At 72.2% G+C, this 57,396-nt stretch carries 49 protein-coding genes, 1 tRNA gene and 2 pseudogenes (1 of these 52 cut by a window edge); 36 read left to right on the top strand and 16 right to left on the bottom strand.

Annotated elements, in window-relative coordinates:
- Positions 1-11: 11 nt before the first annotated feature.
- The 6 genes from ACFWR9_RS00235 (at position 12) to ACFWR9_RS00260 (ending at position 4,100) form a co-directional block, all read left to right on the top strand.
- Positions 12-179, top strand: a complete 168-nt coding sequence (locus ACFWR9_RS00235; RefSeq protein WP_383833083.1) for a hypothetical protein — start codon at positions 12-14, stop codon at positions 177-179.
- A gap of 59 nt (positions 180-238) precedes the next feature.
- Complete coding sequence (gene nadD / locus ACFWR9_RS00240; protein WP_383833086.1) at positions 239-934, top strand: nicotinate-nucleotide adenylyltransferase; 696 nt, start codon at positions 239-241, stop codon at positions 932-934.
- A 16-nt stretch (positions 935-950) separates the two neighbouring features.
- Positions 951-2,690: a LytR C-terminal domain-containing protein gene (locus tag ACFWR9_RS00245; protein ID WP_383833089.1), complete on the top strand. Its 1,740-nt coding sequence runs from the start codon at positions 951-953 to the stop codon at positions 2,688-2,690.
- A 104-nt stretch (positions 2,691-2,794) separates the two neighbouring features.
- Positions 2,795-3,241, top strand: coding sequence for a ribosome silencing factor (gene rsfS / locus ACFWR9_RS00250; protein WP_383833092.1), 447 nt, complete (start codon positions 2,795-2,797; stop codon positions 3,239-3,241).
- On the top strand, positions 3,238-3,909 hold the full coding sequence (locus ACFWR9_RS00255) for a histidine phosphatase family protein (protein WP_383833095.1): 672 nt from the start codon (positions 3,238-3,240) through the stop codon (positions 3,907-3,909). The genes rsfS and ACFWR9_RS00255 overlap by 4 nt, the downstream gene beginning before the upstream one ends.
- A 118-nt stretch (positions 3,910-4,027) precedes the next feature.
- Positions 4,028-4,100 (top strand) — tRNA-Ala (locus tag ACFWR9_RS00260).
- 64 nt (positions 4,101-4,164) lie between these two features.
- On the opposite strand, the gene ACFWR9_RS00265 is transcribed toward ACFWR9_RS00260, so the two are convergent.
- Both ACFWR9_RS00265 and ACFWR9_RS00270 read right to left on the bottom strand, forming a co-directional pair.
- Positions 4,165-5,775, bottom strand: a complete 1,611-nt coding sequence (locus ACFWR9_RS00265; RefSeq protein ID WP_383833099.1) for an NADH-ubiquinone oxidoreductase-F iron-sulfur binding region domain-containing protein — start codon at positions 5,773-5,775, stop codon at positions 4,165-4,167.
- On the bottom strand, positions 5,772-7,019 hold the full coding sequence (locus ACFWR9_RS00270; protein WP_383833102.1) for a cytochrome b/b6 domain-containing protein: 1,248 nt from the start codon (positions 7,017-7,019) through the stop codon (positions 5,772-5,774). Before ACFWR9_RS00270 ends, ACFWR9_RS00265 begins: the two co-directional genes overlap by 4 nt.
- A 538-nt stretch (positions 7,020-7,557) precedes the next feature.
- Here ACFWR9_RS00270 and leuS point away from each other — a divergent pair.
- From leuS to holA, 9 genes are all read left to right on the top strand, one after another.
- The gene (leuS, locus tag ACFWR9_RS00275; protein WP_383833105.1) at positions 7,558-10,458 is read left to right on the top strand and encodes a leucine--tRNA ligase; all 2,901 of its coding nucleotides are present in this window, start codon (positions 7,558-7,560) and stop codon (positions 10,456-10,458) included.
- A gap of 232 nt (positions 10,459-10,690) precedes the next feature.
- Positions 10,691-11,425, top strand: coding sequence for a hypothetical protein (locus ACFWR9_RS00280; protein WP_383833108.1), 735 nt, complete (start codon positions 10,691-10,693; stop codon positions 11,423-11,425).
- A 73-nt stretch (positions 11,426-11,498) separates the two neighbouring features.
- Positions 11,499-12,344, top strand: a complete 846-nt coding sequence (locus tag ACFWR9_RS00285) for a DegV family protein (RefSeq protein WP_383833111.1) — start codon at positions 11,499-11,501, stop codon at positions 12,342-12,344.
- Between the two features lie 145 nt (positions 12,345-12,489).
- The gene (locus ACFWR9_RS00290) at positions 12,490-13,536 is read left to right on the top strand and encodes a helix-hairpin-helix domain-containing protein (protein ID WP_383833114.1); all 1,047 of its coding nucleotides are present in this window, start codon (positions 12,490-12,492) and stop codon (positions 13,534-13,536) included.
- Positions 13,533-16,142 carry a ComEC/Rec2 family competence protein gene (locus ACFWR9_RS00295; protein WP_383833117.1) on the top strand — a complete coding sequence of 870 codons (2,610 nt, stop codon included), beginning with the start codon at positions 13,533-13,535 and terminating at the stop codon, positions 16,140-16,142. The genes ACFWR9_RS00290 and ACFWR9_RS00295 overlap by 4 nt, the downstream gene beginning before the upstream one ends.
- A gap of 4 nt (positions 16,143-16,146) precedes the next feature.
- Entirely contained in the window at positions 16,147-16,983 is an 837-nt protein-coding gene (locus ACFWR9_RS00300; RefSeq protein WP_383833119.1) for an arylamine N-acetyltransferase, read from the top strand.
- An 87-nt stretch (positions 16,984-17,070) separates the two neighbouring features.
- Positions 17,071-17,952, top strand: a complete 882-nt coding sequence (locus tag ACFWR9_RS00305) for a YceI family protein (protein ID WP_383833122.1) — start codon at positions 17,071-17,073, stop codon at positions 17,950-17,952.
- 79 nt (positions 17,953-18,031) lie between these two features.
- Positions 18,032-18,277: a hypothetical protein gene (locus ACFWR9_RS00310; RefSeq protein WP_234954578.1), complete on the top strand. Its 246-nt coding sequence runs from the start codon at positions 18,032-18,034 to the stop codon at positions 18,275-18,277.
- Positions 18,278-18,359: 82 nt separating this feature from the next.
- The gene (gene holA / locus ACFWR9_RS00315) at positions 18,360-19,349 is read left to right on the top strand and encodes a DNA polymerase III subunit delta (protein ID WP_383833126.1); all 990 of its coding nucleotides are present in this window, start codon (positions 18,360-18,362) and stop codon (positions 19,347-19,349) included.
- 259 nt (positions 19,350-19,608) lie between these two features.
- Here the strand turns inward: holA and rpsT are convergent, their stop codons facing one another.
- Entirely contained in the window at positions 19,609-19,875 is a 267-nt protein-coding gene (rpsT, locus tag ACFWR9_RS00320; protein ID WP_383833129.1) for a 30S ribosomal protein S20, read from the bottom strand.
- A gap of 274 nt (positions 19,876-20,149) precedes the next feature.
- On the opposite strand from rpsT, the gene lepA reads away from it, so the two are divergent.
- From lepA to ACFWR9_RS00345, 5 genes are all read left to right on the top strand, one after another.
- Positions 20,150-22,018, top strand: a complete 1,869-nt coding sequence (gene lepA, locus ACFWR9_RS00325; RefSeq protein ID WP_383833132.1) for a translation elongation factor 4 — start codon at positions 20,150-20,152, stop codon at positions 22,016-22,018.
- A gap of 290 nt (positions 22,019-22,308) precedes the next feature.
- Positions 22,309-24,186 (top strand): AMP-dependent synthetase/ligase, encoded by a 1,878-nt coding sequence (locus ACFWR9_RS00330; RefSeq protein WP_383833135.1) that lies wholly within the window; start codon positions 22,309-22,311, stop codon positions 24,184-24,186.
- A gap of 215 nt (positions 24,187-24,401) precedes the next feature.
- Positions 24,402-26,408: a SpoIIE family protein phosphatase gene (locus ACFWR9_RS00335; protein WP_383833138.1), complete on the top strand. Its 2,007-nt coding sequence runs from the start codon at positions 24,402-24,404 to the stop codon at positions 26,406-26,408.
- A 44-nt stretch (positions 26,409-26,452) separates the two neighbouring features.
- Positions 26,453-27,685, top strand: coding sequence for a radical SAM family heme chaperone HemW (hemW, locus tag ACFWR9_RS00340; RefSeq protein WP_383833141.1), 1,233 nt, complete (start codon positions 26,453-26,455; stop codon positions 27,683-27,685).
- A gap of 81 nt (positions 27,686-27,766) precedes the next feature.
- On the top strand, positions 27,767-28,321 hold the full coding sequence (locus tag ACFWR9_RS00345) for a Uma2 family endonuclease (RefSeq protein ID WP_383833144.1): 555 nt from the start codon (positions 27,767-27,769) through the stop codon (positions 28,319-28,321).
- On the opposite strand, the gene ACFWR9_RS00350 is transcribed toward ACFWR9_RS00345, so the two are convergent.
- A complete protein-coding gene (locus ACFWR9_RS00350) occupies positions 28,299-29,111 on the bottom strand; it encodes a DUF3097 domain-containing protein (protein WP_383833147.1) in 813 nt (270 codons plus the stop codon). The two genes, ACFWR9_RS00345 and ACFWR9_RS00350, sit on opposite strands and share 23 nt — an antisense overlap.
- Before the next feature lie 34 nt (positions 29,112-29,145).
- Positions 29,146-29,880, bottom strand: coding sequence for an MBL fold metallo-hydrolase (locus ACFWR9_RS00355; RefSeq protein WP_383833150.1), 735 nt, complete (start codon positions 29,878-29,880; stop codon positions 29,146-29,148).
- A gap of 164 nt (positions 29,881-30,044) precedes the next feature.
- On the opposite strand from ACFWR9_RS00355, the gene hrcA reads away from it, so the two are divergent.
- From hrcA to ACFWR9_RS00410, 11 genes are all read left to right on the top strand, one after another.
- On the top strand, positions 30,045-31,061 hold the full coding sequence (hrcA, locus tag ACFWR9_RS00360; protein ID WP_383833153.1) for a heat-inducible transcriptional repressor HrcA: 1,017 nt from the start codon (positions 30,045-30,047) through the stop codon (positions 31,059-31,061).
- Positions 31,062-32,198 carry a molecular chaperone DnaJ gene (dnaJ, locus tag ACFWR9_RS00365; protein ID WP_383833156.1) on the top strand — a complete coding sequence of 379 codons (1,137 nt, stop codon included), beginning with the start codon at positions 31,062-31,064 and terminating at the stop codon, positions 32,196-32,198.
- Positions 32,199-32,523: 325 nt separating this feature from the next.
- On the top strand, positions 32,524-33,609 hold the full coding sequence (locus tag ACFWR9_RS00370; protein ID WP_383833159.1) for a nitronate monooxygenase: 1,086 nt from the start codon (positions 32,524-32,526) through the stop codon (positions 33,607-33,609).
- Positions 33,606-34,355 carry a 16S rRNA (uracil(1498)-N(3))-methyltransferase gene (locus tag ACFWR9_RS00375; RefSeq protein ID WP_383833162.1) on the top strand — a complete coding sequence of 250 codons (750 nt, stop codon included), beginning with the start codon at positions 33,606-33,608 and terminating at the stop codon, positions 34,353-34,355. The genes ACFWR9_RS00370 and ACFWR9_RS00375 overlap by 4 nt, the downstream gene beginning before the upstream one ends.
- 69 nt (positions 34,356-34,424) lie before the next feature.
- Positions 34,425-34,940: a hypothetical protein gene (locus ACFWR9_RS00380; RefSeq protein ID WP_383833165.1), complete on the top strand. Its 516-nt coding sequence runs from the start codon at positions 34,425-34,427 to the stop codon at positions 34,938-34,940.
- Positions 34,941-35,026: 86 nt separating this feature from the next.
- Positions 35,027-38,227 (top strand): S41 family peptidase, encoded by a 3,201-nt coding sequence (locus ACFWR9_RS00385; RefSeq protein WP_383833168.1) that lies wholly within the window; start codon positions 35,027-35,029, stop codon positions 38,225-38,227.
- 99 nt (positions 38,228-38,326) lie between these two features.
- On the top strand, positions 38,327-38,680 hold the full coding sequence (locus ACFWR9_RS00390; protein ID WP_383833171.1) for a histidine triad nucleotide-binding protein: 354 nt from the start codon (positions 38,327-38,329) through the stop codon (positions 38,678-38,680).
- Between the two features lie 6 nt (positions 38,681-38,686).
- Entirely contained in the window at positions 38,687-39,592 is a 906-nt protein-coding gene (locus tag ACFWR9_RS00395; RefSeq protein ID WP_383833174.1) for a ribonuclease Z, read from the top strand.
- Between the two features lie 20 nt (positions 39,593-39,612).
- Complete coding sequence (locus ACFWR9_RS00400; RefSeq protein WP_383833176.1) at positions 39,613-40,611, top strand: adenosine deaminase; 999 nt, start codon at positions 39,613-39,615, stop codon at positions 40,609-40,611.
- A gap of 139 nt (positions 40,612-40,750) precedes the next feature.
- Positions 40,751-42,046, top strand: coding sequence for a glucarate dehydratase family protein (locus ACFWR9_RS00405; RefSeq protein WP_383833179.1), 1,296 nt, complete (start codon positions 40,751-40,753; stop codon positions 42,044-42,046).
- A 117-nt stretch (positions 42,047-42,163) separates the two neighbouring features.
- Positions 42,164-43,297 (top strand): carbohydrate kinase family protein, encoded by a 1,134-nt coding sequence (locus tag ACFWR9_RS00410; RefSeq protein ID WP_383833535.1) that lies wholly within the window; start codon positions 42,164-42,166, stop codon positions 43,295-43,297.
- A gap of 18 nt (positions 43,298-43,315) precedes the next feature.
- On the opposite strand, the gene era is transcribed toward ACFWR9_RS00410, so the two are convergent.
- From era to ACFWR9_RS00425, 3 genes are all read right to left on the bottom strand, one after another.
- Entirely contained in the window at positions 43,316-44,269 is a 954-nt protein-coding gene (gene era / locus ACFWR9_RS00415; RefSeq protein WP_383833182.1) for a GTPase Era, read from the bottom strand.
- Positions 44,270-44,330: 61 nt separating this feature from the next.
- Complete coding sequence (locus tag ACFWR9_RS00420; protein ID WP_383833185.1) at positions 44,331-44,684, bottom strand: cytidine deaminase; 354 nt, start codon at positions 44,682-44,684, stop codon at positions 44,331-44,333.
- Between the two features lie 49 nt (positions 44,685-44,733).
- The gene (locus tag ACFWR9_RS00425; protein WP_383833188.1) at positions 44,734-45,630 is read right to left on the bottom strand and encodes a helix-turn-helix transcriptional regulator; all 897 of its coding nucleotides are present in this window, start codon (positions 45,628-45,630) and stop codon (positions 44,734-44,736) included.
- A gap of 91 nt (positions 45,631-45,721) precedes the next feature.
- Here ACFWR9_RS00425 and ACFWR9_RS00430 point away from each other — a divergent pair.
- Positions 45,722-47,172 (top strand): annotated as a pseudogene (locus ACFWR9_RS00430) (MFS transporter).
- Here the strand turns inward: ACFWR9_RS00430 and ACFWR9_RS00435 are convergent.
- The 7 genes and pseudogenes from ACFWR9_RS00435 to ACFWR9_RS00465 all read right to left on the bottom strand — a co-directional run bounded on the left by ACFWR9_RS00435 (position 47,134) and on the right by ACFWR9_RS00465 (position 52,102).
- A complete protein-coding gene (locus tag ACFWR9_RS00435) occupies positions 47,134-47,493 on the bottom strand; it encodes an MmcQ/YjbR family DNA-binding protein (protein WP_383833191.1) in 360 nt (119 codons plus the stop codon). The pseudogene ACFWR9_RS00430 and the gene ACFWR9_RS00435 overlap by 39 nt on opposite strands.
- Entirely contained in the window at positions 47,490-48,794 is a 1,305-nt protein-coding gene (locus ACFWR9_RS00440) for a hemolysin family protein (RefSeq protein WP_383833194.1), read from the bottom strand. Before ACFWR9_RS00440 ends, ACFWR9_RS00435 begins: the two co-directional genes overlap by 4 nt.
- Positions 48,791-49,288, bottom strand: a complete 498-nt coding sequence (gene ybeY / locus ACFWR9_RS00445) for an rRNA maturation RNase YbeY (RefSeq protein WP_383833196.1) — start codon at positions 49,286-49,288, stop codon at positions 48,791-48,793. The genes ACFWR9_RS00440 and ybeY overlap by 4 nt, the downstream gene beginning before the upstream one ends.
- 12 nt (positions 49,289-49,300) lie before the next feature.
- Complete coding sequence (locus ACFWR9_RS00450; RefSeq protein WP_383833199.1) at positions 49,301-50,380, bottom strand: PhoH family protein; 1,080 nt, start codon at positions 50,378-50,380, stop codon at positions 49,301-49,303.
- Positions 50,381-50,511: 131 nt separating this feature from the next.
- A pseudogene (locus ACFWR9_RS00455) lies at positions 50,512-50,679 on the bottom strand (family 1 glycosylhydrolase); the annotation flags it as partial.
- Between the two features lie 64 nt (positions 50,680-50,743).
- Entirely contained in the window at positions 50,744-51,010 is a 267-nt protein-coding gene (locus ACFWR9_RS00460; RefSeq protein WP_383833202.1) for a protealysin inhibitor emfourin, read from the bottom strand.
- Between the two features lie 21 nt (positions 51,011-51,031).
- Complete coding sequence (locus ACFWR9_RS00465; RefSeq protein ID WP_383833204.1) at positions 51,032-52,102, bottom strand: M4 family metallopeptidase; 1,071 nt, start codon at positions 52,100-52,102, stop codon at positions 51,032-51,034.
- Between the two features lie 333 nt (positions 52,103-52,435).
- Here ACFWR9_RS00465 and leuA point away from each other — a divergent pair, with 333 nt between their 5' ends.
- A complete protein-coding gene (gene leuA, locus ACFWR9_RS00470; RefSeq protein ID WP_383833207.1) occupies positions 52,436-54,157 on the top strand; it encodes a 2-isopropylmalate synthase in 1,722 nt (573 codons plus the stop codon).
- Between the two features lie 184 nt (positions 54,158-54,341).
- On the top strand, positions 54,342-55,037 hold the full coding sequence (locus tag ACFWR9_RS00475; RefSeq protein ID WP_383833210.1) for a TerB family tellurite resistance protein: 696 nt from the start codon (positions 54,342-54,344) through the stop codon (positions 55,035-55,037).
- Between the two features lie 13 nt (positions 55,038-55,050).
- On the opposite strand, the gene ACFWR9_RS00480 is transcribed toward ACFWR9_RS00475, so the two are convergent.
- Positions 55,051-55,593, bottom strand: coding sequence for a GNAT family N-acetyltransferase (locus ACFWR9_RS00480; RefSeq protein ID WP_383833213.1), 543 nt, complete (start codon positions 55,591-55,593; stop codon positions 55,051-55,053).
- 256 nt (positions 55,594-55,849) lie between these two features.
- Here ACFWR9_RS00480 and ACFWR9_RS00485 point away from each other — a divergent pair, with 256 nt between their 5' ends.
- A complete protein-coding gene (locus tag ACFWR9_RS00485) occupies positions 55,850-56,620 on the top strand; it encodes an SCO2525 family SAM-dependent methyltransferase (RefSeq protein WP_383833216.1) in 771 nt (256 codons plus the stop codon).
- A gap of 55 nt (positions 56,621-56,675) precedes the next feature.
- Positions 56,676-57,396, top strand: partial view of an SCO2524 family protein gene (locus tag ACFWR9_RS00490; RefSeq protein ID WP_383833219.1) — the start only. It continues 1,124 nt past the right edge of the window; only the first 721 of its 1,845 coding nucleotides appear in the window; its start codon is at positions 56,676-56,678; its stop codon lies off the right edge, out of view.

Genomic DNA, 57,396 nt, shown 5'->3' on the forward strand with positions numbered 1-57,396 from the left:
AGGTCCTGCCGATGAGCCTTCCCCTCAGCGCCGCCCAGTTCGCCACCCTCGCCGCCGAGGGCGGCGAGGAGCACGGCGGCAACCACGAGAGCCTCAGCCCCTACGTCACCGGCATCGGCGCGTTCATCGGCCTGATGCTCCTGCTGTGGATCACCACCCGGTTCAACCGCGACCGCTGAGCACCCGTGCCTGTGGGGGCGGCCGGGGCGCCCGGGGCGGGCCGGTAGGGTCTGCACGCATGGGAGAGCAGGACACGCCTACCGCCCCGGCGCACACGCCGGGGCGCGGCACGCAGAACGCGGTGCCCGCCCGCGCCACCGGTCCGGGCAACGGCCCGTCGTCGCCGGGCAAGCGCCGGCTGGGCGTCATGGGCGGCACCTTCGACCCGATCCACCACGGGCACCTCGTGGCGGCCAGCGAGGTCGCCGCGCAGTTCCAGCTCGACGAGGTGGTGTTCGTGCCCACCGGACAGCCCTGGCAGAAGAGCCACCGCACGGTGTCCGCGGCCGAGGACCGCTACCTGATGACCGTCGTCGCGACCGTCGAGAACCCGCAGTTCTCCGTGAGCCGCATCGACATCGACCGCGGCGGCCCCACCTACACCGTGGACACCCTGCGCGACCTGCGCGCCCTCAACCCGGACGCGGACCTGTTCTTCATCACCGGCGCCGACGCCCTCGCCCAGATCCTCACCTGGCGCGACAGCGAGGAACTGTTCTCCCTGGCGCACTTCATCGGCGTCACCCGGCCCGGCCACACCCTCACGGACGCCGGACTCCCCAAGGGCGGCGTCTCGCTCGTCGAGGTCCCGGCCCTCGCCATCTCCTCCACGGACTGCCGTGCGAGAGTCGCCAAGGGCGATCCCGTCTGGTACCTGGTGCCGGACGGAGTCGTGCGCTACATCGACAAACGCCAGCTGTACCGCGGCGAGTGAACCGAGAGGGGCACCGGTGAACGACGGATACGACGCGGGATACGGCGGCGACGACCAGTACGAACTCGTCGGCTACGACGAGTACGGCCGGCCGGTCTACCGCCAGGCTCAGGGCCCGGACCGGACCGGACCGGGCGCGCAGCAGCAGCCGTACGACGCGTACACGCAGCAGTACGGGCAGCGGCAGGGCTACGGCTACGACCCGTACGCCACGGGCGGCCACCAGGCGCCCCAGCAGCCGTACGATCCCTACGGCCACCAGGGCGGCTACGACACCGGACAGCAGCCTCCGGTCCCCGACTACGGCTACGCTCCCGGCACGCACGCAGGCGGCCCCGCCGCGCAGCAGCCGTACGACCCCTACGGCCAGGCCGCGACCAGCGGCCCGCAGCCCCGGGTCGCCGAGCAGACCCCGCACATCCCGCAGCAGGCGGGCCCGCGCGAGGAACCGCAGCCGTCCGCCCCCGCCGATGCCGACCGGGACTACCGGACCGAGCAGTTCGCCTTCGTCGAGGAGCCGGCCGACGACTCCGAGGACGTCATCGACTGGATGAAGTTCACGGAGAACCGCACCGAGCGCCGCGAGGAGGCCCGGCGGCGCGCACGCGCGCGTGTCGTCGCCCTCGTCGTCGTCCTGGCCCTGGTCGCGGTCGGCGGCGTCGGCTACCTCTGGTACGCCGGAAAGCTCCCCGGCGTGGGCTCCTCCGACGACAAGACCGGCGGTACGACGGCGGCGGGCGCCCAGAAGCGCGACGTGATCGCCGTCCACCTGCACGACACCAAGGGCGGCGGCACCTCCACCGCGCTGCTCGTCGACAACACCACCACCAAGCAGGGCACCGCGGTACTGGTGCCCAACGCCCTCGCCCTGACCGGCGACGACGGCAGCACCACCACGCTCGCCAAGTCCGTCGACGACGAGGGCCCCGACGCCACCCGGACCGCCCTCGACTCCTCCCTCGGCACCGACATCGAGGGCACCTGGCGCCTGGACACCCCGTACCTCCAGATCCTCGTCGACCTGGTCGGCAACATCGATGTCGACACCAACGCCGACGTCGCCGACCCGGAGGCCAAGGACAAGGGCGCGACGCCCCTGGTGCGCAAGGGCCGGGGCCAGACCCTCAGCGGCAAAATGGCCGTCGCCTACGCCACCCACCGCGGCTCGGGCGAGCAGGCCGACGCCCAGTTGCAGCGGTTCGGGCAGGTCATGCAGGGGGTGCTGCGCAAACTGTCCTCCGACCCGCAGGCCGCGACGACCACCATCCAGACCCTCGGGCTGATCCTCGACCCGCCGCTGACCGAGAAGGACCTCGGCTCGTTCCTCGCCGGGCTCTCCGACCTCGCCAAGGGCGGTGACTTCAGGACCGAGCTGCTGCCCGTCGAGGACGGCGGCTCGCTCAGCGCCGAGGCGAGCGACAGCGTCGTCAAGGACATCCTCGGCGGCGCCGCCAAGAGCCCCGACAAGGACGCGGCCGTCAGCGTCTCCGTCCGCAACGCCACCGGCGTCGAGGACCGCACCGGCAAGGCCCGCGTCGTCCTGCTGAACGGCGGCTTCACCTTCGTGTCGGGCGGCGCCGCCTCCGGCACCGAGGCCAAGTCGGAGGTCGTCTACGCCGAGGCCGGCGACAAGGAGAACGCCGTCCAGGTCGCCAAGACCCTGGGCCTGCCCGACGGCGCCGTCGCCCAGGGGAAGACCTCCGCGAACGCGCTGGTCTCGGTGGTGCTCGGTCAGGACTACGAACCGGCGTCGTAGGAGCCACGGGCCCTCGCGGGGCGGCGGCGCACTTGTCGCGTGGGCCGCCGTCGGCGGTCGTGAGACCCTTGAGGTCAACCGACCGCCGACCCGAAAGCCAGGCAGTGACCGCGACCGACCGCTCCATCGAACTCATCAGCACCGCCGCGCAGGCCGCGGCCGACAAGCTCGCGCACGACATCATCGCCTACGACGTCAGCGACGTGCTGTCGATCACGGACGCCTTCCTGCTGGCCTCCGCGCCCAACGACCGCCAGGTCAAGTCGATCGTCGACGAGATCGAGGAGCGGCTGAACAAGGAACTGGGTGTCAAGCCGGTGCGCCGCGAGGGCGACCGCGAGGCCCGCTGGGTCCTGCTCGACTACGTCGACATCGTCGTCCACGTCCAGCACAGCGAGGAGCGCGTCTTCTACGCCCTGGAGCGGCTGTGGAAGGACTGCCCCGAGCTGGAGCTGCCCGCCGACGCCAAGGAGACCCGCGGCAAGGCCGAGGAGCACGCCAGGCTCCAGGCCGCCGAGGAGGCGACGGAGACCGACGGGGACTGGCGATGAGCGCCACCGGCGAGGTGGCGGCGGGCCGGCCGGGCCGCGGCCGGCGCGTCATCCTCTGGCGGCACGGCCAGACCGCGTGGAACGTGGAGCGCCGCTTCCAGGGCAGCACGGACGTCGAGCTGACCGGGACCGGCGTCTCCCAGGCCCGCCGCGCGGCGGAGCTGCTGGTCCACCTGAGGCCCGACGCGATCGTCGCCTCCGACCTCGCGCGCGCCGCGGACACGGCCGCCGAGCTGTCCGTGCTCACCGGCCTCGAAGTGACCCTGGAGGAGGGCCTGCGGGAGACCTACGCGGGCGTCTGGCAGGGGCTGACCCACGACGAGATCATCGCCCGGCACGGCGAGGAGTACAGGGCGTGGAAGCGCGGCGAGCCCGTGCGCCGCGGCGGCGGCGAGCTGGAGACCGAGGTCGCCGACCGCGCGGCGCCCGTGGTGCTGCGGCACACCGAGAAGCTCCCCGAGGACGGCACCCTCGTCGTGGTCAGCCACGGCGGCACCATCCGCACCACCATCGGCCGCCTGCTGGGCCTCGACCCGCGCAGCTGGGAGAGCCTCGGCGGCCTGACCAACTGCTGCTGGTCGGTCCTGGGCGAGGGCGCGCGCGGCTGGCGTCTGCTGGAGCACAACGCCGGCACGCTGCCGGAACCGGTGCTCGGCGACGACGACTGAGTCGCGGGCGGCGGCCCGGTCCCCGGATTTCACTTTCCGGCAGGCCGCAGGCTAAAGTTCTTCTTGTTCGCCCCGCCGAGCGGAGCGAAAGACCATGCGGCCCGGCCGCGTGGCACCAGGGGCTATAGCTCAGTTGGTAGAGCGCCTGCATGGCATGCAGGAGGTCAGGAGTTCAATTCTCCTTAGCTCCACAGTTCACGGAGAAACCCCCCGGATCATGATCCGGGGGGTTTGTTCGTGTGTCCGTCTCCCTCGTCAGCGGCCGAGCGCCCGGCGTCCCCGGCCCTGGGAGAGGACCGGCAGGTTGGTGCGCGAGGAAGGCGCCGGCCCGCGGAGCTCCTCCTCGATCCGCAGGGCCAGCGCGGGGCAGCGGCGCACCGCGCGCACCGCCTTGGCCTCCGCGAACCGCGGCACCTCGGCCTGCGCGACCGTCGGGAAACCGTCGGCGCCGAGCTGGAAGACCTCCGGGAGGATGTCCGCGCACAGCCCGTGGCCCCGGCACAGTGTCCAGTCGACGTAGATCTTCTGGCGGCTGGGGCCGTTGCCGCCCTCGCCGCCGGGGACGCCCGTAGGGGTCCTGCCCCCCTCGAAGAGCGGCAGGACGCCCTCCACGGGCCGTCCGCAGCCGTTGCCGAGGACATGGGCGGCGAGGTCGTCCGTGAACGCGCTGACGGTCGACTCCAGGAACATCGCCGAGCCGTCCGGGTGCGAGCAGGCGCCGCGCCGCTTCACGTTCCGCGCGACCTGCTTGACCGCCTCCAGGGCGGCCGGGCCACCGCCGTTCAGGATGTCCTCCAGACCGCGCGCGGCGGCCGGCAGACCGAGGTAGCAGGGGCCGCACTGGCCCGCGCTCTCCTCCGCCAGCCACTGGGCCACCCGCAGGGACTCGCCCAGCGGGCAGGTGTCCTGACCGATCGGCAGGATCGCGCCCGCGCCGAGCGAGCCGCCCACCTGCTGCAGGGAGTTGCGGGAGACGATCGCCTCGTCGACGCTCGCCGAGTCGATCCACTTGCCGTGGTACCCGCCGGTCAGCACGCCCTGCGGCACCGGCGGGGCGCCGGCCAGCTGGAGGACGTAGCGCAGCGGCACACCCGTCGGCACCTCGATCACCATGGGCCGGGCGACCGCGCCGGAGACGGTCAGCATCACGGTGCCGGGCTCGTCGTACAGCCCGGTGTTGCCGTAGCGCTCCGGGCCGATGCGGGCGGCGATCGCGAGCTGGGCGAAGGTCTCGGCGTTGGACAGCAGGGTCGGGGCGCCGCCGACGCCGCTCCTGGAGGCGCTGACCTTGCGGCCGGACGGGATCGCCGGGCCGCCGTCGATGGAGCGGACCAGCGAGGCCGCCGCGCCGGTCACCATGCGGACCGGGTTGCGCTGCACGCGTGCGCGCAGGGCGGAGCGGCGGCCGTTGCCGAGGCCGCGTTCGGCGAGAGCGGCCTCCATGGAGCGCTGGGTGGACTCGCGGGTGACCCCGATGACGAGGGTGCGGGCGCCCATCGCCTCCGCGCACAGCAGCGCACCGTCCAGGATCAGGTGCGGGGCACGGTTGATGAGCACCGTGTCCTTGCGGCAGGCCGGCTCGTCCTCACTGCCGTTGACGACCACGACCGGTCGTACGCCGCGCTTGATCGCCGCCTCGGCGACCGAGCGCAGCTTCTTGTGGAAGGGGAAGCCCGCGCCGCCGCGGCCCTTCAGGCTGATGCGTTCGGAGAGCTGCGCGAGCTGCTCCCCGCCCATCGGTTCGAGCGGACCGTGCACCTTGAGGTGCATCGGCAGATCCAGGCGCTCGACAAGGTCGAAGCCCGACGTGAGCTGGGGAAGACCGACCACGCGGACTTCTGGGACGTCGGGCAGGGCCTCGTTCACTTATGGCCTCCGGAAGGCGTGTTCCAAGGTTCGCCCGAACCCGGTGCGTCGAAGTCGTAGGCCGACGAAGGCGTACCAAGTGTCGGCGTACCGGGGGTTGGTTCAGTGGCGGGACCGCTGTTGTACGTGTCGTTCGGGTAGTACGTGTCGTAGACGGCGTTCGTCTCAGCGGTGTCGTACACGTCACTCGACCCGTAGCCGGAGGCGTCCGGATTGCCGTAGACCGGGATGGTGTGTCCCGTGTCGTTGAGCGGGTCGTAGGCCGACGGGGGTGCCTCGCCGACCGGTGGCGGCGACGGTATGGGCCAGCTCCCCGAGGTGCCGGCGGCGCTGTCCACGTAGGGCATGGCCTCGGTGGGGCGCATGTCGGGCGGCAGCGTGTGGGACCCGGTCCCGTCGCCCGCCAGCGGTGGCCGGCGGGCGCCCGAAGGGCCGGACACGGCGCGGTAGGCCGCCGCGAAGCCGCTCGCGGGTTCCGGCGGGGTCACGCGCTCGGCGCTCTCGTACAGCGGTGCGGACCTCCCGCGCCGCCGCCTCCCCCCGGCCTGCTCGTAGCCGGGCAGTGCGGCGGGGTCCTTCCACTGGGGCAGCTCCTCCGCCCGCTCCTCGCGGACCGGCCGCTCCCCGGTCCCGAAGAAGGCGGCGATCCGGGCGGCGGCCCTGCGCCTGACCGGGCGGGGGGCCGCCCGCAGGGCCAGGGCTCCCATGACGCCCAGCACGGACAGGCCGTACAGGATCGTGAAGACCGGCTGCGCCGCGCGACCCGCGTAGAGCCCGTGCAGCAGGGCCAGGCACCATGCCGGGTAGGCCAGCATGTGCATGGCCCGCCAGCGGGAGGCCACGGGGGGCGCGGACGTGAAGCGGGTGCGCAGGGCGCCGGTGACGCTCACGAAGATCATGAGCATGCTGGCCAGGGTGCCGAAGCCGATCAGGACGCCCCGGCCGCCGAACTCCTCGTCGTCCGTGGCGAGCAGCCCGAACGGGAGGACCGCGGCGACCCAGGTGGTGTGGTCCAGGGCCAGCTTGACCCCGATGTGCACCAGGAGGAACACGACCGAGGCGACCGCTGTGATCCGGTGCACGGCCTGGGCCAGGATCCGCTGGCGGGTGTCGAGGACGATCCGGTCCTGGGCGAGGAGTCCCCAGATCACCGAGCAGCTGAGGAAGACGAGGGAGAGGACGCCGGCGCCGAAGTTGAGGAACTCGGCGAAGGTGTCGTCGACCGTGCTGTCGGTCGTCACCACGGCAGACCTCCCCACGTCAGGGACGCGCGGGGAGGCGGCGAGCTGGTGTCGCGAGGGTGGAGCGAAGGGTGGAGCGGAGGGCGGATCGGGGGAGGGTTCATGGGGGCAACTCCGGAGCGGTTCGGGAAAGCGGTCCCGCTGCCGCACTCTAAGTGGCGCCATACCCGTGGGTACGAGGTTTGAGTTATTGCGCTGTTATCAAACGACAGTGCGCTTGTAGTGTTGTCCCCTTACTGGTTGTTACGCGAAGTAACCTTTGACCTTGGTTCAGGTTTGCCGGCCGCGCGGGTGGCCGGAAGGCGCGTCGCGGCCCGATCGGCGACTGCGGTACCCTGGCGCCATGCGTGCCGTACGCCTTCTGCTTAGCGAGCCGCGCTGATCAGTCCCGACCCCGGTCGAAGTCCGGTGGCCGGAATCGGCGCGGCGTCCCCTCCTGTGCGAGGGGATTTTTCATTTCCCGGCCTTCGCAGCCGCTGGTTGCCGCTGGTCTTGAAGGTCGCAGCCGCTGGCAGAGACGATCGATGGAGCTTTGAGGATCATGAGCGAGACGAACCCCGCGGCGACCGCCCCTGTGTCGGCGGACGCCGCGCCGCACCGCTACACGGCCGCCATGGCCGCCGAGATCGAGGCACGCTGGCAGGACTTCTGGGACGCCGACGAGACGTACGCGGCGCCGAACCCCAAGGGTGACCTGGCGGGCGACCCGGAGCTGGTCGCCCGGCCCAAGAAGTTCATCATGGACATGTTCCCGTACCCCTCCGGCGCGGGCCTGCACGTCGGCCACCCCCTGGGGTACATCGCCACCGACGTCTTCGCCCGCTTCCAGCGGATGACCGGCCACAACGTCCTGCACACCCTGGGCTTCGACGCCTTCGGACTGCCCGCCGAGCAGTACGCGGTGCAGACCGGCACGCACCCGCGCGTGTCCACCGAGGCCAACATGAAGAACATGGTGAGCCAGCTGCGCCGGCTGGGTCTGGGCCACGACAAGCGCCGGTCGTTCGCCACGATCGACCCCGAGTACTACAAGTGGACCCAGTGGATCTTCCTGCGGATCTTCAACTCCTGGTACGACGAGGAGGCGGGCAAGGCACGCCCCATCGACGAGCTGGTCTCCCAGTTCGCGTCCGGTGAGCGCGCGATCCCGGGCCACTTCGGACACGCCTGGAGCACGCTGAGCGAGGCCGAGCGCGCCGACGTCCTGGGCGAGTTCCGCCTGGCCTACGCCTCCGACGCGCCCGTCAACTGGTGCCCCGGGCTGGGTACCGTGCTGGCCAACGAGGAGGTCACCGCCGACGGCCGCTCCGAGCGCGGCAACTTCCCCGTCTTCAAGTCCAAGCTGCGCCAGTGGAACATGCGCATCACCGCCTACGCGGACCGGCTGCTGAACGACCTGGACGAGCTGGACTGGCCCGAGGCCATCAAGCTGCAGCAGCGCAACTGGATCGGCCGCTCCGAGGGCGCCCGCGTCGACTTCCCCGTCGACGGGGAGCGCATCACCGTCTTCACCACCCGCCAGGACACCCTGTTCGGCGCCACCTACATGGTGCTGGCCCCCGAGCACCCCCTGGTCGAGAAGTTCACCCCGGCCGCCTGGCCCGAGGGCACCCACCAGGTGTGGACCGGCGGCCACGCCACCCCGACCGAGGCGGTGGCCGCGTACCGCGCGCAGGCCGCGTCCAAGTCCGACGTCGAGCGGCAGGCCGAGGCCAAGGACAAGACCGGCGTCTTCATCGGCGCCTACGCGACCAACCCGGTCAACGGCGAGCAGGTCCCCGTCTTCATCGCCGACTACGTGCTGATGGGCTACGGCACCGGCGCGATCATGGCCGTCCCGGCCGGCGACCAGCGCGACTTCGAGTTCGCGCGCGCCTTCGAGCTGCCGATCCGCTGCGTGGTCGAGCCGACCGACGGCCGCGGCACCGACCCGGCCTCGTGGGAGGACGCCTTCGGATCCTACGACGCGAAGATCATGAACTCGTCCAACGGCGAGATCAGCCTGGACGGTCTGGGCGTCGCCGACGCCAAGGAGCGCATCACCGAGTGGCTGGAGCGCACCGGCACCGGCGCGGGCACCGTCAACTTCCGCCTGCGCGACTGGCTGTTCAGCCGCCAGCGCTACTGGGGCGAGCCCTTCCCGATCGTCTACGACGAGGACGGCATCGCCCACTCGCTGCCCGAGTCGATGCTGCCCCTGGAGCTGCCCGAGGTCGAGGACTACTCGCCGCGCACCTTCGACCCGGACGACGCCGACACCCGCCCCGAGACGCCGCTGTCGCGCAACGCGGACTGGGTGAACGTCACCCTGGACCTGGGCGACGGGCGCGGCCCCCGCCGGTTCCGCCGCGAGACCAACACCATGCCCAACTGGGCCGGCTCCTGCTGGTACGAGCTGCGCTACCTGGACCCGCACAACTCCGAGCGCCTGGTCGACCCGGAGATCGAGCAGTACTGGATGGGCCCGCGCGAGGGCCTGCCGCACGGCGGCGTCGACCTGTACGTCGGCGGCGCCGAGCACGCCGTGCTGCACCTGCTGTACGCGCGCTTCTGGTCCAAGGTGCTGTTCGACCTGGGGTACGTGTCCTCGGCCGAGCCGTTCCACAAGCTGTTCAACCAGGGCATGATCCAGGCCTACGTCTACCGGGACAGCCGCGGCATCGCGGTGCCGGCCGCCGAGGTGGAGGAGCGCGACGGCGCCTACTTCTACCAGGGTGAGAAGGTCTCCCGGCTGCTGGGCAAGATGGGCAAGTCCCTGAAGAACGCGGTCACGCCCGACGAGATCTGCGCCGAGTACGGCGCCGACACGCTGCGCCTGTACGAGATGGCGATGGGCCCGCTGGACGTCTCCCGGCCCTGGGACACCCGCGCGGTGGTGGGCCAGTTCCGGCTGCTGCAGCGGCTGTGGCGCAACGTCGTCGACGAGAACACCGGCGAGGTGACCGTCACGGACGTCGCGGACTCCGACGTCGACACGGACACGCTGCGCGTCCTGCACAAGGCCATCGACGGGGTCCGGCAGGACCTGGAGGGCATGCGGTTCAACACCGCCATCGCCAAGGTCACCGAGCTGAACAACCACCTGACCAAGGTGGGCGGCGCGGTCCCGCGCCCGGTCGCCGAGCGTCTGGTGCTGCTGGTCGCGCCGCTGGCCCCGCACGTCGCCGAGGAGCTGTGGCGCAAGCTGGGGCACACGGACTCCGTGGTGCACCACGACTTCCCGGTGGCCGACCCGGCCTACGTCGTCGACGAGACCGTGACCTGCGTCGTGCAGGTCAAGGGCAAGGTCAAGGCGCGGCTGGAGGTCGACCCGGCCATCTCCGAGGACGACCTGGAGAAGGCGGCGCTGGCCGACGAGAAGGTCGTGGCCGCGCTGGGCGGGGCCGGGATCCGGAAGGTGATCGTGCGGGCGCCGAAGCTGGTGAACATCGTTCCCGCGTGAGTCCTGCGTGCGTCGTGGGTGAGTCCTGAGTGCGTCGCGCGTGCGGTCGCGCGCGCCGGTTTCTCGCCGGCCTCGGGGTGATCCCTTACGGGGAGGTTCGGGGTCGGGTACGGGCAGGTTCGGGGTTCCGCCGGAACCCTGGGCCTGCCCGTTGCGTTTACCGTGGAAGAGCGGCGCGGAGAGTGCCGCGGACGCCGGCGCGCGCGGGCCGGCCGCTCGGAGGAGGAGCTTCGTGGAAGCAGTGATCACCGTCTTCGCCCTGCTCTTCGTGCTCGCCGTGGTGCTGGGCGTCTACGCCACGGTGAAGGCGGTCGGCGCGGCCAAGCGCAGCGTGGACCGGGGTATCACCCAGGCCCGGCGCACGGTCGAGGACCACACCCTGCGCGCGAAGTCCCTCGTCCAGGTCGGCCCGGTCGGTGAGCTGGCCCAGCTGCGGCTGAGCCTGCGCACGTCCATTCGGGCCACGCAGGACGCGCTGCACGCGCGCGTGGCGGAGGACGCGTCCCTCAAGGAGTCGCTGGCCCTCTTCGAGCGGCTCAGCGCCCACGGTTTCGAACTCGACGGCGAGCTGCGGCGGCTGGAGTCCGAGCCGGACCGCGTGTCGCTCGCCGAGCTGCTGCCCTCGCTGCGCGAGCGCACCGAGCGCATCACCCGGTCGGCCGAGTCCCTGCGCTGGGCGGCCCGCGACCGGGCCCGCCGCTTCGCGGACGACGACTTCGACTCGTTGAGCGCGCAGATCGACGTCGAGGCCGGTGCCCTGCGGCACTGGACGGAGACCGAGCCCGCCGCCGCTCCGCCGCCCTGGCCCGAGGCCCCGGCCGCCGACGCCCCCGCCGCCCGCCAGAGTTGGCCGGAGCCCCCGGTCCAGGAGCCGGCGGAGGAGGCTGCGCGCCCCGCAATCGACCCGCCCGGACCGAACCCCGTGTACCCGTGGCAGAAGAAGCCCCGCCCGGAGAGCACGACCTGACCACGGCCCGGTGAACACCCGGTCACCGGGGCCGGGCTGCCGGACGGACAGTACGCCAGGTAACCTCCAGCTCATGTCCCGCCATGTCGCGATCGTCACCGATTCAACGGCCTACCTCCCGGCCCGGACGATGGAGCGGCACGGCATCACCGCGGTACCCCTGACCGTCGTCCTGGGCGACCGGGCGCTGGAGGAGGGCACCGAGATCTCGACCCGCTCCCTGGCCCAGGCCCTGCAGAAACGGCGCCCGGTCACCACCTCCCGCCCCAGCCCCGCCCTGTTCGCCGAGACCTACCGGAAGATCGCCGAGTCAGGCGTCGACGGCATCGTCTCGCTGCATCTCTCCGCCGAGCTGTCCGGCACGCACGACGCGGCCGTCGTCGCGGCCCGTGAGGCGCCGGTCCCGGTGCGCGTCGTGGACACGGGGATGATCGCGATGGCCCTCGGATTCTGCGCGCTCGCCGCCGCGGACGCGGTGGAGGCGGGCGGCACGGTGGACGAGGCCGTCACGGCCGCCGAGAAGCGGGCCGCGGGCACCTCCGCCTACTTCTACGTCGACACCCTCGACTATCTGCGCCGGGGCGGCCGGATCGGGGCGGCCCAGGCGCTGTTCGGCTCCGCGCTCGCCGTGAAACCGCTGCTGCAACTGGACGGTGGCCGCATCGAGCCCCTGGAGAAGGTCCGGACGGCGTCCAAGGCCATCGCCCGGCTGGAGGAGATCGCCGCCGACCGGGCGGGCAGCGCACCCGTCGACATCGCCGTCCACCATCTCGCCGCCCCGGACCGGGCGTCGGCTCTGGCGGACCGTCTGCGGGAGCGGGTGCCCGGGCTGGCCGACCTGCATGTGAGCGAGGTCGGTGCGGTGATCGGGGCGCATACCGGGCCCGGGCTGCTGGGGGTCGTGGTCTCGTCGCGGTGAGGGGCTGTTGAGCCGTTGAGGCGTTGAGCCCTTGAGCCGGCGCGCGTCGACCGTTCGGGGGACGGAGTTTTCCACAACCCGGGGGTAGTCCACGGGAATTGACCAAGATCGTCGCGGGTGTGGCGAGGTGTCGGATCCTCGGCGCATGACACTTCGATCACACTCTCGCTCACAGACGCGCTCACAGTCACGCCCACCGTCACGCACGGCGACCGCGTCCAGTGGCCCGGGTCGCGGACCGGCCTCCGACGGGCGGCTCCGCCACCGCCACACGCCCCGCTCCCACGCCCGGCACGGACGCCGGCACGCGCCCACGGAGGAACTGCGGCGGCGGGCGGAGGCGCTGTTCGCCGATCGGGCCGGGCATGCCGAGCACGATGGATTGCGAGCGGAGTCGGGGAAGGGGCCGCCGTTGTACGGCGGAGACGGAGACGCACCGCTTCCCGTCGCGGCCGATGGCGCCGTCCGGGCGACCTGGAAGGAGCGGGCCGGGCAGGCGCTGCGGGAGCGGATGCCGGTGTGGCTGCAGACGCGGTGCGGGCTGGAGCGGCGCAGCGTGGCCGCGCTCACGGTGCTGCTCGTCGTCGCGGGGCTCTTCGCCGTGCAGCACTTCTGGACCGGCCGCACCCAGTCCGTGGCGGCGCCCGAGGTGGTGCGGGAGGCGGCGGCGTACGGGGCGCGGGACGAGAGCAAGGCCAAGGGTGAGGGGAAGGGAGTCGGTGGAGCGGCGCCCACGGCCGGTGCCGAGATCGTGGTGGACGTCGGCGGGAAGGTCCGCAAGCCCGGCATCCACCGTCTTCCGGCCGGTTCACGGGTCGCGGACGCCCTGCGGGCCGCCGGAGGAGTGCGGGACGGTGCCAAGACCGACGGGCTGAACCAGGCGCGTTTCCTGGTGGACGGCGAGCAGGTCGTCGTGGGCGCTCCCGTGCCCGTCGCCGGGGTCGCCCCCGGCGGTGCCGGTACCGCCGGGGGCGGGTCGGCCGCCGCGGCAGGGCCTGCGGCACCGGTCTCCCTCAACACCGCGACCCCGGACCAGCTCGACACCCTGCCCGGCGTGGGCCCCGTGCTCGCCCAGCACATCATCGACTACCGCACACAGCGCGGCGGTTTCCGGTCGGTGGACGAATTGCGAGAGGTCAACGGAATCGGCGAGCGCCGGTTCGCCGATCTGCGGGACCTCGTGCGGCCATGAGCACGGATCTGCCCACGGATCTGCCCACGGGGTTGCTCACGGACCCCTCCAGAGAGCCCCACGACCGGACGGCGCCCCCGCGCGCGGCCGTGCACGCCGCCTCCGGTCACCGGCTCGGCGCGGCCCACCCCCGCCAGGAGGGGCCCACGGACCTACGGCTGGTGCCGCCCGCGCTCGCGGCCTGGGCGACGGCGGCGCTCATGCTGGACGCGCCGGCCGGATGGGCCGTGGGCACCGTGACCGGCGCCTTGGTCCTGGCCGGTGTACTGCTCCGGAGGGCGCGGAGGCGAAGCGCGACGCGCGGACGGCCCCCCGTCGCCGTCGCCGCTCTGCTCCTCTGTGTCGCCGCGGCCGCCACCTCCGCCGCGCTGCACGGCGCGGACCTGCACCGGGGGCCCGTGCCGGGGTCGGCTCGGCAGTACGCCACCATCACCGCCGAGGTGGAGGTCACCGCCGACCCCCGCCTCACTGGGCCGCGGGTACGGGGCAACCGTGCTGCCCCGCCCACGGTGCTGATCGAGGCCGACGTGCGACGGGTCGTGGAGGAGGGCGGCACGGCGGTCGCGACCCGGACGCCGGTGCTCGTGCTCGTCGACGTGGGGGAGGAGGACCCGGGTGAGGACGCCCGGCCGTCCCGTGCCGAACCCGCGGCCTCGCGCTGGCTGGGGCTCCTGCCGACCACCCGGCTCCGCGTCACCGCCCGAACGGCACCCCCGAGGACGAGCGGGGACCGGGTCGCCGCCGTGCTGCGGGTGCGGGGTGGGCGGGCCGTGCCCGAGGTGGTGGCCGGTCCGTCGGCGGCGCAGCGGCTGGCGGGGCGGTTGCGGGCCGGGCTCCGCGAGGCGACCGACGGTCTGCCGGGGGACGCCCGGGCGCTGCTGCCCGGGCTCGTCGTGGGGGACACGTCGCGCGTCACCCCGGAGCTGGAGGAGGCGTTCAAGGAGACGGACCTGGCGCACACGCTGGCCGTCTCCGGGGCCAACTTCACGATCGTGCTCGCCCTGCTGCTCGGGCCGCCCGGACTGGCCCAGCGCAGTGAGCGCCGGGGAGTCGCGCCCCGTCTAGGGCTCTCCCTGCGGACGACCGCGCTGCTCGGCGGGGCGCTCGCGCTCGGCTTCGTCGTGGTGTGCCGGCCCGACCCGAGCGTGCTGCGGGCCGCGGCCTGCGGGTCCGTCGCCCTGCTCGCCCTGGCCACCGGACGCCGCAGATCGCTGCTCCCGGCGCTGGCGACGGCCGTACTGCTGCTCGTGCTGTACGACCCGTGGCTGGCCCGGAGTTACGGCTTCCTGCTCTCCGTGCTGGCCACCGGGGCGCTGCTCACGCTCGCCCCCCGGTGGAGCGCGGCGTTACGGAGGCGCGGGGTGCCGCCCCGCCTCGCGGAGGGGCTGGCCGCCGCGGGGGCCGCGCAGGCCGTGTGCGCGCCGGTCGTCGCCGTGCTGTCGGCGCGGGTGAGCCTGGTGGGGGTGCCGTGCAATCTCCTGGCGGAGTTCGCGGTGGCCCCGGCCACGGTGCTGGGGTTCGCGGCGCTGGCGACGGCGCCGATGGCGATGCCGGCGGCCGAGGCGCTGGCCTGGTGCGGGGGCTGGCCGGCCGGCTGGATCGCGGGGATCGCCCGCACCGGGGCCGCGCTGCCCGGCGCGGGAGTGGACTGGCCGGGCAGCTGGGCCGGGGCGGCGCTGCTCGCGCTCCTCACGGCGGGCGGGCTGCTCGTCGGCCGGCGGCTGCTGCGGCATCCCTGGTGGTGCGGGGTCTGCGCGGTACTGCTGGTGCTGGCGGTGGTACAGCCGCCGCCGCTGACCCGGGTGATCAAGGGATGGCCGCCGCCGGGCTGGCGGATGGTGATGTGCGACGTGGGACAGGGCGACGCCATGGTGCTCGCGGCGGGGGAGGGCGCGGGCGTGGTCGTGGACGCCGGGCCCGATCCGGCGCTGGTGGACCGCTGTCTGCGCTCGCTCGGCATCACCCGCGTCCCGCTCGTGGTGCTGACCCACTTCCACGCCGACCACGTGGCCGGGCTGCCCGGGGTGTTGCGGGGGCGTTCGGTGGGGGCCATCGAGACGACCGCCCTCGAAGAGCCCGCGGACCAGGCCGAGGCCGTCCGCAGGCAGGCGGCGGCACGACGGATCCCCCTGCGGCACGCGGCCGCCGGGGAGCGACGGCGGGCCGGGCGGCTGTCCTGGGAGGTGGTGTGGCCGCCGTCCGGCACGGGCCCACGGACGATGCCACCCACGAGCACCGAGGGACCCAACGACGCCAGCGTCACCCTCCTGGTGCGGACGGCGGGCCTGCGCCTCCTGCTGCTCGGGGACCTGGAGCCGCCGGCCCAGCGGGAGCTGGCGCGATCCCCGGCGGCAGCGGCGCTGGAAGGGGTCGACGTCCTCAAGGTTGCCCATCACGGGTCCGCTCATCAGGACCCGGACCTCATACGGAGGGTGGCTCCGCGACTGGCCCTCATCAGCTGCGGCGCGGACAACACCTACGGCCATCCGGCCCCGGAGACGGTCGCGGCCCTGCGCGGGCAGGGGGCGACGGTGCTGCGCACGGACCGGGACGGGGCGCTGGCCGTCGCGGGCACGGGCGGGGCGCTGCGGGTCGCGGGAGACTGAGGGCATGGACTCCGCACAGGTCGATGCCTACCTCCGCCGGCTGGGAGCCGAGTACCCGGCGGATCCCACCGTCGACGCGCTGCGCGCACTGCACCTGCGTCATCTGCGGACGGTGCCGTTCGAGAACCTCTCCGTCCATCTGCGCGAGGAGATCGTGCTGGAGGAGACGCGGCTGCTGGACAAGGTGGTGGGCGGGCGCAGGGGCGGTTTCTGCTACGAACTCAACGGTCTGTTCGGCGCGTTGCTCGCGGCGCTCGGATACGAGGTCACGACGCTCGCCGCGCGGGTGTACGGGGACGGGGGCCGGCTCGGGATCCCGTACGACCACATGGTGCTGCTGGTGCGGACGGTGGACGGGGGTGACTGGCTGGCGGACGTCGGGTTCGGGGCGCACAGCCACGGTCCGCTGGCGCTCGGGGAGCGGGCGGAGCAGGAGGACCCCGGGGGTACGTTCCGGGTCGTGGAGGCGGGGCCGGACGCGGCCGGGGTGCGCGGGGCAGAGGGTACGGCGCGGGCGGCCGACCTGGACGTGCTGCGCGACGGGAGGCCGGTGTACCGGGTGGAGGCCCGCCCGAGAACGCTGGACGACTTCGTGTCCGGCGCGTGGTGGCACAGCACCTCGCCCAGGTCGCACTTCCTCCAGTCGACGGTCTGCTCCCGGGTCACCGAGGACGGAGGGAGGATCACGCTCAGCGGACGCCGGCTCACGGCGACGGCCGCCGACGGCGAGCGGGAGGAGCGCGAGCTGGGCACGGACGAGGAGGTACTCACGGCGTACCGGGAGCACTTCGGCATCCGCCTGGACCGGGTTCCGGTACGCCGGTACGCCGATACCGGGTGATGTGGTCCCGTGTTGCCTCGAAAGCCCCATCGGTGATCGAATGTTGCTTCGTCAACTAGTTCTGATGTCGGGCAGATGGTGTCGCAGATGATCGGCCGCATGCTGGGAAGCCGTACGAAGCGGATGCAACGGACGGGTCCCCTGGCTGCTGTGCGCACCCCGCCGGACGCCGGGGTGCTCAGCTGCCGAGCCCTCGACCCGGTCCACGAGCCGGTGCTGAACGCGCAGTTCACGGTCAGCGACACCGTGGGACGCAAGGTGGTCGGCGGCGGTACGGACCCCTTCGGGTCGTTCCTGGCGGCGGTGCCCGCCGGGGAGTACCGGGTCGCCGTCTCCGCCGAGGGCTACACGCCGTACCGGGCGTCCGTGACGGTCACCGAGGACGCGCTGGCCTCGCTCGGCGACGTGACCCTCCAGGTGGCCCAGCCGTCGGAGCTGCCCACGCCGGGCGACTGGGAGATCGAACCGGCGCACTCCTCGATCGCGTTCACCGCGCGGCACATCGGACTCGCCCGGATCCACGGCCGGTTCAACTCCTTCGCGGGCGCGGTGCGGATCGCGGACGAGATGGAGCGGTCGGTGATGCACGTGGTCATCGACGCGGCGTCCATCGACACCAACGTGCGGATGCGCGACGACCATCTGCGCTCGGCCGACTTCCTGGACGTGCGGCGGTTTCCGACGCTGGAGTTTTACAGCGACCGGTTCACCCACCGCGGCGGCAACCGGTGGGCCGTCACGGGCGCGCTCACCCTGCACGGCGTGACCCGCACGGTCACGCTGGACACCGAGTACCTCGGGCTCGGCAACGGCATGGAGGGCGAGACGCGGGCGGCCTGCCGCGCCACCTCCGAACTGCACCGTGACGACTTCACGGTGAGCTGGCAGACGATGCTGGCCCGCGGCATCGCCGTGGTCGGGCCCGGCATCCGCATCGACCTCGACGTGCAGACCGTGCCCAAGGGCTGACCCTGCCTGAGGTTGACGGTGGCGAAGGGCTGACCGCCCCGCCGCTCCGCCCGCTGCGCGGTGTCCGACAATGGCACCCGTGAGCGACGTGAGACATGTGCTGGTGCTGCCCGACCGCGACGCGGCGGAGGAGGCGGCCCAGGCGCTCGGGGAGCGGTTCGGGCTCGACGAGGAACCCCGGCTCCTGAGGGACGCCCTGGCCGGCGAGGACGACGCCGAGGACGCCCAGTGGCTCGTCCTCCTGTGCGACGAGCGGGAACTGCTGGACCCCGGCGAGCTGGACGAGTTCGCGGGGGAGTGGGAGGGCTGGCGCGAGGAGCCGTAGTCCCGCCACCGGAGCCGGACACCGGAGCCCGGCACCGGCCGCGGGCGGTCCGTTGTCAGTGGTGCGTGCGATGCTTGTCGCGATGGCCAGGAAGACTGCGAATGACGACCCTCTCGCCCCGGTGACCCTTGCCGTGGGCCAGGAGGACCTCCTGCTCGACCGTGCCGTGCAGGAGGTGGTGGCCGCCGCGAGGGCCGCCGACGCCGACACGGACGTACGCGACCTGACCCCCGACCAGCTGCAGCCCGGCACCCTCGCCGAGCTCACCAGCCCCTCGCTCTTCGCCGAGCGCAAGGTCGTGGTCGTACGCAACGCGCAGGACCTGTCCGCCGACACCGTCAAGGACGTCAAGGCCTACCTCGGCTCTCCCGCCGAGGAGATCACCCTCGTCCTGCTGCACGCGGGCGGCGCCAAGGGCAAGGGCCTCCTGGACGCCGGCCGCAAGGCGGGCGCGCGCGAGGTGGCGTGCCCGAAGATGACCAAGCCCGCGGACCGGCTGGCCTTCGTGCGCTCCGAGTTCCGTACCGCCGGGCGGTCGGCCACCCCCGAGGCGTGCCAGGCCCTGGTCGACGCGATCGGCAGCGACCTCAGAGAGCTGGCCTCGGCGGTGTCGCAGCTGACCGCCGACATCGAGGGGACGATCGACGAGGCGGTGGTCGGGCGGTACTACACCGGACGCGCCGAGGCCTCCAGCTTCACCGTCGCCGACCGGGCCGTGGAGGGACGCGCGGCGGAGGCCCTGGAGGCGCTGCGCTGGTCGCTGGCGACCGGGGTCGCGCCGGTGCTGATCACCAGCGCGCTGGCGCAGGGCGTGCGGGCCATCGGCAAGCTCTCCTCCGCCCGCGGTGGCCGCCCGGCCGACCTCGCCCGCGAGCTGGGGATGCCCCCCTGGAAGATCGACCGCGTCCGGCAGCAGATGCGCGGCTGGACACCGGACGGGGTCTCCGTGGCCCTGCGTGCGGTGGCCGAGGCGGACGCGGGGGTGAAGGGCGCCAGTGAGGATCCCGAGTACGCGCTGGAGAAGGCCGTGGTGACGATCGCGCGCGCGGCGCGCTCACGCGGACGCTCGTAGTCCGCCCCCACCGGCAACGGCAGACCGACGGCCCCGGCTCACGGCACGGCCCCGGCTCACGGCACGGCCCCGGCGAGCGACAGACCGAAGGCCCCGGCGTCCGTCCGGGGAAGGACGGCCACCGAGGCCTTCGGATCAAGCTCGCGGATCCATGCCCGCGTGGCGAACGCAGGCCGCGCATGGATCCTGGGTGCCGGACGGGAGCGGATGAGAGAGGGCCCGCTCTGGGTCCACCCGGCGGTCAGACCAGATGAGGGGTTCAGCCCTTGAGGGCGCCGACCTTGGTCGCAAGCGCCGACTTCTTGTTGGCGGCCTGGTTCTTGTGGATGACGCCCTTCGAGACGGCCTTGTCGAGCTCGCGCGAAGCGACGCGCTGGTACTCGGTGGCCTTCTCCGTGTCACCCGCGGCAGCGGCCTCACGGGCCTTGCGGATCGCGGTCTTCAGAGAGGACTTGACGGCCTTGTTGCGCAGCCGGGCCTTCTCGTTGGTCTTGTTCCGCTTGATCTGGGACTTGATGTTCGCCACGAATTGAGCCTTTGCAGGTTCAGGCACGAGGCCGCGAAGGCCCCGTACCGATGATTTCTTGAAGGAGTGCCTCGCGCTGAGAGGGCATGAGACACAGCCCCCCACAGTACCAGCGGCCCTCAGCGCCCCCAAACCCGGCCTCAATCCGGCCGCAACCCGGCCTCAGTCCCTCCCAAACCCATCCCAGGTCCCCACCCGTGGGACGATGGAGGCTACGTATCGATCCGACCCGAGACCGCAGACACTGCGGACGCCTCAAGAATCAGGACCCTGCGTGCCCGCGATCCCCAGCCATGTGCCCGAGCCGAGCCGTACCGACCCGGCGCTGATCCGCAACTTCTGCATCATCGCGCACATCGACCACGGCAAGTCCACGCTCGCCGACCGGATGCTCCAGCTGACCGGTGTGGTCGACCAGCGGCAGATGCGCTCCCAGTACCTCGACCGCATGGACATCGAGCGCGAGCGCGGCATCACGATCAAGTCCCAGGCGGTGCGACTGCCGTGGGCGCCGACCCACGACAAGAGCAGCACGCACATCCTCAACATGATCGACACCCCTGGGCACGTCGACTTCACCTACGAGGTCTCGCGGTCGCTGGCCGCGTGCGAGGGCACCGTCCTCCTCGTGGACGCCGCCCAGGGCATCGAGGCCCAGACCCTCGCCAACCTCTACCTGGCGATGGAGAACGACCTCACGATCATCCCCGTGCTGAACAAGATCGACCTGCCGGCCGCGCAGCCCGAGAAGTTCGCCGAGGAGCTGGCCAACCTGGTCGGCTGCGACCCCGACGACGTGCTCAAGGTCTCCGCCAAGACCGGGCTCGGCGTCGACACGCTGCTCGACAAGGTCGTCGCCGAGATCCCCGCCCCGGTCGGCGTCAAGGACGCCCCGGCCCGCGCGATGATCTTCGACTCGGTCTACGACTCGTACCGCGGTGTCGTCACGTACGTCCGTGTCATCGACGGCCAGCTCAACAAGCGCGAGCGGATCCGGATGATGTCCACCGGCGCCACGCACGAGCTGCTGGAGATCGGCACCAACTCGCCGGAGATGCTCGCCGCCGACGGCATCGGCGTCGGCGAGGTGGGTTACCTGATCACCGGCGTGAAGGACGTCCGCCAGTCCAAGGTCGGCGACACCGTCACCAGCCAGCACAAGGGCGCCGAGGAGGCGCTCGGCGGCTACAAGGACCCCAGGCCGATGGTCTTCTCCGGCCTGTATCCGCTGGACGGCTCCGACTACCCCGAGCTGCGCGAGGCGCTGGACAAGCTCCAGCTCAACGACGCCGCCCTGGTCTACGAGCCGGAGACCTCGGCCGCCCTCGGCTTCGGCTTCCGCGTCGGCTTCCTCGGCCTGCTGCACCTCGACGTGATCCGCGAGCGGCTGGAGCGCGAGTTCGGGCTCGACCTGATCGCCACCGCGCCCAACGTGGTCTACCGCGTGATCCTGGAGGACGGCACCGAGGTCGACGTCACCAACCCGAGCGAGTTCCCCGAGGGGAAGATCAACGAGGTGTACGAGCCGGTCGTGCGCGCCACCATCCTGGCGCCGACCGAGTTCATCGGCTCGATCATGGAGCTGTGCCAGACCCGGCGCGGCACCCTGCTCGGCATGGACTACCTCTCCGAGGACCGGGTGGAGATCCGCTACTCCCTCCCGCTCGCGGAGATCGTCTTCGACTTCTTCGACCAGCTGAAGTCGAAGACCCGCGGTTACGCGTCGCTGGACTACGAGCCCACCGGCGAGCAGACCTCCAGCCTGGTCAAGGTCGACATCCTGCTGCACGGCGACAAGGTGGACGCGTTCTCCGCGATCACCCACAAGGACGCCGCGTACGCGTACGGGGTGCGGCTCGTCGCCAAGCTGCGCGAGCTCATCCCGCGGCAGGCCTTCGAGGTGCCCATCCAGGCCGCCATCGGCTCCCGCGTGATCGCCCGCGAGACCATCCGCGCCATCCGCAAGGACGTCCTCGCCAAGTGCTACGGCGGTGACATCTCCCGCAAGCGGAAGCTGCTGGAGAAGCAGAAGGAAGGCAAGAAGCGGATGAAGATGGTGGGTTCCGTGGAGGTTCCGCAGGAGGCCTTCATCGCGGTCCTCTCCAGCGATGACAGCGCGGGGTCGGGCAAGGGCAAGAAGTAACCGCCCCGCGACACGCCGAAGCCGGGCAAAGCAGACACAGAGGGGCCCGTCGTACGAAAGTGCGGCGGGTCCCTTCGCATGTCACGGGCGCGCCTCTGTAGGAAGTGACAGGGCGCGGACTCTTACGCGGGGGCCGGTCGCCCTTTACTCTGATGCCTGCTCCATAGTTACTCGCGAGTTAAACAACGCCTGAACAACCGCCCGAGAGTGAACCAGCCGCACCTGAACCAGCCGCACCTGGGCCGGCCACCACGAGCCGGCCGCGCCGTCGCGGGCCCACGGAGGATGTCGTGAGCGACACACAGACAACGATCGAGAACCGTCCGCCCTCCGTGGCGGGACTCTTCCTGGAGCGGGTGGCCGCCACGCCGGACGCCGAGGCGTACCGCTACCCGGTGCCGCCGGCCTCGGGCGAGGGCCCGGACCAATGGAAGTCGCTGACCTGGTCCCAGGCCGCCGAACGGGTCTACGCGATCGCGGCCGGCCTGATCGAGCTGGGCGTGCAGCCGCAGCAGCGCGTGGCGCTGGCCTCCTCCACCCGGCTGGACTGGATCCTCGCCGACCTCGGCATCATGTGCGCGGGCGCGGCGACGACCACCGTCTATCCGCAGACCAACGCCGACGAGTCGGCGTACATCCTCTCCGACTCCGAGAGCCGCGTGCTGATCGCGGAGGACGCCGCACAGCTGGCCAAGGCCCGGGAGAAGCGGGCGGAGCTGCCGGAACTCACCCACGTCGTGGTGATCGACGCGACCGGCGCGGACACCACCGAGGACTGGATCCTCACCCTGGAGGAGCTGGAGCGGACCGGCGCGGCCCGCCTGGAGAAGGACCCGGAGCTGGTCACCAAGCGGGTCGGCGCGCTCACCAAGGACCAGCTCGCCACCCTCATCTACACCTCCGGCACCACCGGCAAGCCCAAGGGCGTACGGCTCCCGCACGACTGCTGGTCGTACATGGCGAAGGCCATCGCCGCGACCGGCCTGGTCAGCGGGGACGACGTGCAGTACCTGTGGCTGCCGCTCGCGCACGTCTTCGGCAAGGTGCTGACCTCCGGCCAGATCGAGGTGGGCCACGTCACCGCCGTCGACGGCCGCGTCGACAAGATCATCGAGAACCTTCCGCTGGTCCAGCCGACCTACATGGCGGCCGTGCCGCGCATCTTCGAGAAGGTCTACAACGGCGTCGCCGCCAAGGCCCGGGCCGGCGGCGGGGCCAAGTACAAGATCTTCCAGTGGGCCGCCGGCGTGGCCCGCGAGTACGCCAAGGTCACCCAGGACAACTTCAAGCGCACCGGCACCGCGAGCGCGCCCGCCGGCCTGCGCACCAAGCACGCCGTCGCCGACAAGCTCGTCTTCGCCAAGATCCGCGAGGCCTTCGGCGGCCGCCTGCGCGCCTGCGTCTCCGGCTCGGCCGCCCTCGCCCCCGAGATCGGCTACTTCTTCGCCGGCGCCGGCATCCACATCCTGGAGGGCTACGGCCTCACCGAGTCCTCCGCCGCGTCCTTCGTCAACCCGGGCGAGGCCTACCGCACCGGCACGGTCGGCAAGCCGCTGCCCGGCACGGAGGTGCGCATCGCGGACGACGGCGAGATCCTGCTGCGCGGCCCCGGCATCATGGAGGGCTACCACAAGCTGCCGGAGAAGACGGCGGAGGTGCTGGAGGCCGACGGCTGGTTCCACACCGGCGACATCGGCGAACTGTCCGCCGACGGCTACCTGCGGATCACGGACCGCAAGAAGGACCTCATCAAGACGTCCGGCGGCAAGTACATCGCGCCCGCCGAGGTCGAGGGCCAGTTCAAGGCGGTCTGCCCCTACGTCTCCAACATCCTGGTGCACGGCGCCGACCGGAACTTCTGCACCGCGCTCATCTCCCTCGACGAGATCGCCATCACCGAGTGGGCCAAGGAGAGCGGCCTGGAGGGCAGGCCGTACGCGGAGATCGTCGCGGCGCCCGTGACCGTGGAGATGGTCGACGGCTACGTCAAGGAGCTCAACGAGGGCCTCCAGCGCTGGCAGACCATCAAGAAGTTCCGCCTGCTGCCCCGCGACCTGGACGTCGAGCACGGTGAGATCACCCCGAGCCTCAAGCTCAAGCGGCCGGTCGTGGAGCGGGAGTACAAGTACCTGATCGAGGAGATGTACGAGGGCTCGCGCGAGGCGTGAGCGCGCGGGGCGCGGCGCGGTCCGCGCTCCGTGCCCTTGCTCCGTGGCGGATGCTCGGAACCGTCCGTTTTCCGGCGGTGTTCGAGCGTCCGCTTAGCACGGATCTCACTCATGGCGGCCCACTTCGGTAACTCCGTGCTTATGAACGGGGCCGGTCTGTCACTCTGTGGGCATCGACTGCGAGTACGTCGCACGAACTGTCCGGGGAGACGTCGATGGGTGCCATTCCGACGCAGCGGGAGACCGCCTCCCGCACCAGCGGGGCACCCGCGCACACCACTGAGGCATCCGCCCAGGAGTGCGCTCGGGCGCACGTGGCGCTGCTCGGCAGCTCCCTGGCGCCGGGCGCCGCGCGTGCGATGGTGCGGGCGGCGCTCGCCGACTGGTCGGCGCGCGGCCTGCCCGGCACGGAACAGCTGACCGAGCACCGCGCCGCCGACGTCCTGGTGGTGGTCAGCGAGCTGGTCACCAACGCCGTCGTGCACGCCGGCACGGACGTCGAGGTCACCTGCCGGGTGGAGGAGACGGGCACCCTCGTCGTCGAGGCCACGGACCACCACCCCTCCCGCGCGCCGAGGGGCGGCGACCACGAGACACCGCACGACCCCTCCGAGTACGGGCGCGGTCTGCGGCTGGTCGCCGCGCTCTCGGAGGCATGGGGCATCACGTACCGCCCGGGCACCAAGACGGTGTGGGCCCGGCTCCCGGCCGCGGGCACGGAGGCGGCGGCCGAAGCCGGGAGCGACCCCGTGACCGCCGAGCAGATCGAGGTGTACGCCGGGAGGAACGGGACGTCGCCCGACGCGCACCGGTGGGAGGAGCGCGTCGGCGGCCCGCACGCCCCGGACGAGGGCCGGGAGAGCCCGGACGCCGCGGATACCGCCCCCGGCACCAGCCTGCGCGGTCTGCGCGACCGGGAGTGGCTGGGGCGCGGCGCGCTCTCCTTCCTCGCCGAGGCCTCCGACCTCCTGGCCGGGCAGCTCGACGAGGACCTGGTCGCCTCCCTCACCGGACAGCTCGTCGTGCCGCGGCTCGCCGACTGGTGCGGCGTCTGGCTGGAGGACGAGTCCCTGGGCCGGGGCGCCTGGAGCGACGACCCCGGCACGGCCGTGGGCGCCCGGCTGGCCCGCGTGTGGCACGCCGGCGAAGGCCACATCGACGAACTCCGCCGGGCCCTGGAGAAGGACCCGCCCCGCGCCCGCGACCCTTGGCGCTCCGGTCCCGTCGGCCACCCCTGGCCCGGCGAGGCGCTCGGCACGCAGGGCGCCGCGCTCGCCTACCGCCTGGTCGCCGGCGGCAGGCCGCTGGGCACCCTGGTCATCGGACGGGCCGGCCCCGCGGGCTTCCCCGACGAGATCACCGGCCTGGTCGAGGACCTCAGCCGCCGGGTGGCACTCGCCATCGGCGCCGCCCGCCAGTACGCGCGCCAGGCCACCATCAGCGCGGTCCTCCAGCGCGGTCTGCTGCCCGGCGCCGTCGCCGAGATCCCCGGCGTGCGCAGCGCCCTCGTCTACGAGCCGTGCGACAAGGGCGGCCCCAGCGGCGACTTCTACGACCTCTTCCCGGCCGGCGACGGCCGCTGGTGCTTCGCCGTCGGCGACGTCCAGGGCAAGGGCCCCGAGGCCGCCGTCGTCATCGGCCTCGCCCGGCCCTGGCTGCGGCTGCTCGCCCGCGAGCAGTACGGCGTCCCCGACGTCCTCGACCGCCTCAACCAGCTCCTCCTCGACGACGCCACCGAGGCCGCGGACGCCGCCGCCCGCGCCCTGGTGGCCGTCGGCGGACCACCGGTTGCCCCGGGCGACGGACCGCAGACCCGCTTCCTGTCCCTGCTCTACGGCGAACTGGAGCCCTTCGACGGCGGCGTCCGCTGCACCCTCGCCTCCGCCGGGCATCCGCTGCCGCTGCTCCTCGGACCCGACGGCGCGGTGTGCGCGGTCGCCGCGCCGCAGACCCTGCTCGGAGTCGTCGAGGACGCCACGTACGCCAGCGATACCTTCGAGCTGCGGTCCGGCGACACCCTGCTGTGCGTCACGGACGGGGTCACCGAGCGGCGCAGCGGCTCCCGCCAGTTCGACGACGGGGACGGGCTCGCCGCGGCGCTCGCCGGGTGCGCGGGGCTGGACGCCGGGCTGGTCGCCGAGCGCATCCGGCGGCTGGTGCACGAGTTCGGGCCCCGGCCCCCGGAGGACGACCTGGCGCTGCTGGTGCTCCAGGCGGAGTGAGCGCGCGGGCGGGGGACAGGCGCGGGTGCGGGACAATGGAACGCATGCCCTCCGCACTCCCCGACGGCGAACCCGTCCCCGCCGACGGTGCCCTGCCCGCGTCCGCGCTCGCCGGGGCCGCCGACCGCCCCCTCGGCTTCTACCTGCACGTGCCGTACTGCGCGACCCGCTGCGGCTACTGCGACTTCAACACCTACACCGCGACCGAGCTGCGCGGCACCGGCGGTGTCCTCGCCTCCCGTGACAACTACGCCGGGACACTCGTCGACGAGGTCCGCCTGGCCCGCAAGGTGCTCGGCGACGACCCGCGCGAGGTCCGCACGGTCTTCGTCGGCGGCGGCACGCCCACCCTGCTGCCCGCCGGGGACCTGGTGCGGATGCTGGGCGCGATCCGCGACGAGTTCGGCCTGGCACCGGACGCGGAGGTGACGACGGAGGCCAACCCCGAGTCGGTCGACCCCGCCTACCTGGCCACCCTCCGCGAGGGCGGCTTCGACCGGATCTCCTTCGGCATGCAGAGCGCGCGGCAGCACGTCCTGAAGGTCCTGGACCGCACGCACACCCCCGGCCGCCCCGAGGCATGCGTCGCCGAGGCCCGCGCCGCCGGATTCGACCATGTCAACCTGGACCTGATCTACGGCACCCCCGGCGAGTCCGACGACGACTGGCGGGCCTCCCTCGACGCCGCGCTCGGCGCCGGACCCGACCACGTCTCGGCGTACGCCCTGATCGTCGAGGAGGGCACCCAACTCGCCCGGCGCATCCGGCGCGGCGAGGTCCCGATGACCGACGACGACGTCCACGCCGACCGCTACCTGATCGCCGAGGAGACCCTCTCGGCGGCGGGCTTCGACTGGTACGAGGTGTCGAACTGGGCCACCTCCGACGCCGGCCGCTGCCTGCACAACGAGCTGTACTGGCGGGGCGCCGACTGGTGGGGCGCGGGGCCGGGAGCCCACTCCCACGTGGGCGGTGTGCGCTGGTGGAACGTGAAACACCCCGGGGCGTACGCCGGGGCGCTGGCAGCGGGGAAGTCGCCGGGGGCCGGGCGTGAGCTCCTGACGGACGAGGACCGCCGCGTGGAGCGGGTGCTGCTGGAGCTGCGGCTGCGGGAGGGGGTGCCGCTGGCTCTGCTGCGGGACGAGGGGCTGGTGGCGTCGCGGCGGGCGCTGTCCGACGGGCTCCTCCAGGAGGGGGCGTACGCGGAGGGTCGGGCGGTGCTGACGTTGCGGGGGCGATTGCTGGCGGACGCGGTCGTTCGGGATCTGGTGGACTGATCACTCGGGTGAGTGAATCGGTGCGGGATGCGGGTTCGGCTCACCGCCGGTTCGTAGTCTGCGTTTGTGAATGAGCGCGGGATGACCAGGTACTTCGAGGAACTTGAGCCTCCCGAGGGCGTGAGAGCTGAACTCCTCCGGGGGGTCATCGTGATGATGACCAGCTCTGGCATCGTGCACAACGTGATCGTTGCCCGCGTGCAGGACCAGATCCCACGGCAGCGCTGGTCCCGTCTGCAGACCCAGGATGTCGACATCCTCGACGAGGCGAGCGAGCCGGTACCGGACTTGATTGTTCTGGGGCGTGATCTCCTGCCGGAGTCAGGTCGCCTGTTGTCCTGCCGGCTGATCACGATGGTCGTGGAGGTCGTCTCCAAGTCCAGCGTCCACCAGGACTACGTCACCAAGCGCTCGATCTACGCGGCGGGAAAGATTCCCGTCTACCTCGTCCTGGACCCGATCATGGCGCAGTGCGTCCTGCTGACGAAGCCCACAGGGCAGGGCGAGGAAGCCGACTACCTCACCCAGGAGATCGTGAAGTTCGGAGACCGGCTGCCGCTGGAGGCTCTGGGAATCGAGCTGGACACCAGTGAATTCGGCACCTTCTCCGGCGTCAGGCCCCACCGCTACCCGTAACGAAGTCGATCAGTTCCTCCACCCGTCCCAGCAGCTCCGGCTCCAGGTCCCTGTACGAGCCGACCCGCGCCAGGATCGCCTGCCACACCGCCCCGGTGTTGTCGGCGGGCCACCCCAGGGCCCGGCACACGCCCGTCTTCCAGTCCTGCCCCCGCGGCACCCGCGGCCAGGCGTCGATCCCCACGGACGATGCCTTCACCGCCTCCCAGATGTCGATGTAGGGATGGCCGACGACCAGGGCGTGCTCGCCCGTCACCGCCTCCGCGATCCGGGACTCCTTCGAACCCGGCACCAGGTGGTCCACCAGGACGCCCAGCCGCGCGTCCGGCCCCGGGGCGAAGTCGGCGACGATCGACGGCAGGTCGTCCACGCCCCCCAGGTACTCCACGACGACGCCCTCGACGCGCAGGTCGTCGCCCCAGACCTTCTCGACCAGCTCGGCGTCGTGCCGCCCCTCGACGTAGATGCGCCCGGCGCGCGCCACCCGCGCTCGTGCGCCGGGGACGGCGACCGAACCGGACGCCGTACGGGAGGGCCGCACCGGACCGGACGCCGGCCGCACCAGCGTCACCAAGCGCCCCTCCAGCAGGAAGCCGCGCGGCTCCATCGGGAACACCCGGTGCTTGCCGAAGCGGTCCTCCAGCGTCACCGTGCCCGCCTCGCAGCCGATCACCGCGCCGCAGAACCCGGTGCCGGGCTCCTCGACCACCAGGCCGGGGTCGGCGGGTACCTCGGGTACCGGCTGCGACTTCTTCCACGCAGGGGTCAGGTCGGCGGAGTACTGGCGCATTCTGCCGACGATACGAGAAATCCGCCGGCCGTGATCAGCGCGACACGCCGAAACGCGCGGCCAGCGCGTCCCGTTGGGCCCGGACGAACGCCGCGTCCACCACCGCTCCGTGACCGGGGACGTACCGCGCGTCCGCGCCGCCCAGGTCGAGCAGCCGGTCCAGCGCGGCGGGCCAGTGCGACGGTACGGCGTCGGGGCCCGCCTGCGGCTCGCCGGACTCCTCGACCAGGTCGCCGCAGAACACCACCTCCGGGTCGCCCGGCACCAGCACCGCGAGGTCGTGGCCGGTGTGCCCGGGGCCCACGTTGGCGAGCAGGACCTGCCGCCCGCCGCCCAGGTCGAGCGTCCACTCGCCGCAGACCTCGTGCGGGACGCGGACCAGCGCGTCGACCGCCTCCTCCGCCCGCCGCGCGTCCAGCCCCTCCGCCACCGCGTCCGCGCGCAGCGCCTCCCGCCCGTGTCCGCCCGGCGCGAACACCGCGTCGGTGCCCACCGCGCCGTAGACCTCCGCGCCCGCGAACGCCGCGGCGCCGAGGACGTGGTCGAAGTGCGGGTGGGTCAGCGCGAGATGCGTCACACGGTGACCGGCCAGCCGCTGCGCCCCCGCGCGCAACCGGGCGCCCTCGCCCAGGCTCGATCCCGCGTCGATCATCAGCACCGCCTCCGCGCCGAGGACCAGCCCGGCCGTGCAGTCCCAGTCCGGCAGCCGGCACCGGCCCACCCCGGCCGCCACCCACTCCCATCCCAGGTCTTCCCAAGTCACCGTCACAACGACGACGCTAACGCCACACCGTCTCGCCGCACGTCGGCGTGGCCCCGGCCTTGCCGGGGGCGTACCCCACGGCCGTACACTGGGCCGGGGAAGGCTGGCACTCGCGCGCCGTGAGTGCCAGGGCGGGACAGCGGGCGGACGACTTCTGGAGGTGTGCGCGGATGCTGAGTGAACGCAGGCTCCAGGTACTGCGCGCCATCGTCCAGGACTACGTCGGCACCGAGGAGCCGGTCGGTTCCAAGGCGCTCACCGAGCGGCACAACCTCGGCGTCTCCCCGGCCACCGTGCGCAATGACATGGCGGCCCTGGAGGACGAGGGATTCATCGCCCAGCCGCACACCAGCGCCGGGCGCATCCCGACCGACAAGGGCTACCGCCTGTTCGTCGACAAGCTGGCCGGCGTCAAGCCCATGACCGCGCCCGAGCGGCGCGCCATCCAGAACTTCCTGGAGGGCGCCGTCGACCTCGACGACGTGGTGGCCCGCACGGTGCGGCTGCTCGCGCAGCTGACCCGGCAGGTCGCCGTCGTGCAGTACCCGTCGCTGACCCGCTCGACCGTGCGGCACGTGGAGTTGCTGGCCCTCGCGCCGGCGCGCCTGATGCTCGTGCTGATCACGGACACCGGCCGGGTCGAGCAGCGGATGGTCGACTGCTCGGCGCCGTTCGGCGAGGCGTCCCTCGCGGATCTGCGCGCGCGGCTCAACAGCCGGGTCGCGGGCCGTCGTTTCACCGACGTGCCGGGTCTGGTCGAGGAACTGCCGGATGCCTTCGAGGCCGAGGATCGCGGTACGGTCTCCACCGTGCTCTCCACTCTCCTGGAGACGCTGGTCGAGGAGAACGAGGAGCGGTTGATGATCGGCGGTACCGCCAATCTGACCCGCTTCGGGCACGACTTCCCCTTGGTGATCCGGCCGGTGCTGGAGGCGCTGGAGGAGCAGGTCGTGCTCCTCAAGCTGCTCGGCGAGGCGAAGGATCCGGGCGTGACCGTCCGAATCGGTCATGAGAACGCCCATGAGGGACTCAACTCCACGTCCGTCGTGTCGGTGGGCTACGGTTCGGGCGGCGAGGCGGTTGCCAAGCTCGGCGTGGTCGGACCGACCCGCATGGACTACCCGGGAACGATGGGAGCGGTACGCGCAGTGGCACGGTACGTCGGACAGATCCTGGCGGAGTCGTAGGTGGCCACGGACTACTACGCCGTACTCGGCGTACGCCGCGACGCGTCCCAGGACGAGATCAAGAAGGCGTTCCGGAGGCTCGCCCGCGAGCTGCACCCGGACGTCAACCCCGATCCGAAGACCCAGGAGCGGTTCAAGGAGATCAACGCCGCCTACGAGGTGCTGTCGGACCCGCAGAAGAAGCAGGTCTACGACCTCGGCGGCGACCCCCTCTCGCAGGCCGCCGGCGGTGGCGCGGGCGGCTTCGGCGCGGGTGGCTTCGGGAACTTCTCGGACATCATGGATGCGTTCTTCGGTACGGCGTCGCAGCGCGGGCCGCGCTCGCGCACCCGCCGAGGCCAGGACGCGATGATCCGCATCGAGGTCGAGCTGGACGAGGCGGCCTTCGGCACGACCAAGGACATCCAGGTCGACACGGCCGTCGTCTGCAACACCTGCAACGGCGAGGGCGCGGCGCCCGGCACGTCGGCCCAGACGTGCGACATGTGCCGCGGTCGCGGTGAGGTCTCGCAGGTCACCCGGTCCTTCCTGGGCCAGGTCATGACCTCGCGGCCCTGCCCGCAGTGCCAGGGCTTCGGCACCGTGGTCCCGACCCCGTGCCCCGAGTGCGCGGGCGACGGCCGCATCCGCTCCCGGCGCACCCTGACCGTGAAGATCCCGGCCGGTGTGGACAACGGCACCCGGATCCAGCTCGCGGGCGAGGGCGAGGTCGGCCCCGGCGGCGGCCCGGCCGGCGACCTGTACGTCGAGATCCACGAGCTGCCGCACTCCACCTTCCAGCGCCGCGGCGACGACCTGCACTGCACGGTCACCATCCCGATGACGGCGGCGGCCCTCGGCACGAAGGTGCCGCTGGAGACGCTCGACGGCATAGAGGAGATCGACATCCGCCCGGGCACCCAGTCCGGCCAGTCGGTCCCGCTGCACGGCCGGGGCGTCACCCACCTGCGCGGCGGCGGCCGGGGCGACCTCATCGTCCACGTCGAGGTCACCACCCCGACCAAGCTCGACCCCGAACAGGAACGCGTCCTGCGCGAGCTGTCCGCACTGCGCGGCGAGGAACGGCCACAGGGCCAGTTCCAGCCCGGCCAGCAGGGGTTGTTCTCCCGGCTGAAGGACGCGTTCAACGGCCGCTGAGGCGGTGGTCCCTCGGGGCGTCGTCAGGCTGATCGCGCGGCGCCGGGAGGCTGCCGGGGGTCCGGGGGTCGCCCCCGGGCAGGCACAGCCAACGGCCGCTGAGGCGGTGGTCCCTCGGGGCGTCGTCAGGCTGATCGCGCGGCGCCGGGAGGCTGCCGGGGGTTCGGGGGTCGCCCCCGGGCAGGCGCAGCCAACGGCCGCTGAGGCGGTGGCCTTCCGGGGCGTCGTCGGGCTCGGTGGGTGGCTCCCGGATGCGGATGCTTCTGGCGTATGCCAACGGAAGTCCGGATTCGGACTTGTTCGGAGGACGTGACAACATGCGGTCATGTCCTCCGCACTGACCGATCTCTTCCCCTACCCGATCGTGCAGGCGCCGATGGCGGGCGGCGTCTCCGTGCCGCGGCTCGCCGCCGCGGTCTGCGAGGCGGGCGGGCTGGGATTCCTGGCCGCCGGGTACAAGACCGCGGACGGGATGTACCAGGAGATCAAGGAGCTGCGGGGGCTGACCGCACGCCCCTTCGGTGTCAACCTCTTCATGCCGCAGCCGGAGACCGCCGACCCGGCGGCCGTCGGCGTGTACGCCCACCAGCTGGCCGGCGAGGCCGCGTGGTACGAGACGGAACTCGGCGACCCCGACAGCGGCCGGGACGACGGCTACGACACCAAGCTCGCGGTGCTGCTGGACAACCCGGTACCGGTGGTGTCCTTCCACTTCGGCGTCCCTAGCGCCGAGGTCGTCGACTCCCTGCACCGTGTCGGCACGTTCGCCCTGGTCGCGGCGACCACCGCGGACGAGGCCCGCGCCGTGGAGCGGTCCGGCGCCGACGCGGTGATCGCGCAGGGCGCCGAGGCCGGCGGCCACCAGGGCACCCACCGGGACAACCCGGAGACCGGCGGCGCCGGCACCGGACTGCTGTCGCTGGTCGCCCAGGTCCGGGAGGCGGTGAGCCTGCCCATCGTCGCCGCCGGCGGCATCATGCGCGGCGGTCAGATCGCCGCGGTCCTCGCGGCCGGCGCGAGCGCGGCCCAGCTGGGCACCGCCTTCCTCGCCACCCCCGAGTCCGGCGCGCACGACCTGCACAAGCAGGCGCTGACCAACCCCCTGTTCGTGCGCACCGAGTTGACCCGCGCCTTCTCCGGCCGCCCCGCCCGCGGCCTGGTCAACCGCTTCCTGCGCGAGCACGGCCCCTACGCCCCCGCCGCCTACCCGGACGTGCACCACCTCACCGTGCCGCTGCGCAAGGCCGCGGCCAAGGCGGGCGACGCGCAGGGCATGGCGCTGTGGGCCGGACAGGGCCACCGGATGGCCCGCGAGCTGCCCGCCGGACAGCTGGTGGAGGTCCTGGTGGCCGAACTCGCCGCCGCCGGGACAGCGTTGTCGCACTACGCGACGGGAGGCGCCGGCCGATGACGGCACCGGTGTTCGTGGTCGACTCCCTCGGCCCGGCGGACCTGACGGCGGGGGAGTACGTCCTCGACGGCCCCGAGGGACGGCACGCCGTCTCCGTGAAGCGGCTGCGGTCCGGCGAGGACGTCGTCCTCACCGACGGACGCGGACACTGGGCCGAGGGCGTGGTGAAGGCCGCCGAGGGTAAGGACCGCCTCGTGGTCACGGACCTGGAGACGGTCCACGAGGAACCGCCGGAGCAGCCCCGCGTCACCGTCGTCCAGGCCCTGCCCAAGGGCGACCGCGGCGAGCTGGCCGTGGAGACGATGACCGAGGTCGGCGTCGACGCGATCGTGCCCTGGGCGGCGTCCCGGTGCATCACGCAGTGGAAGGGCGAGCGCGGCCAGAAGGCACTCGGCAAGTGGCGGGCGACGGCCCGGGAGGCCGGCAAGCAGTCCCGCCGGGTCCGCTTCCCCGACGTCGCGGACGCGGCGACCAGCAAGCAGGTTGCCTCGCTTCTGGCCGCCGCCGACTTCGCCGCCGTACTCCACGAGAGCGGCGACGAACCCCTGGCCGCCGCCGAACTCCCCGCCTCCGGCGACATCGTGCTGGTCGTCGGCCCCGAAGGTGGCGTCTCCCCCGAGGAGTTGGCCCTCTTCGCCGAGGCCGGCGCCCGGCCCTACCGCCTGGGACGCAGCGTCCTGCGCACCTCCACCGCGGGCACCGCCGCGACCGCCGCCCTGCTGACCCGCACCGGCCGCTGGTCCTGACGGCACCCGTCGCCACAGTGGCCGTATGCCCCCTACCGCCCGCCCCGGACCGGTGGGAGGCTGCCCTCCATGGGGGCATTGAGGCGGATTTGGCGTGTGGCTCCGGTGGCCGTCGGTGCGGTCGTCGCCGTCGGAGGCGTGGTCGCGTGCGAACCGGGCGGGCTCAGTTCCGCGACCGTGGCGTACACGACCGACCAGACCATGACGCGTGAACTGGAGCGGCAGAAGTCCGACGTGCGGTGGCTCACCTGCACCGCGTCCACCGGCGGTGGCGGCGGCAGCGCGTCGCCGAGCGAGGACACCGTCGCCTCCGTCGACTGCGAGGGCGAGACCGACGACGGTAGGGAGATCACCGTCGACGGGAAAGTGACCCGCGTCGTCAACGGCGCCTGTGTGCGCGGCGACCTGAAGGCCGAGGTGGACGGCAAGGAGTGGTTCCGGGTCAAGGGGCTGGGCAACTGCGAGGCCACCAGCGCCCCGCCCGCGAACGGCCCCTCCCCGCAGCAGCCCGGCCCCACCGTGACCGTCACCAGGACCATCTGGTGCCCGGACGACCCGCACTGCCGCCCGGTGGAGGGAAAGTAGCCGGAGGGCGGACAGCCCGCCCGGCCGGTGACGGCAAGTGATCCAAACCTCTGTCGGCGGGCGGCGCCGCTGCATAGGGTGAGGGGGTGACACAGCCCGCAGCGCCTGCCTACCTCCGCTTTCCGCACCCGCACGGCGAGTTGGTCGCCTTCACCGCCGAGGACGACGTGTGGCTCGCCCCGCTCGACGGTGGCCGGGCCTGGCGGGTCAGCGCCGACAACGTGCCGGTGAACCACCCGCGCATCTCGCCCGACGGCACCACGGTCGCCTGGACCTCCACCCGCGACGGCGCCCCCGAGGTGCACGTCGCGCCCGTCGACGGCGGCCGCGCCGAGCGCCTCACCCACTGGGGCAGCATCAGGACCCAGGTACGCGGCTGGACCCCGGACGGCGAGGTCCTCGCCCTCAGCACCTACGGACAGGCCAGCCTGCGCCGCAGCTGGGCCCGCGCCGTCCCGCTCGACGGCGGACCGGCCGCCACCCTGCCGTACGGCCCCGTCGGCGACGTCGCGGACGGGCCGCACACCGTGCTGCTGTCCGCGCCGATGGGCCGCGAGTCCGCCTGGTGGAAGCGCTACCGGGGCGGCACGGCAGGCAAGTTGTGGATCGACCGCGAGGACGACGGCGAGTTCGTACGCCTCCACAGCGACCTCGACGGCAACATCGAGTACCCCTTCTGGGTCGGCGACCGGATCGCCTTCCTCTCCGACCACGAAGGCACCGGCGCCCTCTACTCCTCGCTCGCCGACGGCTCCGACCTGCGCCGGCACACCCCTCTCGACGGCTTCTACGCCCGCCACGCCGCGACCGACGGCACCCGCGTCGTCTACTCCAGCGCCGGTGAGCTGTGGACCCTTGACGACCTCGACGGCGCCGAGCCCCGGCGGCTCGACATCCGGCTCGGCGGCGCCCGCGTCGACCTCCAGTCCTACCCGCTGAACGCCGCCCGCTGGTTCGGCTCGGCCTCCCCCGACCACACGGCACGCGGCAGCGCCGTCGCCGTCCGCGGCGCCGTGCACTGGGTCACCCACCGCGCCGGACCGGCCCGCGCGCTCACGGCGACACCCGGGGTCCGCACCCGCCTGCCCCGCACCTTCCGCGTCGACGGCGAGGAGTGGGTGGTGTGGGTGACGGACGCCGAGGGCGACGACGCCCTGGAGTTCGCGCCCGCCACCGGACTCGCGCCCGGCGCCACCGCGCGACGCCTGGCCGCCGGACAGCTCGGCCGGGTGCTGCACCTCGCCATGGCCCCCGACGGCAGCCGTGCCGCCGTCGCCTCGCACGACGGACGGGTCCTGCTCGTCGAGCGCGAGAGCGGCGAGGTCCGCGAGGTCGACCGCAGCGAGGACGGCGACGCGTCCGGGCTGGTCTTCTCGCCCGACTCCGCCTGGCTCGCCTGGTCCCACCCCGGCCCCGACCCGCTGCGTCAGCTCAAGCTCGCCAACACCACCGACCTGTCGGTGAGCGAGGCGACGCCGCTGCGCTTCAAGGACTACGCGCCGGCCTTCACCCTGGACGGCAAGCACCTCGCCTTCCTCTCCACCCGCTCCTTCGACCCGGTCTACGACGAGCACGTCTTCGACCTCGCCTTCGTCGAGGGCGCCCGGCCGTACCTGATCACGCTCGCCGCGACCACCCCCTCGCCCTTCGGCCCGCAGCGCCACGGCCGCCCCTTCGAGACCCCGGACCGGGAGGAGACCCCCGACAGCGAGGGCACCCCGACCACCCGGATCGACATCGAGGGCCTCGCCGACCGCATCGTGCCCTTCCCGGTCGAGGCCGCCCGCTACTCCGGGCTGCGCGCCGCCAAGGACGGCGTCCTGTGGCTGCGCCACCCGCTCACCGGCGTCCTCGGCGCCTCCCGCGCCACCCCGGACGCCCCCGACCCGAACACCGAGCTGGAGCGGTACGACCTCGCCCAGCAGCGCGTCGAGCACCTCGCGGGCGACGCCGACCACTTCGAGGTCAGCGGCGACGGCAAGCGGGTGCTGCTGTGGACCGACGGTCGGCTCAAGGTCGTACCCAGCGACCGGCGGGCCTCCGGCGACGAGGACAGCGACACCAACATCAGCGTCGACCTGGGCCGGGTGCGGCAGACCGTCGACCCGGCCGCCGAGTGGCGGCAGATGTTCGACGAGACCGGCCGCATCATGCGGGACCACTTCTGGCGGGCCGACATGAACGGCGTCGACTGGGACGGCGTCCTCGACCGCTACCGGCCCGTCCTTGACCGCCTCGCCACCCACGACGACCTGGTCGACCTCCTCTGGGAGGTGCAGGGCGAACTCGGCACCTCGCACGCCTACGTCACCCCGCGCGGCGGCCACGGCTCCGGCGCCCGGCAGGGCCTGCTCGGCGCCGACCTCTCGCGGCACGAGGACGGCACCTGGCGCATCGACCGCGTCCTGCCCTCGGAGACCTCCGACCCCGACGCCCGCTCCCCGCTCGCCGCGCCCGGCGTCGCCGTGCGCGCGGGGGACGCGATCGTCGCGGTCGCCGGACAGCCCGTGGACCGGGTCACCGGACCCGGCCCGCTGCTGGTCGGCACGGCGGGCAAGGCCGTCGAGCTGACCATCTCCCCCTCCGGCGGCGGCGAACTGCGGCACGCCGTCGTCGTCCCCCTCGCCGACGAGGAGCCGCTGCGCTACCACGCATGGGTCGCCGACCGCCGCGCCTACGTCCACGAGAAGTCCGGCGGCCGGCTCGGCTACCTGCACGTTCCCGACATGCAGGCGCCCGGCTGGGCGCAGATCCACCGCGACCTGCGCGTCGAGGTGGCCCGCGAGGGCCTGGTCGTCGACGTCCGCGAGAACCGCGGCGGGCACACCTCCCAACTGGTCGTGGAGAAGCTGGCCCGGCGCATCGTCGGCTGGGACCTGCCACGCGGGATGCGCCCCTCCAGCTACCCGCTGGACGCGCCCCGCGGCCCGGTCGTCGCCGTCGCCAACGAGTTCTCCGGCTCCGACGGCGACATCGTCAACGCCGCGATCAAGGCGCTCGGCATCGGCCCGGTCGTCGGCACGCGCACCTGGGGCGGCGTCATCGGCATCGACAGCCGCTACCGCCTGGTCGACGGCACCCTGATCACCCAGCCCAAGTACGCCTTCTGGCTGGAGGGTTACGGCTGGGGCGTGGAAAACCACGGCGTAGACCCCGACATCGAAATCCCCCACCGCCCCCAGGACCACGCCACAGGCCGCGACCCCCAACTGGACGAGGCAATCAGACTGGCCCTGGAGTCACTGGAGTCGGTACCGGCAAAATCGCCGCCAGGATTGCCAACTTAAGGGGCGCGGGGAACTGCGCGACCAGCCCACCACCGGCCCGCGGCCAAACGACTACCATGCCCTACACCAGCCCACCTGCGAAAAAGGGAGCGCACGCGAATGGCCGGGGAACCCCAGGACGACTGCCTGTTCTGCAAGATCGTCGCAGGCCAGATCCCGGCGACGATCGTCCGCGACACGGACACCACCGTCGCCTTCCGCGACATAAACCCCCAGGCCCCCACCCACGTCCTGGTGATCTCCAAGGCGCACTACCGCGACGCCGCCGCGCTCGCCGCCGGTGCCCCGGAACTCGCCGCGGACGTCCTGCGTGAGACCCAGGCGGTCGCCGACCAGGAGAAGCTGGACAGCTACCGGACCATCTTCAACACCGGCACCGGCGCCGGCCAGACCGTCTGGCACGCGCACGCCCACGTCCTCGGCGGCCGCGGCCTCGAATGGCCCCCCGGATAGCCCACGATGTCCGTACGTGAACTGGTCGTCCTAGGCACCGCCAGCCAGGTCCCGACCCGGCACCGCAACCACAACGGCTACCTGCTGCGCTGGGACGGCGAGGGCATCCTGTTCGACCCCGGCGAGGGCACGCAGCGCCAGATGCTGCGCGCCGGGGTCGCCGCCCACGACCTGAACCGGATCTGCGTCACGCACTTCCACGGCGACCACAGCCTGGGCCTGGCCGGTGTCATCCAGCGCGTCAACCTCGACCAGGTCCCGCACGAGATCACCGCCCACTACCCGCGCTCCGGACGCCGCTTCTTCGAGCGCCTGCGGTACGCCACCGCCTACCGCGAGACGGTCGCGCTCACCGAGTCGCCGGTGGACGCGGACGGGCCGCTGGCGGTCACCCCCGCCTACACCCTGGACGCCCACAAGCTGTCCCACCCCGTCGAGTCCTACGGCTACCGCCTCACCGAGCCCGACGGCCGCCGCATGCTCCCCGACCGCCTGGCCGCGCACGGCATCAAGGGCCCCGACGTCGGCCGCCTCCAGCGGGAGGGCTCGCTGAACGGCGTCCCGCTCGACGAGGTCAGCGAGGTCCGCCGCGGCCAGCGGTTCGCGTTCGTCATGGACACCCGGCTCTGCGCGGGGGTGCACGCCCTCGCCGAGGGCTGCGACCTGCTGGTCATCGAGTCCACCTTCCTCGACGAGGACGAGGCGCTCGCCACCGACCACGGCCACCTGACCGCCGGCCAGGCCGCGCGGGTCGCCCGGGACGCGGGCGTACGGCACCTGGTGCTGACGCACTTCAGTCAGCGCTACTCCGAGCCCGAGGAGTTCGAGCGGCAGGCGAGGGCCGCCGGGTTCGGGGGCGAGCTGACCGTGGCCCGCGACCTCACCCGGATCCCGGTTCCGAAACGTCGGTGAACCCGCCGTACGATGCTCTGATGTCTCTGCCCAAAGCTGAACTGCACCTGCACATCGAAGGCACGCTGGAGCCGGAGCTGGCCTTCGAGTTGGCCGCCCGCAACGGTGTGCCCCTGCCGTACGCCGACGAGGACGCGCTGCGCGAGGCGTACCGGTTCGAGGACCTCCAGTCCTTCCTGAACCTGTACTACGAACTGATGGCCGTCCTGCGCACCGAGCGGGACTTCGAGGACCTCGCGGGCGCCTACCTCGCCCGCGCCGCCGCGCAGGGCGTCCGGCACGCGGAGATCTTCTTCGACCCGCAGGCCCACCTCGCCCGGGGCGTGGAGATGGGCACGGTCGTGCAGGGGCTGTGGCGGGCGCTGGGCCGCAGCCGCGAGAACCACGGTGTCTCCACCCGGCTTATCATGTGCTTCCTGCGCGACGAGTCCGCCGAGTCGGCGCTCGCGACGCTGGACGCCGCCAGGCCGTACCTCGACCGCATCACCGGCGTCGGGCTGGACTCCGCCGAGGTGGGCCACCCGCCGGTCAAGTTCCGCGAGGTGTACGAGGCCGCCGCCGCGCTCGGGCTGCGCCGGGTCGCGCACGCGGGTGAGGAGGGGCCGCCGGAGTACGTCACCGAGGCCCTGGACGTCCTGGGTGTCGAGCGCGTCGACCACGGCCTGCGCTCGCTGGAGGACCCGGCGCTGGTGGCGCGGCTGGTGCGTGACCGCGTCCCGCTGACCCTGTGCCCGCTGTCCAACGTCCGGCTGCGCACGGTCGACACCCTCGCCGACCACCCCCTGCCGGCGATGCTCGACGCGGGCCTCATGTGCACCGTCAACTCCGACGACCCGGCCTACTTCGGCGGCTACGCGGGCGACAACTTCGACGCCGTCAGCCTGTCCCTCGGCCTCACCGAGGAGCGGCTGCGGGAGCTGGCCCGCAACTCGTTCCTCGCCTCCTTCCTGGAGGACGACGAGGAACTGCGGGCGCGCTGTCTGGCCGAGGTGGCGGAGTACACCTTCCCCGCCGCGTGACCCGGCGGCAGCGCACCGGTCGGCCGCACCATTGACGCCTTGGGGTCGGCTATCTAATCTCGATCTCCATATGTGGGTTCCGTTTACATATGGAGACGACCTCGTTCGCCGCCGGACTCGACCTCCCAGGAGCCGCCCCGTGACCGCCGACCTCACCATCACGGCCGTCCACCTCACGCCGATCCTCGTGGCGGACCCACCGCTGCTCAACACGCAGGGCGTGCACCAGCCGTACACCCCCCGCCTGATCATCGAGGTCGAGACCGCCGACGGGGTCACCGGTATCGGCGAGACCTACGGCGACGCCAAGTACCTGGAACTGGCCCGGCCCTTCGCCGAGAAGCTGGTCGGCCGTCAGGTCAGCGACCTGAACGGCCTGTTCAACGCCGCCGACGAGGTCGCCGTCGACGGCTCCCGGGTCTCCGCCCAGGTCGACGTCGGCGGGCTGCGCGGCGTCCAGACCGCCGACAAGCTGCGCCTGTCCGTCGTCTCCGGCTTCGAGGTGGCCTGCCTCGACGCCCTCGGAAAGGCGCTCGGCCTGCCCGTGCACGCGCTGCTGGGCGGCAAGGTCCGCGACTCCGTCGAGTACAGCGCCTACCTCTTCTACAAGTGGGCCGCCCACCCCGAGGGCGTCGCCGCCGAACGGGACGACTGGGGCGCCGCCGTCGACCCGGCCGGCGTGGTCGCACAGGCCCGCACCTTCACCGAGCGGTACGGCTTCACCTCCTTCAAGCTCAAGGGCGGTGTCTTCCCGCCCGACGAGGAGATCGCCGCGATCAGGGCGCTCGCCGACGCCTTCCCCGGACACCCGCTGCGCCTGGACCCCAACGGCGCCTGGTCCGTGGAGACCTCGCTCAGGGTCGCCGAGGAACTCGGGGACGTCCTGGAGTACCTGGAGGACCCCGCGCTCGGCACGCCGGCCATGGCCGAGGTCGCCGCGAAGACCGGGGTGCCGCTCGCCACCAACATGTGCGTGACGACGTTCGCCGAGATCCAGGAGGCGTTCACCAAGGGCGCCGTCCAGGTCGTGCTCTCCGACCACCACTACTGGGGCGGGCTGCGCAACACCCAGCAGCTCGCCGCCGTCTGCCGCACCTTCGGCGTCGGCATCTCCATGCACTCCAACACCCACCTCGGGATCAGCCTCGCCGCCATGACCCACGTCGCGGCCACCGTCCCGAACCTGCACCACGCCTGCGACTCCCACTATCCCTGGCAGTCCGAGGACGTGCTCACCGAACGGCTCGTCTTCGACGGCGGCCGCGTCACCGTCTCCGACGCCCCCGGCCTCGGTGTCGAACTCGACCGCGACCGCCTGGCGTTCCTGCACCGGCGCTGGCTCGACGACGACGGCGCCCTGCGCGACCGCGACGACGCCGCCGCGATGCGGGTGGCGGACCCGGGCTGGGTCACCCCGTCCGTGCCGCGCTGGTAGGGCGCGGGGGATTGTCGGTGGCGTGGTGCACACTGGCGGGATCCGCACCATGCCAGGGAGCGCACCGTGACAGCGTCCACCGTGTCCACCGCGTCCGACGTGCCTGCCATGCCCGCCATGCCGGCCGACGCGAGAACACATCGCCACGCCCAGGACGAGGAAGCGCACCGCCGGTCCAGGGTTGATCCTCTCGCCGCGCTGCGCGGCCCGCAGGACCCGCCCTGGGACGTGTATCTGACCGGCACCGTCTTCCTCGACGTCGTCTTCACCGGGCTCGACTCCGCACCGGTGCGCGGGACGGAGTCCTGGGCCCGCGGGATGGGGTCGAGCCCCGGCGGCATCGCCAACATGGCGACCGCGCTGGCCCGCCTCGGCCTGCGCACCTCGCTCGCCGCGGCCTTCGGCGACGACCACTACGGCGACTACTGCCGGGACGCCCTGGCCCAGGGCGAGGGCATCGACCTCGGCTCCTCGCGCACCGTCCCGGGCTGGCACTCGCCGGTGACGGTCTCGATGGCGTACGAGGGGGAGCGCACGATGGTCTCCCACGGCCACGAGCCGCCGCCGGAGGAGCCGTCCCCCGACTGCCCGCCGCGTGCCCGTGCCGCCGTCGCCTCCCTCACGCCCGGCATGAGCGCCCCCTGGATCGCCCAGGCCGCCGCCCGCGGCACCCGCGTCTTCGCCGACGTCGGCTGGGACGACACCGGCGCCTGGGACCTGGCCGGGCTGTCCGACCTCGCGCACTGCGAGGCCTTCCTGCCCAACGCGGAGGAGGCCATGCGCTACACCGGCGCCACCTGCCCGCGCGCCGCGGCGCACGCCCTCACCGAGCACGTGCCGCTCGCCGTGGTCACCCTCGGCGCGGAGGGCGCGTACGCGGTGGACCGGCGGACGGGGGAGAGCGCCGAGGTCCCGGCCATCGAGGTGGAGGCCCTGGACCCGACCGGCGCGGGGGACGTCTTCGTCGCCGGGTTCGTCACCGGCACCCTGGCCGGCTGGCCCCTGGCCGACCGGCTCGCCTTCGCCGGCCTGACCGCCGCCCTCTCCGTCCAGGAGTTCGGCGGCTCCCTGTCGGCGCCCGGCTGGGGCGAGATCGCCACCTGGTGGCGCAAGGTCCAGTCGGTGCAGAGCCAGGACCCCACGGCCCTGCGCCGCTACGCGTTCCTCGCCGGCCTGCTCCCCGACGACCCACCCGCCGCCTGGCCCCTGCGCCGCGCCGTCCCGACGATCGGCTTCCGCCCCCCGTCCTGACCGCCCGCGGCCGTCAGCTCAGAACCCCAGCCGCCGCAGCTGCTTGGGGTCGCGCTGCCAGTCCTTGGCGACCTTCACGTGGAGGTCCAAGAAGACCGGGGTGCCGAGGAGGGCCTCGATCTGTTTGCGGGACTTGATGCCGACGTCCTTCAGGCGCTTGCCCTTGGGGCCGATGATGATGCCCTTCTGGCTGGGGCGTTCGATGAAAACGTTGGCGTGGATGTCCAGGAGCGGCTTGTCGGCGGGGCGGTCCTCGCGCGGGAGCATCTCCTCGACGACCACCGCGATGGAGTGCGGCAGCTCGTCCCGTACGCCCTCCAGCGCGGCCTCCCGGATCAGCTCGGCGACCATGACCTGCTCGGGTTCGTCGGTCAGGTCGCCCTCGGGGTAGAGCGCGGGGCCCTCGGGCAGCAGCGGGGTCAGCAGGTCCGCGAGCAGGTCCACCTGCTTGTTGCCGGTGGCCGACACCGGGACGATCTCCGCCCAGGTGATGCCCAGTTCCTCGCCGAGCCGGTCGATCGCGATCAGCTGCTCGGCCAGGGTCTTGCCGTCCACCAGGTCGGTCTTCGTGACGATCGCGACCTTCGGCGTCTTCCGGATCCCCGCCAGCTCCTTGGCGATGAAGCGGTCACCGGGGCCCAGCTTCTCGTTGGCCGGCAGACAGAAACCGATGACGTCCACCTCGGCCCACGTCGTGCGCACCACGTCGTTCAGCCGCTCGCCCAGCAACGTGCGCGGCTTGTGCAGCCCCGGGGTGTCCACCAGGATCAGCTGGGCCTCCTCACGGTGCACGATGCCCCGCACGGTGTGCCGCGTGGTCTGCGGACGGTTCGAGGTGATCGCCACCTTCTGCCCGACCAGAGCGTTCGTGAGGGTGGACTTGCCCGCGTTGGGGCGGCCCACGAAGCAGGCGAAGCCGGCCCGGTGAACAGTCTCGGCCGGGTCTTCGGATGACTGGGTACGAACGCTCATGGCGCCCATTGTCCCTGATCCCCGGAGCCCCGCCGTACCAAGGTCGACGGCAGGGCCGCCCTCAGCCCGCGCTCACCGTGTCGCGGACCGTTCCGTCCGGCGAGGCGACCAGTACCGGCGTCGCGGGACCGCCCAGGTCCCGTACCGCCGCCCGGTCCTCCGCCGACGCCGACTCCGCCTCCGTCACCACGGCCGCCGCCTCCAGGGACTTCGCGCCGGACGCCACCGCCATCGCCACCGCCGTACGCAGCGCGCTCAGCTTCAGCGAGTCCAGGGCCACGGTCCCGGCGACGTAGGTGCGTCCGGTCTCGTCGCGCACGGCCGCCCCCTCGGGCACACCGTTGCGGGCCCGGGCGGAACGGGCCAGGGTGACGATCTTGCGGTCCTCGGGGTCGAGGGCGGGAGTCTCGGTCATGGGGTGAGCATACGTAGCCCGGCCGTACGCGGCCCCGGCGGCCGCCCGCTCACCCCGCCACCGGGTACATCGCCCCGCGCCGGCCCTCCGGCGAGGCCAGCCACTCCAGCTTCGCCGCGCTGTTCGCCTCGTCCAGCGGCGTGTGCAGCACGATCGTCAGATCCGGCCGCGCGGGCACCTTCAGGGCCGTCGACTCCAGGCTGAGCAGCCCGACCAGCGGATGCTCCAGCTCCTTGCGGATCTGCCCGGCGTCCTCGATGTCCCGCTCCTCCCACAGCGCCGCGAACTCGTCACTGGCCGCCGTCAGCTCCGCCAGCACCTGCTGGAACCCCTCGTCGTCGGGGCCGGCCGCGCAGGCGGCGCGGAACTGGGCGACGACCGTGCGCGCGTTCTCCCGCCAGCTGCGGTCCCGCGCCCGGTAGAGCGGGTCGGTGAAGAAGTCGACGACGCAGTTCCACGCCGTCCCCGGCCGCATGCCCAGCACCATCGCCGCCGCGTCGTTGTACATCACGCAGTTGTAGTACCGGTCCATGATGTGCGCCGGGTACGGCATCCACGTGTCGATCAGTCGCCGCAGCCCGTCGCACATGTCCCGCTTCGCCGGCTCCACCTCGGCCGCGGGCGGGTTCAGCCCGGCCAGCACGTACAGATGGCGGCGCTCGGCGTTGCTGAGCCGCAGCACCCGGCCGACCGCGTCCAGGACCTGCGGCGAGACGGAGATGTCCCGGCCCTGCTCCAGCCACTGGTACCAGGAGGCGCCCACCCCGGCGAGCACCGCCACCTCCTCGCGGCGCAGCCCCGGCGTCCGGCGCCGCGCCCCGCCGTCCGGCAGGCCCGCCTCGGCCGGGGAGACCCGGGCCCGCCGGCTCATCAGGAACTCCCGCAGTTCGCTGCGGCGCCGGCCCCGGCCCGACCTCGCCTCGGACCGCACGATCACGTCCGGCACTCGTACTCCCCCCGTAGCCATGCTGGTGGTGCCACCACCAGGACAACTGGCCGCTCCCCACGCCTATTCCGGCGCCCGCAGGCTGCTTGCCATGGCGATCGACACCACTCCAACGACTCCCGTGCCCGAGCCGGCCGCGTCCGACCGGCTCTCGCCCCGCGACCGGCTCGTCCTGTTCGTGCTCTGCGCGGCCCAGTTCATGGTCGCGCTCGACTTCTCCGTCCTGAACGTGGCCCTGCCCGTCCTCGGCGCGGACCTCGGCATGAGCACCTCCGCCCTGCAGTGGGCGGTCACCGCGTTCGCGCTGCCGTCCGGCGGGTTCCTGCTGCTTTCGGCCGCATCGGCGACCTGTACGGCCGGCGCCGGCTCTTCCTCGCCGGCCTCGCGCTCTTCGCCGCCGCCTCGCTGCTGGCGACCTTCGCCTGGGACCCGGCCTCCTTCCTCGCCGGGCGCGCCCTCCAGGGGCTCGGCGCAGCGGCCATCGTCCCCACCGGCATGTCCCTGCTGACGACGACCTTCCCGGAGGGCCCGGCGCGCGCCCGCGCCCTCGGCATCTCCGGCACCCTGCTCTCGCTCGGCTTCACCGTCGGCATGGTGGCCGGGGGCGTGCTGACGGACCTGCTGAGCTGGCGCTCGACGATGGGCCTGCTCGCCGTCTTCGCCCTGATCGTGCTGCCGCTCGCCCCCGGCCTGCTGCCCGAGTCGCGCACCCCCGACCGCCCCCGCCTGGACGTCCCCGGCGCGGTCACCGTCACCGGCGGCCTGCTCTCCCTGATCTACGCCCTGTCCACGGCCGCCGAACACGGCTTCGGCCGCGCCGACGTCCTCGTCACCCTCGCCGCCGGCCTGCTCCTGCTCACCGCCTTCGGCGTCGTCGAGTCCCGCACCGCCGCCCCGCTGGTCTCCCTGCCGATGCTGCGTCGCCGTACGGTCGCGTGGGGCAACGTGGGCGGGCTGGTCACCTTCTCGATGATGTCGACGGTGGTCTTCGTGCTCACCCTGTACCTCCAGGAGGTCCTGCACCTGACCGCCTTCGAGACCGGCCTCGTCTTCGGCGTGCAGGGCGTCCTGTCGGTGGTGGCCGGTACGTACGCCCCGCGCGTCATCAACCGCTTCGGCGCCCGCCGCACCCTGGCCGGCTCGCTCGCCGGGCGGGGCGCCCTGGGGCTGTCGCTGCTGGGGCTGGGGGAGGGCGGCGGCTCGGTGTGGCTGGCCACCGCGGCCGTGTCCCTGGCCAGCATGTGCCACCTGGGCGCGATCATCTCCTACGGCCTGACCGTCACCTCGGGCGTCCCCGACGAGGAGCAGGGCCTGGCGACCGGCCTGGTCACCTCGACGCAGCAGGTCGGCATCACCGTCGGCATCCCGCTGCTGGGCGTCCTGGCCACCACCTCGGCGGACCTGAGGTCGGGCGTGCACACCGTGCTGCTGCTGGACGCGGCGATCGTGCTGGCGGCGGCGGTGCTGGTCGCGGCCGGACTGCGGACCCGGCGGACGGCGGGCTCAGGGACGGTCGAGGCGGAGGCGGTCGGCGCGCGGTAGGCCGGCGACCACCAGGTCGTACGAGTCCTCGACCAGCTCCCGGACGACGCGGTCCGGGAGCCCGCCGTCGGCGGTCACCGTGTTCCAGTGCCGCTTGTTCATGTGGTAGCCGGGGACGATCAGCCCCGGATGGTCGGCGCGCAGCCGGAGCGCGTCGTCCGGGTCGCACTTGAGGTTGACCGTGAGCGGGCGCCCGTCCAGCGAGGACAGTGCGAACATCTTCCCCAGCACCTTGAAGACCGAGATCTCCGGGTTGAAGGGGAAGTCCTCCACCGATGCGTTGAAGGACAGGCAGAAGTCGCGCAACTCCTCAGGACTCACTCCGGCAACGCCTCCTTCGGGGCCTCCGCGGCGCCCACCGGCTCCGCCAGCACGGTCACGATCTTGTTCCGGCGGCCCGCCGCGGCCTCCGCGGTCAGCCGCAGTTCCCGGCCGTCGGGCAGCTCCACGATCGAGGAGGCACCGGCGATCGGCACCCTGCCCAGCGCCTTCGCCAGCAGACCGCCCACCGTCTCCACGTCCTCGTCGTCGAACGCCTCCAGGCCGTACAGCTCGCCCAGGTCGCCGATGTCGAGGCGCGCGGTGACCCGGAAGCGGTCCCCGCCCAGCTCCTCGACCGGCGGCAGCTCCCGGTCGTACTCGTCGGTGATCTCGCCGACGATCTCCTCCAGGATGTCCTCGATGGTGACGATGCCGGCCGTGCCGCCGTACTCGTCGATGACGACGGCGACGTGGCTGCGCTCCTTCTGCATCTCGCGCAGCAGGTCACCGGCGTTCTTGGTGTCGGGCACGAAGGTCGCCGGGCGCATCGCGGTGGAGACCAGGTCGCTCTCCGCCTCCCGGCTGATGTGCGTCCGGCGGACCAGGTCCTTCAGATACACGATGCCGACGATGTCGTCCTCGCTGTCCCCGGTGACCGGGATCCGCGAGAAACCCGAGCGCAGGGCGAGGGTGAGCGCCTGCCGGATGGTCTTGTAGCGCTCGATGACGACCAGGTCGGTGCGCGGGACCATGACCTCCCGGACGAGGGTGTCGCCCAGCTCGAACACCGAGTGCACCATGCGGCGCTCCTCGGCCTCGATCAGGGACTCCTTCTCGGCGTAGTCGACCAGCGCGCGCAGCTCCGCCTCGGAGGCGAAGGGGCCGCGGCGGAAGCCCTTGCCGGGGGTGAGCGCGTTGCCGATGAGGATGAGCAGCGACGGGATCGGGCCCATGATCCGGGCCAGCGGCACCAGCACGTACGCCGCCACCGTCGCCGTGTTCAGCGGGTGCTGGCGCCCGATGGTGCGCGGGGAGACCCCGACGGCGACGTACGAGACGAGCACCATCACCGCGATGGCGATCAGCAGGGCCTCGGTGGTGTTGGCGAACTCCCGCAGGCAGGCGTACGCGACCAGCGCGGCGGCCGCCATCTCGCAGGCGACGCGGACCAGCAGCGCCACGTTGAGATAGCGCGTCGGGTCGGCGGTGACCTTGGCGAGCTTCTCGCCACCGCGCCGCCCGGACCGTACCGCCTCCTCGGCGCGGAAGCTGGAGACCCGCGCGAGGCCCGCCTCCGCGCAGGCGGCGAGCCAGGCGACCACGATCAGGGCCACGGCGCCCGCGACCAGGGGGAGGCTCATGAGACGGTCGGGGCCGGAGACGGGCCGGTCAGGCCCTTCTCCGCACGCCAGCCGTCCACGATGGCGGCCTGGAGACCGAACATCTCGGCCTTCTCGTCCGGCTCCTCGTGGTCGTAGCCGAGCAGGTGCAGCACCCCGTGGACGGTCAGGAGCTGGAGCTCCTCGTCCATGGAGTGCTGCGTCGGCGCCTCGGTGCCCTGCTTGGCGGCGACCTCCGGGCAGAGCACGATGTCGCCGAGCAGCCCCTGCGGCGGCTCGTCCTCCTCCTTGGCGGGCGGGCGCAGCTCGTCCATCGGGAAGGACATCACGTCCGTCGGACCGGGCAGGTCCATCCACTGGATGTGCAGCTGCTCCATGGCGCCGTCGTCCACGACGATCACCGAGAGCTCGGAGAGCGGGTGGATGCGCATCCGCGCGAGCGCGTAGCGGGCGATGTCGAGGATCGCCTGCTCGTCGACCTCGGTTCCGGACTCGTTGTTGACGTCGATCGACATGGTCGTGCTGGTCTACTTCCCCTTGGCCTTGGCACCGTTTCGCGGAGCGTGGCCGCCCTTGTGGGAGCCGTTCTCGGTGCCGTTGCGGCTGTCGTACAACTCGTAGGCGTCGACGATACGGCCCACCAGCTTGTGCCGGACCACGTCGTGCGACGTGAGCCGGGAGAAGTGGACGTCCTCGACGCCGTCCAGGATCTCCTGGACCTGCCGCAGACCCGACTTGGTGCCGCCGGGCAGGTCGACCTGCGTCACGTCACCCGTGATCACGATCTTCGACTCGAAGCCGAGGCGGGTGAGGAACATCTTCATCTGCTCGGGGCTGGTGTTCTGGGCCTCGTCCAGGATGATGAAAGCATCATTGAGAGTTCTTCCCCGCATGTACGCCAGCGGCGCGACCTCGATCGTCCCGGCCGCCATCAGGCGCGGGATCGAGTCGGGGTCGAGCATGTCGTGCAGCGCGTCGTACAACGGGCGCAGATACGGGTCGATCTTCTCGTAGAGCGTGCCCGGCAGGAAGCCGAGCCGCTCGCCGGCCTCGACCGCCGGGCGGGTCAGGATGATGCGGTTGACCTGCTTGGACTGGAGGGCCTGCACGGCCTTCGCCATCGCCAGGTAGGTCTTGCCGGTGCCCGCCGGGCCGATGCCGAAGACGATGGTGTGCTTGTCGATCGCGTCGACGTACCGCTTCTGGTTCAGCGTCTTGGGGCGGATCGTGCGGCCGCGCGAGGACAGGATGTTCTGCGTGAGCACCTCGGCCGGGGTCTCCTGGCCGTCGCTCTCCCCGTTCTCGCTCGCCTTGAGCATGGCGATCGAGCGTTCCACTGCGTCCTCCGTCATCGGCTGCCCGGTGCGGAGCACCAGCATCATCTCGTCGAAAACGCGCTGAATGAGGGCGACCTCGTGGGTGTCGCCGACGGCGCTGATCTCATTGCCCCGGACATGGATGTCGGCCGCCGGGAAGGCCTTCTCGATCACGCGCAGGAGGGAGTCTCCGGAGCCCAGGACGGTCACCATGGGGTGCTGGGCGGGGACGCTGATCTGTGCTCTCGCCTGCCCCTGCGCGGGGGTGTGGGCTGAGGGTGTCTGAGTCATGGGCCGGCGCTCTAGGCCTGCTCGTCCTCCTCTGCGGCGTGTGCCGCGTGACGGGTGTGGTCTGCTCACTCCAGCGTACGACTCCCCGCCGACAGCACCGAGGCCTTTTATCCGACCGGTTGTCCGACCGGCTCCGAGACCCGTCCCGGCAGGTCCGTGAAGTCGTCCCACACGGACCGCCCGCGCAGGCCGGCCGCGCCCTCGATCTGGTGCGCCGAGGTCGACACGCCCCACAGGAAGCCGTCCGGGAACCGGGGTACCGGGTTCGACGCCGTGCCCGTGCTTGGATCAGTCGCCATGCGCGGATCATCCGCACCCCGGGCGCGGGAAGTCAACGCCCCCGTACGTCAACGGTGTTACGCGTTACGCGCCCTCCTTCAGCACCCGGGAGATCAGCCTGCGCTGCTCGTCCGTCAGCCGGGGATCGGCGGCGTACACCGTCTTCCCGTCCACGGTGATCTGGTAGCTGAACCCGTCCGGTACCCCGACCGGGGGCGTGCCCCGGCCGTCGGCGCACGCCCGCTCGGCCAGGGCGTGCCACTCGGCCGCGTCGGGACGCCCGGCCGTGTCGACCTCCGCGTGGCGTTCGATGCCCGCGAAGCCTCCTGTGCGCCTCACCAAAATCCGCATGGAACCGTGTCTAGTACGGAACTACAGCGTGCGCACCCCGACCTGCTCCCAGGCCTTGCGCACCGCCTCCAGTTCCTCGGCGTCCCCGTAGCGCTCCCGGGCGGCCTTCAGGGTGAGCGTGGCGAAGTCCGCGAACAGCGCGTCCTGCGCCAGCTCGCCGCCGGTCAGCACGTCGTACCAGATCTGCCCGGCCCGCTCCCAGGCGTGCCCGCCGAGCGCGGTTGCGAGCAGGTGGAAGGCGTGGTTGGGGATGCCGGAGTTGATGTGCACGCCGCCGTTGTCGCGGCCGGTGCGGACGAAGTCGTCCATCGTCGCGGGCTGCGGGTCCTTGCCGAGCACGTCGTCGTCGTACGCCGTGCCCGGCGCCTTCATGGAGCGCAGCGCCACCCCCGTCACGCGCGGGGCGAGCAGTCCGGCGCCGATCAGCCAGTCGGCCTCGGCGGCGGTCTGGCCGAGCGAGTACTGCTTGATGAGGGCCCCGAAGACATCCGACACCGACTCGTTCAGGGCACCCGGCTGGCCGTAGTAGGTCAGGTTGGCGGTGTGCTGGGTGACGCCGTGGGTCAGCTCGTGGCCGATCACGTCCAGGGCGATGGTGAAGTCGAGGAAGATCTCCCCGTCCCCGTCGCCGAAGACCATCTGCTCGCCGTTCCAGAACGCGTTGTTGTACTCGCGGTCGTAGTGCACGGTCGCGTCCAGCGGCAGCCCGGCGCCGTCGATGGAGTCGCGCCGGTACACCTTGAGGAAGTGCTCGAAGGTGGCGCCCAGGCCCGCGTAGGCGCGGTTCACGGTGGCGTCCCGGCCGGGCTCCTCGCCCTCGGTGCGCACCTTCTTGCCGGGCAGGTCGGTGCCGTGCCGGGCGTCGAAGACCGTGCGGTGCGGTTTCCCGGCCTCGGCGCCGGCGCGCGGGGCGATCGTGGCGGCGCCGATGACCGTGGTCAGCTGGCGGTGGGTGCGCTCGAAGGCGTCGCGCTGGAGGGTGCGGCGGGCGGGTCCGGAGAGCACCGGGTCGGCGTGCTGGGCCAGCCGGTCGAGGACGTGGGGCGGCACGATGGTGCAGAAGACGGGCTCGAAGCCCCCGTAGGTCGTCATGTCCGGCACCTTTGCACTGCGTGACGACGGTGTCACCACCCGCAACCACGATTGGTGAATAGCGGTACCAAGACGGCCCCGCGACCGCCGACAAGTGGTATACGGCACTTTTGTCCCGGTTCCCTCCGTGGTCCCGCATACTGATACGGACCCGCGTGACCGGCGTGACTCGGCTATGGTGCTGGGCATCATGCGTTTCGGGCTGCTTCTCCTTAGCTGCCGCGGCGAGGGCCTGTAAGAGGCCGACTCCCTCCCCGCGGAGCTTGGTGGTGCCGTCGGCCGTCCTTCCGGACCACGCGGACACCGCGGAACTCACGAGGAGCCCACGCCATCATGGCCAACCGCCAGCAGCCCAGCCCCATGCCGACAGCCAAGTACCGCGGCTACGAGCAGGTCGACATCGCCGACCGCACCTGGCCGAACCGGCGCGTCACCACCGCCCCCCGCTGGCTCTCCACCGACCTGCGTGACGGCAACCAGGCACTGATCGACCCCATGTCGCCCGCCCGCAAGCGCGCGATGTTCGATCTGCTGGTCAAGATGGGCTACAAGGAGATCGAGGTCGGCTTCCCGGCCTCCGGCCAGACCGACTTCGACTTCGTACGCTCCATCATCGAGGATCCGCACGCCATCCCGGACGACGTGACGATCTCCGTGCTGACCCAGGCCCGCGAGGACCTGATCGAGCGCACGGTGGAGTCCCTGAAGGGCGCCAGGCGGGCCACCGTCCACCTGTACAACGCGACCGCCCCCGTCTTCCGCCGGGTCGTCTTCCGCGGCTCCAGGGACGACATCAAGCAGATCGCCGTCGACGGCACCCGGCTGGTCATGGAGTACGCCGAGAAGCTGCTGGGTCCCGAGACGGAGTTCGGTTACCAGTACAGCCCCGAGATCTTCACCGACACCGAGCTGGACTTCGCCCTGGAGGTCTGCGAGGCGGTGATGGACACTTACCAGCCGGGCCCGGGCCGCGAGATCATCCTCAACCTGCCCGCCACCGTGGAGCGTTCGACGCCGTCCACGCACGCGGACCGCTTCGAGTGGATGGGCCGCAACCTGTCCCGCCGCGAGCACGTCGTGCTGTCCGTCCACCCGCACAACGACCGCGGTACGGCGGTGGCGGCGGCCGAGCTGGCGCTGATGGCCGGCGCCGACCGCATCGAGGGCTGCCTGTTCGGACAGGGCGAGCGCACCGGCAACGTCGACCTGGTCACCCTGGGCATGAACCTGTTCTCCCAGGGCGTCGATCCGCAGATCGACTTCTCCGACATCGACGAGATCCGTCGCACGTGGGAGTACTGCAACCAGATGGAGGTCCACCCGCGCCACCCCTACGCGGGCGACCTGGTCTACACGTCCTTCTCCGGCTCCCACCAGGACGCCATCAAGAAGGGCTTCGACGCCATGGAGGCCGACGCGGCCGCGAAGGGCGTCACCGTCGACGACATCGAGTGGGCCGTCCCGTACCTGCCCATCGACCCCAAGGACGTCGGCCGCTCCTACGAGGCGGTCATCCGCGTCAACTCGCAGTCCGGCAAGGGCGGCATCGCCTACGTCCTGAAGAACGACCACAGCATGGAGCTGCCCCGCCGGATGCAGATCGAGTTCTCGAAGATCATCCAGGCCAAGACGGACGCCGAGGGCGGCGAGATCACGCCCACGGCGATCTGGGACGTCTTCCAGGACGAGTACCTGCCCAACCCGGACAACCCCTGGGGCCGCATCCAGGTGGCCAACGGGCAGACCACGACCGACCGCGACGGCGTCGACACCCTCACCGTCGAGGCCGCGGTCGACGGCGTGGAGACCACCCTGGTCGGCACCGGCAACGGCCCGATCTCGGCGTTCTTCCACGCGCTGCAGGGCGTCGGCATCGACGTACGGCTGCTGGACTACCAGGAGCACACGATGAGCGAGGGCGCCTCCGCGCAGGCCGCCTCCTACATCGAGTGCGCCATCGGCGACAAGGTGCTGTGGGGCATCGGAATCGACGCGAACACCACGCGCGCCTCGCTGAAGGCCGTCGTCTCCGCCGTCAACCGCGCAACTCGCTGACCAGCCGAATCGGTGGTTTGGAGCCCCGCTCGCCGCAGAACGGCGGGCGGGGCCCCGTCATATACCGGCCATATATCTGTGCAGGTCACGGAAAGGTCTCGTCCTGGGTACTGACTCCGCGTCGGTGATGTGGCTAACATCACGCCAGCGCGACGATGCTGTCGCGCCGTTACGGAGGTGCGACGTGCTGCCTGGACGGGGACGAAACGGCCGAGCTGCCCGGCTGCCACGCATCCTGGGCACCCGCACCGCGTGGACGCCGGTCGGCGACGGTGAGTTCTTCTGCCCCGGCTGCGGCGGCGACCGCAACTACGCGCGGCTCGCCGGACGGCGCCGCTTCACCCTGCTCGGCGTGCCCCTGCTGCCCCGCGGCGAGTCCGCGCCGACCGTCGAGTGCGCGGCCTGCCGCCGCCACTACGGCACCGAGGTCCTCGACCACCCGACCACCACCCGGTTCTCGGCGATGCTCCGCGACGCCGTCCACACCGTCGCCCTCGCGGTCCTCGCCGCCGGCGGTGCCTGCTCCCGCACCTCGCTGGAGACGGCGGCCGTCGCGGTGCGCGCGGCCGGCTTCGAGGACTGCACCGAGGACCAGTTGAACGCGCTGGTCGAGGCGCTGGAGGCGGACACCGGCCGGGTCCACGGCGAGCCCTGCGTGCCCGGCCTCGCCATAGAACTGCACGAGGCGCTGGACCCGCTGGCCCCGCACCTCGCCACCGTCGGACGTGAGTCGATCCTGCTCCAGGGCGCCCGCATCGCCCTCGCCGACGGCCCCTACACCCCCGCCGAACGCGACGCCCTGGCGACGGTGGGGGCGGCCCTGACCCTCTGCTCCGACGACATCACCCGCCTCCTGGAATCGGCGGGCACCCCCTCCTGACCCCCGCTCGCGCCTAGCCAGGCAGGTCCAGCCGCATGATCTGGCGGTGCATGCCCGGGCCGAAGTAGTCCGGGCGCAGCCCGCCGTCGGGTTCCTCCGGGCGGAAGCCCAGGGAGCGGTAGAGGAAGATGGCCGCGAGGTTGGCGGGCTCCACGGTCAGCCGCACGACGTCGATGCCGTCCCGGCGCAGCCGGGTCAGGACCTCCGTCATCAGCTCCCGGCCCAGGCCGTGCCGGCGCCGGTCCGGGGTCACGCACAGGCCGAGTATCCAGCTGTCCGCGCCGAGCGTCCGGGTGGCGGCCAGCACGTAGCCGCGCAGCCGGCCCGCACCGTCGTCGAGCACCAGGAAGTGTTCCTCGTACATGTCGAAGAGCTGGCGCAGCAGGAAGCCGGGATAGGCGAACTCCTGGAAGACCTCCTCGTCGAGCCGCCGCAGTTCGGGCAGGTCGGACTCCCGCGCGGTGCGCAGGGCCGGGGGTGGGCCGTCCGGGCCGGGAGTGGCCCCCGTGAGCAGGTCGTGGCGGTCGAGGGAACGTTCCAGCGGTTCGGCGGTCATGCAGCCCCCAGTCAGCACGTGCGGACGTCAACTCCTCGACACCGATGGCGCAACCCGAAGGAATGACGCTTCGTGTGGCGGCCGGTGCCTCCTTCTGGCTAGAGTGACCTTCCAACTTCGGCCGTGCAAGGGCGAGTTCGGGTGTGCGACGATGCGCCCGACGTGCGCCCGGCGGATACGGAGTGGCGAGTTCCCTGCTGTCGCGCAATGCCCCGGTGACCTACCGTGCACAACACTGGGGTTTGTCCGGAATCGAATGGAACGCGGCAGGGTGACTATGGATCGCAACGCCGACGCACCTTGGTCGAAGTTCGATCCAGAGGTGTACGTCGACAACAATTACCGGACACCGCTGGAGGTCGACCTCCTCATCGTCCGGCTGATGCGCGACCACTTCACCCGCTGTTTCGCCGACACCCCGCACCCGGTGCGCGGTCTCGACGTCGGAGCCGGCGCCAACCTCTACCCCGCGCTCTCCATGCTGCCCTGGTGCGACAAGGTGCTCCTGCTGGAGTACGCGCACCCGAACGTCGAGTACCTGGAGAAGCAGGTCTCCCCGGGCGGGTACGACACCGCCTGGGACGCGTTCTGGAACGTGCTGAGCGAGGAGCCCGCCTACCGCGCCGTCGAACCCAGGGAGCTGGCCGGCGAGATCGTCCGGGTGGAGCGCGGCAACCTGTTCGACCTGGAGCACGGACACCGCCGCTGGTCCATCGGGACCATGTTCTTCGTCGCCGACTCGATGTCCGAGTGCCCCGAGGAGTTCCAGCGCGGCGTGCGGTGCTTCATGAACGCGCTCGGTGAAGGGGCCCCGTTCGCCGCCGCCTTCATGAAGGAGTCCGTCGGCTACCGCGTCGGCGCCCACGACTACCCGGCCTACCGGGTGAACGAGGACCGGGTCAGGGAGAGCCTGGGACCGTTCACCGGAGAGCTGGAGATCCACGACCTGCACCACATGGTGCGGCCGGGCCACGAGGGAATGCTCCTCGCCCTGGGACGGCGCAATTCGGAGATTGCCACCCCGTAGGAACGGGGACCATGCTTGAACACAGGGCAACGAGATCTGTACGGGGGGTGCGGGGATGCAGATCAAGCCACGCCAGCACCTGCTGGACATCTGGCAGGCCATGGCCCGTCACTCGTTCGACGACGGGAAGCTCGTCCGGGGGGACACCGACGGGCTGAGCAGCGTCGCCGACGCCGAACGCCTGCTCTGCATCCTGTATCCGGCCACCGAGGTCCCCGCCTTCCGCCTCGACCAGCCCGACACCACCGAACGTGACGTCCTGCGCGCCCTCGACCGCGTCGGCAGCCGGCTGGAGATCCCGCCCAACCTGATCACCGCGCTGACCCAGTTCATGCGCACCCACACCGGCACGGACGACAGCCCCACCTTCTCCGGCGGCCACTACTTCCGCCCCGCCGAACCCGGCGGCGAGATCACCCACGAGCAGCACCAGCTCGGCGTGGTCGACTCCTACTCCATGTCCGTCACGCTCTGCCTCGCCACCCTCGGTTTCCTCAAGGTCTACGAGGGCACCACCACCCGCCCCGAGGTGCGCAGGGCCATCGCCGAGCTGCGGGACGCCACCAACGCCCGGCTGACCGCCGCGATGATCAGCCTGCTGCGCTCCTTCACCGTCAACGTCTTCGACGCCGAGTCCGAACAGGGCCGACGGCTGATTGAGGTCATCGGCCAGGGCAAACAGTCCGACCGCATCGTCCTCCAGCAGTTCTCCCGCCGCTTACGCCCGCTGCGCGCCACCATCATCGAGAGCCTCACCCGGGGCATCCAGGTCGACG

The sequence above is a fragment of the Streptomyces sp. NPDC058534 genome (assembly GCF_042717365.1).
Lineage (GTDB): Bacteria > Actinomycetota > Actinomycetes > Streptomycetales > Streptomycetaceae > Streptomyces.

Excerpts from the sequence above, each read along its gene's own strand:
- ACFWR9_RS00335 (WP_383833138.1), top strand. The coding sequence starts at position 24,402 with ATGGGTGCCATTCCGACGCAGCGGGAGACCGCCTCCCGCACCAGCGGG.
- ACFWR9_RS00255 (WP_383833095.1), top strand. The coding sequence starts at position 3,238 with ATGAGCGCCACCGGCGAGGTGGCGGCGGGCCGGCCGGGCCGCGGCCGG.
- ACFWR9_RS00370 (WP_383833159.1), top strand. The coding sequence starts at position 32,524 with ATGTCCTCCGCACTGACCGATCTCTTCCCCTACCCGATCGTGCAGGCG.
- ACFWR9_RS00300 (WP_383833119.1), top strand. The coding sequence starts at position 16,147 with ATGGACTCCGCACAGGTCGATGCCTACCTCCGCCGGCTGGGAGCCGAG.
- ACFWR9_RS00375 (WP_383833162.1), top strand. The coding sequence starts at position 33,606 with ATGACGGCACCGGTGTTCGTGGTCGACTCCCTCGGCCCGGCGGACCTG.
- leuA (WP_383833207.1), top strand. The coding sequence starts at position 52,436 with ATGGCCAACCGCCAGCAGCCCAGCCCCATGCCGACAGCCAAGTACCGC.
- ACFWR9_RS00285 (WP_383833111.1), top strand. The coding sequence starts at position 11,499 with ATGTCCCGCCATGTCGCGATCGTCACCGATTCAACGGCCTACCTCCCG.
- ACFWR9_RS00380 (WP_383833165.1), top strand. The coding sequence starts at position 34,425 with ATGGGGGCATTGAGGCGGATTTGGCGTGTGGCTCCGGTGGCCGTCGGT.
- ybeY (WP_383833196.1), bottom strand. The coding sequence starts at position 49,288 with ATGTCGATCGACGTCAACAACGAGTCCGGAACCGAGGTCGACGAGCAG.
- ACFWR9_RS00390 (WP_383833171.1), top strand. The coding sequence starts at position 38,327 with ATGGCCGGGGAACCCCAGGACGACTGCCTGTTCTGCAAGATCGTCGCA.
- ACFWR9_RS00235 (WP_383833083.1), top strand. The coding sequence starts at position 12 with ATGAGCCTTCCCCTCAGCGCCGCCCAGTTCGCCACCCTCGCCGCCGAG.
- ACFWR9_RS00420 (WP_383833185.1), bottom strand. The coding sequence starts at position 44,684 with ATGACCGAGACTCCCGCCCTCGACCCCGAGGACCGCAAGATCGTCACC.
- hrcA (WP_383833153.1), top strand. The coding sequence starts at position 30,045 with ATGCTGAGTGAACGCAGGCTCCAGGTACTGCGCGCCATCGTCCAGGAC.
- ACFWR9_RS00290 (WP_383833114.1), top strand. The coding sequence starts at position 12,490 with ATGACACTTCGATCACACTCTCGCTCACAGACGCGCTCACAGTCACGC.
- ACFWR9_RS00465 (WP_383833204.1), bottom strand. The coding sequence starts at position 52,102 with ATGACGACCTACGGGGGCTTCGAGCCCGTCTTCTGCACCATCGTGCCG.
- hemW (WP_383833141.1), top strand. The coding sequence starts at position 26,453 with ATGCCCTCCGCACTCCCCGACGGCGAACCCGTCCCCGCCGACGGTGCC.
- ACFWR9_RS00440 (WP_383833194.1), bottom strand. The coding sequence starts at position 48,794 with ATGAGCCTCCCCCTGGTCGCGGGCGCCGTGGCCCTGATCGTGGTCGCC.
- ACFWR9_RS00350 (WP_383833147.1), bottom strand. The coding sequence starts at position 29,111 with ATGCGCCAGTACTCCGCCGACCTGACCCCTGCGTGGAAGAAGTCGCAG.
- ACFWR9_RS00480 (WP_383833213.1), bottom strand. The coding sequence starts at position 55,593 with ATGACCGCCGAACCGCTGGAACGTTCCCTCGACCGCCACGACCTGCTC.
- ACFWR9_RS00395 (WP_383833174.1), top strand. The coding sequence starts at position 38,687 with ATGTCCGTACGTGAACTGGTCGTCCTAGGCACCGCCAGCCAGGTCCCG.
- ACFWR9_RS00305 (WP_383833122.1), top strand. The coding sequence starts at position 17,071 with ATGATCGGCCGCATGCTGGGAAGCCGTACGAAGCGGATGCAACGGACG.
- ACFWR9_RS00485 (WP_383833216.1), top strand. The coding sequence starts at position 55,850 with ATGGAACGCGGCAGGGTGACTATGGATCGCAACGCCGACGCACCTTGG.
- nadD (WP_383833086.1), top strand. The coding sequence starts at position 239 with ATGGGAGAGCAGGACACGCCTACCGCCCCGGCGCACACGCCGGGGCGC.
- ACFWR9_RS00460 (WP_383833202.1), bottom strand. The coding sequence starts at position 51,010 with ATGCGGATTTTGGTGAGGCGCACAGGAGGCTTCGCGGGCATCGAACGC.
- era (WP_383833182.1), bottom strand. The coding sequence starts at position 44,269 with ATGAGCGTTCGTACCCAGTCATCCGAAGACCCGGCCGAGACTGTTCAC.
- ACFWR9_RS00400 (WP_383833176.1), top strand. The coding sequence starts at position 39,613 with ATGTCTCTGCCCAAAGCTGAACTGCACCTGCACATCGAAGGCACGCTG.
- holA (WP_383833126.1), top strand. The coding sequence starts at position 18,360 with ATGGCCAGGAAGACTGCGAATGACGACCCTCTCGCCCCGGTGACCCTT.
- leuS (WP_383833105.1), top strand. The coding sequence starts at position 7,558 with ATGAGCGAGACGAACCCCGCGGCGACCGCCCCTGTGTCGGCGGACGCC.
- ACFWR9_RS00410 (WP_383833535.1), top strand. The coding sequence starts at position 42,164 with ATGCCGGCCGACGCGAGAACACATCGCCACGCCCAGGACGAGGAAGCG.
- ACFWR9_RS00450 (WP_383833199.1), bottom strand. The coding sequence starts at position 50,380 with ATGACTCAGACACCCTCAGCCCACACCCCCGCGCAGGGGCAGGCGAGA.
- ACFWR9_RS00295 (WP_383833117.1), top strand. The coding sequence starts at position 13,533 with ATGAGCACGGATCTGCCCACGGATCTGCCCACGGGGTTGCTCACGGAC.
- ACFWR9_RS00345 (WP_383833144.1), top strand. The coding sequence starts at position 27,767 with ATGACCAGGTACTTCGAGGAACTTGAGCCTCCCGAGGGCGTGAGAGCT.